Source organism: Sulfitobacter sediminilitoris (assembly GCF_010667575.1).
Taxonomy (GTDB): Bacteria; Pseudomonadota; Alphaproteobacteria; order Rhodobacterales; family Rhodobacteraceae; genus Sulfitobacter; species Sulfitobacter sediminilitoris.
Genome location: NZ_JAABNT010000001.1, coordinates 456,906 through 514,576 on the forward strand (window position 1 = coordinate 456,906; position 57,671 = coordinate 514,576).

The 57,671-nt window shown below is 58.6% G+C and carries 50 protein-coding genes and 1 pseudogene (2 of these 51 cut by a window edge); 15 read left to right on the forward strand and 36 right to left on the reverse strand.

What is annotated here, in order from left to right:
- The 7 genes from GV827_RS02235 to GV827_RS02265 all read right to left on the reverse strand — a co-directional run.
- Nucleotides 1-779 carry the start of a hypothetical protein gene (locus tag GV827_RS02235; protein ID WP_164352049.1) on the reverse strand. It extends 1,747 nt beyond the left edge of the window, so 779 of the gene's 2,526 nt are visible here — the first part of the coding sequence; it begins with the start codon at nt 777-779; its stop codon lies off the left edge, out of view.
- Nucleotides 776-1,720 carry a hypothetical protein gene (locus GV827_RS02240; RefSeq protein ID WP_164352050.1) on the reverse strand — a complete coding sequence of 315 codons (945 nt, stop codon included), beginning with the start codon at nt 1,718-1,720 and terminating at the stop codon, nt 776-778. Before GV827_RS02240 ends, GV827_RS02235 begins: the two co-directional genes overlap by 4 nt.
- Nucleotides 1,721-1,724: 4 nt before the next feature.
- On the reverse strand, nt 1,725-2,417 hold the full coding sequence (locus tag GV827_RS02245) for a 4'-phosphopantetheinyl transferase family protein (RefSeq protein WP_164352051.1): 693 nt from the start codon (nt 2,415-2,417) through the stop codon (nt 1,725-1,727).
- Nucleotides 2,417-6,979 (reverse strand): MupA/Atu3671 family FMN-dependent luciferase-like monooxygenase, encoded by a 4,563-nt coding sequence (locus GV827_RS02250; RefSeq protein ID WP_164352052.1) that lies wholly within the window; start codon nt 6,977-6,979, stop codon nt 2,417-2,419. Before GV827_RS02250 ends, GV827_RS02245 begins: the two co-directional genes overlap by 1 nt.
- The gene (locus GV827_RS02255; RefSeq protein WP_164352053.1) at nt 6,976-7,989 is read right to left on the reverse strand and encodes a glycosyltransferase family 2 protein; all 1,014 of its coding nucleotides are present in this window, start codon (nt 7,987-7,989) and stop codon (nt 6,976-6,978) included. The genes GV827_RS02250 and GV827_RS02255 overlap by 4 nt, the downstream gene beginning before the upstream one ends.
- Nucleotides 7,986-14,444: a type I polyketide synthase gene (locus GV827_RS02260; RefSeq protein ID WP_164352054.1), complete on the reverse strand. Its 6,459-nt coding sequence runs from the start codon at nt 14,442-14,444 to the stop codon at nt 7,986-7,988. The genes GV827_RS02255 and GV827_RS02260 overlap by 4 nt, the downstream gene beginning before the upstream one ends.
- Before the next feature lie 278 nt (nt 14,445-14,722).
- Entirely contained in the window at nt 14,723-16,180 is a 1,458-nt protein-coding gene (locus GV827_RS02265; protein WP_204325670.1) for a hypothetical protein, read from the reverse strand.
- A 191-nt stretch (nt 16,181-16,371) separates the two neighbouring features.
- Here GV827_RS02265 and GV827_RS02270 point away from each other — a divergent pair, with 191 nt between their 5' ends.
- Nucleotides 16,372-17,118, forward strand: coding sequence for a WecB/TagA/CpsF family glycosyltransferase (locus GV827_RS02270; RefSeq protein ID WP_164352197.1), 747 nt, complete (start codon nt 16,372-16,374; stop codon nt 17,116-17,118).
- Between the two features lie 44 nt (nt 17,119-17,162).
- On the opposite strand, the gene GV827_RS02275 is transcribed toward GV827_RS02270, so the two are convergent.
- The 12 genes and pseudogenes from GV827_RS02275 to GV827_RS02330 all read right to left on the reverse strand — a co-directional run bounded on the left by GV827_RS02275 (nt 17,163) and on the right by GV827_RS02330 (nt 28,866).
- Nucleotides 17,163-18,107 (reverse strand): glycosyltransferase, encoded by a 945-nt coding sequence (locus tag GV827_RS02275; RefSeq protein ID WP_164352055.1) that lies wholly within the window; start codon nt 18,105-18,107, stop codon nt 17,163-17,165.
- Entirely contained in the window at nt 18,104-19,144 is a 1,041-nt protein-coding gene (locus GV827_RS02280; protein ID WP_164352056.1) for a glycosyltransferase family 2 protein, read from the reverse strand. The genes GV827_RS02275 and GV827_RS02280 overlap by 4 nt, the downstream gene beginning before the upstream one ends.
- A gap of 36 nt (nt 19,145-19,180) precedes the next feature.
- Entirely contained in the window at nt 19,181-20,515 is a 1,335-nt protein-coding gene (locus tag GV827_RS02285; protein ID WP_164352057.1) for an NAD(P)/FAD-dependent oxidoreductase, read from the reverse strand.
- A complete protein-coding gene (locus tag GV827_RS02290) occupies nt 20,515-21,267 on the reverse strand; it encodes an NAD(P)-binding domain-containing protein (protein WP_164352058.1) in 753 nt (250 codons plus the stop codon). The genes GV827_RS02285 and GV827_RS02290 overlap by 1 nt, the downstream gene beginning before the upstream one ends.
- Nucleotides 21,267-22,766, reverse strand: a complete 1,500-nt coding sequence (locus GV827_RS02295) for an aldehyde dehydrogenase (protein WP_164352059.1) — start codon at nt 22,764-22,766, stop codon at nt 21,267-21,269. The genes GV827_RS02290 and GV827_RS02295 overlap by 1 nt, the downstream gene beginning before the upstream one ends.
- A 4-nt stretch (nt 22,767-22,770) precedes the next feature.
- Nucleotides 22,771-23,685: a dihydrodipicolinate synthase family protein gene (locus GV827_RS02300; RefSeq protein ID WP_164352060.1), complete on the reverse strand. Its 915-nt coding sequence runs from the start codon at nt 23,683-23,685 to the stop codon at nt 22,771-22,773.
- 7 nt (nt 23,686-23,692) lie between these two features.
- The gene (locus GV827_RS02305; protein WP_164352061.1) at nt 23,693-24,394 is read right to left on the reverse strand and encodes a GntR family transcriptional regulator; all 702 of its coding nucleotides are present in this window, start codon (nt 24,392-24,394) and stop codon (nt 23,693-23,695) included.
- A gap of 82 nt (nt 24,395-24,476) precedes the next feature.
- The gene (locus GV827_RS02310; RefSeq protein WP_235930085.1) at nt 24,477-25,511 is read right to left on the reverse strand and encodes a GGDEF domain-containing protein; all 1,035 of its coding nucleotides are present in this window, start codon (nt 25,509-25,511) and stop codon (nt 24,477-24,479) included.
- Nucleotides 25,508-25,990: pseudogene (locus GV827_RS02315) on the reverse strand (heme NO-binding domain-containing protein); the annotation flags it as partial. The pseudogene GV827_RS02315 and the gene GV827_RS02310, both read right to left, overlap by 4 nt.
- Before the next feature lie 228 nt (nt 25,991-26,218).
- Nucleotides 26,219-27,781 (reverse strand): trimethylamine methyltransferase family protein, encoded by a 1,563-nt coding sequence (locus GV827_RS02320; protein WP_164352062.1) that lies wholly within the window; start codon nt 27,779-27,781, stop codon nt 26,219-26,221.
- 81 nt (nt 27,782-27,862) lie between these two features.
- Nucleotides 27,863-28,582 (reverse strand): HAD family hydrolase, encoded by a 720-nt coding sequence (locus tag GV827_RS02325; RefSeq protein ID WP_204325689.1) that lies wholly within the window; start codon nt 28,580-28,582, stop codon nt 27,863-27,865.
- Nucleotides 28,582-28,866 carry a DUF3572 domain-containing protein gene (locus GV827_RS02330; protein ID WP_164352063.1) on the reverse strand — a complete coding sequence of 95 codons (285 nt, stop codon included), beginning with the start codon at nt 28,864-28,866 and terminating at the stop codon, nt 28,582-28,584. Before GV827_RS02330 ends, GV827_RS02325 begins: the two co-directional genes overlap by 1 nt.
- A gap of 106 nt (nt 28,867-28,972) precedes the next feature.
- Here GV827_RS02330 and GV827_RS23960 point away from each other — a divergent pair, with 106 nt between their 5' ends.
- Entirely contained in the window at nt 28,973-30,376 is a 1,404-nt protein-coding gene (locus GV827_RS23960) for a diguanylate cyclase (protein ID WP_164352064.1), read from the forward strand.
- Nucleotides 30,377-30,532: 156 nt separating this feature from the next.
- Nucleotides 30,533-31,459 carry a DMT family transporter gene (locus tag GV827_RS02340; protein ID WP_164352065.1) on the forward strand — a complete coding sequence of 309 codons (927 nt, stop codon included), beginning with the start codon at nt 30,533-30,535 and terminating at the stop codon, nt 31,457-31,459.
- Here GV827_RS02340 and GV827_RS02345 read toward each other — a convergent pair.
- The gene (locus GV827_RS02345; protein WP_164352066.1) at nt 31,395-32,084 is read right to left on the reverse strand and encodes a thiamine diphosphokinase; all 690 of its coding nucleotides are present in this window, start codon (nt 32,082-32,084) and stop codon (nt 31,395-31,397) included. The genes GV827_RS02340 and GV827_RS02345 overlap by 65 nt on opposite strands.
- A 141-nt stretch (nt 32,085-32,225) precedes the next feature.
- On the opposite strand from GV827_RS02345, the gene GV827_RS02350 reads away from it, so the two are divergent.
- The gene (locus GV827_RS02350; protein WP_235930087.1) at nt 32,226-34,529 is read left to right on the forward strand and encodes a midas domain-containing protein; all 2,304 of its coding nucleotides are present in this window, start codon (nt 32,226-32,228) and stop codon (nt 34,527-34,529) included.
- 173 nt (nt 34,530-34,702) lie between these two features.
- Here GV827_RS02350 and GV827_RS02355 read toward each other — a convergent pair whose 3' ends face one another.
- The 5 genes from GV827_RS02355 to GV827_RS02375 all read right to left on the reverse strand — a co-directional run bounded on the left by GV827_RS02355 (nt 34,703) and on the right by GV827_RS02375 (nt 39,702).
- Nucleotides 34,703-34,924 carry a DUF2842 domain-containing protein gene (locus GV827_RS02355; RefSeq protein WP_164352068.1) on the reverse strand — a complete coding sequence of 74 codons (222 nt, stop codon included), beginning with the start codon at nt 34,922-34,924 and terminating at the stop codon, nt 34,703-34,705.
- A gap of 14 nt (nt 34,925-34,938) precedes the next feature.
- The gene (locus GV827_RS02360) at nt 34,939-36,231 is read right to left on the reverse strand and encodes an adenylosuccinate synthase (protein WP_164352069.1); all 1,293 of its coding nucleotides are present in this window, start codon (nt 36,229-36,231) and stop codon (nt 34,939-34,941) included.
- A 203-nt stretch (nt 36,232-36,434) separates the two neighbouring features.
- Nucleotides 36,435-36,995: a polyhydroxyalkanoate synthesis repressor PhaR gene (phaR, locus tag GV827_RS02365; protein ID WP_164352070.1), complete on the reverse strand. Its 561-nt coding sequence runs from the start codon at nt 36,993-36,995 to the stop codon at nt 36,435-36,437.
- A gap of 311 nt (nt 36,996-37,306) precedes the next feature.
- A complete protein-coding gene (locus tag GV827_RS02370; protein ID WP_164352071.1) occupies nt 37,307-37,750 on the reverse strand; it encodes a phasin family protein in 444 nt (147 codons plus the stop codon).
- Nucleotides 37,751-37,896: 146 nt separating this feature from the next.
- On the reverse strand, nt 37,897-39,702 hold the full coding sequence (locus GV827_RS02375; RefSeq protein ID WP_164352072.1) for a PHA/PHB synthase family protein: 1,806 nt from the start codon (nt 39,700-39,702) through the stop codon (nt 37,897-37,899).
- A gap of 103 nt (nt 39,703-39,805) precedes the next feature.
- On the opposite strand from GV827_RS02375, the gene phaZ reads away from it, so the two are divergent.
- The gene (phaZ, locus tag GV827_RS02380) at nt 39,806-41,107 is read left to right on the forward strand and encodes a polyhydroxyalkanoate depolymerase (RefSeq protein WP_164352073.1); all 1,302 of its coding nucleotides are present in this window, start codon (nt 39,806-39,808) and stop codon (nt 41,105-41,107) included.
- 3 nt (nt 41,108-41,110) lie between these two features.
- Nucleotides 41,111-41,689: a DUF6151 family protein gene (locus GV827_RS02385; RefSeq protein ID WP_164352074.1), complete on the forward strand. Its 579-nt coding sequence runs from the start codon at nt 41,111-41,113 to the stop codon at nt 41,687-41,689.
- A gap of 2 nt (nt 41,690-41,691) precedes the next feature.
- Here the strand turns inward: GV827_RS02385 and GV827_RS02390 are convergent, their stop codons facing one another.
- From GV827_RS02390 to GV827_RS02410, 5 genes are read right to left on the reverse strand one after another with little or no spacing between them, the layout of a single operon-like run.
- Nucleotides 41,692-42,402, reverse strand: coding sequence for an alpha/beta fold hydrolase (locus GV827_RS02390; RefSeq protein ID WP_164352075.1), 711 nt, complete (start codon nt 42,400-42,402; stop codon nt 41,692-41,694).
- A 53-nt stretch (nt 42,403-42,455) separates the two neighbouring features.
- Nucleotides 42,456-43,118: a hypothetical protein gene (locus GV827_RS02395; protein ID WP_164352200.1), complete on the reverse strand. Its 663-nt coding sequence runs from the start codon at nt 43,116-43,118 to the stop codon at nt 42,456-42,458.
- Nucleotides 43,119-43,135: 17 nt separating this feature from the next.
- Nucleotides 43,136-43,564 carry a VOC family protein gene (locus tag GV827_RS02400; protein ID WP_164352076.1) on the reverse strand — a complete coding sequence of 143 codons (429 nt, stop codon included), beginning with the start codon at nt 43,562-43,564 and terminating at the stop codon, nt 43,136-43,138.
- Nucleotides 43,564-44,544 carry an alpha/beta hydrolase gene (locus GV827_RS02405; RefSeq protein WP_164352077.1) on the reverse strand — a complete coding sequence of 327 codons (981 nt, stop codon included), beginning with the start codon at nt 44,542-44,544 and terminating at the stop codon, nt 43,564-43,566. The genes GV827_RS02400 and GV827_RS02405 overlap by 1 nt, the downstream gene beginning before the upstream one ends.
- Nucleotides 44,537-45,292: an alpha/beta fold hydrolase gene (locus GV827_RS02410; protein WP_164352201.1), complete on the reverse strand. Its 756-nt coding sequence runs from the start codon at nt 45,290-45,292 to the stop codon at nt 44,537-44,539. Before GV827_RS02410 ends, GV827_RS02405 begins: the two co-directional genes overlap by 8 nt.
- 111 nt (nt 45,293-45,403) lie before the next feature.
- On the opposite strand from GV827_RS02410, the gene GV827_RS02415 reads away from it, so the two are divergent.
- Together GV827_RS02415 and GV827_RS02420 are read left to right on the forward strand one after the other, a co-directional pair.
- Nucleotides 45,404-46,159 carry an ArsR/SmtB family transcription factor gene (locus GV827_RS02415; protein ID WP_164352078.1) on the forward strand — a complete coding sequence of 252 codons (756 nt, stop codon included), beginning with the start codon at nt 45,404-45,406 and terminating at the stop codon, nt 46,157-46,159.
- Between the two features lie 2 nt (nt 46,160-46,161).
- Nucleotides 46,162-46,596 (forward strand): MAPEG family protein, encoded by a 435-nt coding sequence (locus tag GV827_RS02420; protein ID WP_164352079.1) that lies wholly within the window; start codon nt 46,162-46,164, stop codon nt 46,594-46,596.
- Here GV827_RS02420 and GV827_RS02425 read toward each other — a convergent pair.
- Both GV827_RS02425 and GV827_RS02430 read right to left on the reverse strand, forming a co-directional pair.
- Nucleotides 46,593-46,838, reverse strand: coding sequence for a hypothetical protein (locus tag GV827_RS02425; protein ID WP_164352080.1), 246 nt, complete (start codon nt 46,836-46,838; stop codon nt 46,593-46,595). The two genes, GV827_RS02420 and GV827_RS02425, sit on opposite strands and share 4 nt — an antisense overlap.
- Before the next feature lie 108 nt (nt 46,839-46,946).
- On the reverse strand, nt 46,947-48,197 hold the full coding sequence (locus GV827_RS02430) for an MFS transporter (RefSeq protein WP_164352081.1): 1,251 nt from the start codon (nt 48,195-48,197) through the stop codon (nt 46,947-46,949).
- 140 nt (nt 48,198-48,337) lie between these two features.
- On the opposite strand from GV827_RS02430, the gene GV827_RS02435 reads away from it, so the two are divergent.
- The 6 genes from GV827_RS02435 (at nt 48,338) to GV827_RS02460 (ending at nt 54,321) form a co-directional block, all read left to right on the forward strand.
- Entirely contained in the window at nt 48,338-49,513 is a 1,176-nt protein-coding gene (locus GV827_RS02435; RefSeq protein WP_164352082.1) for an MFS transporter, read from the forward strand.
- Between the two features lie 88 nt (nt 49,514-49,601).
- Nucleotides 49,602-51,551 (forward strand): threonine--tRNA ligase, encoded by a 1,950-nt coding sequence (gene thrS / locus GV827_RS02440; protein WP_164352083.1) that lies wholly within the window; start codon nt 49,602-49,604, stop codon nt 51,549-51,551.
- Nucleotides 51,552-51,779: 228 nt separating this feature from the next.
- Complete coding sequence (locus GV827_RS02445; protein ID WP_164352084.1) at nt 51,780-52,085, forward strand: BufA1 family periplasmic bufferin-type metallophore; 306 nt, start codon at nt 51,780-51,782, stop codon at nt 52,083-52,085.
- Between the two features lie 69 nt (nt 52,086-52,154).
- Complete coding sequence (gene bufB / locus GV827_RS02450; protein WP_164352085.1) at nt 52,155-53,027, forward strand: MNIO family bufferin maturase; 873 nt, start codon at nt 52,155-52,157, stop codon at nt 53,025-53,027.
- The gene (locus GV827_RS02455) at nt 53,021-53,782 is read left to right on the forward strand and encodes an HvfC/BufC family peptide modification chaperone (protein WP_164352202.1); all 762 of its coding nucleotides are present in this window, start codon (nt 53,021-53,023) and stop codon (nt 53,780-53,782) included. Before bufB ends, GV827_RS02455 begins: the two co-directional genes overlap by 7 nt.
- Nucleotides 53,779-54,321, forward strand: coding sequence for a DoxX family protein (locus tag GV827_RS02460; RefSeq protein ID WP_164352086.1), 543 nt, complete (start codon nt 53,779-53,781; stop codon nt 54,319-54,321). The genes GV827_RS02455 and GV827_RS02460 overlap by 4 nt, the downstream gene beginning before the upstream one ends.
- A gap of 48 nt (nt 54,322-54,369) precedes the next feature.
- On the opposite strand, the gene GV827_RS02465 is transcribed toward GV827_RS02460, so the two are convergent.
- Nucleotides 54,370-54,690: an ArsC/Spx/MgsR family protein gene (locus GV827_RS02465; protein WP_164352203.1), complete on the reverse strand. Its 321-nt coding sequence runs from the start codon at nt 54,688-54,690 to the stop codon at nt 54,370-54,372.
- Nucleotides 54,691-54,854: 164 nt separating this feature from the next.
- Here GV827_RS02465 and GV827_RS02470 point away from each other — a divergent pair, with 164 nt between their 5' ends.
- The gene (locus tag GV827_RS02470) at nt 54,855-55,061 is read left to right on the forward strand and encodes a cold-shock protein (RefSeq protein WP_164352087.1); all 207 of its coding nucleotides are present in this window, start codon (nt 54,855-54,857) and stop codon (nt 55,059-55,061) included.
- A gap of 247 nt (nt 55,062-55,308) precedes the next feature.
- Here the strand turns inward: GV827_RS02470 and GV827_RS23310 are convergent, their stop codons facing one another.
- From GV827_RS23310 to GV827_RS02485, 3 genes are all read right to left on the reverse strand, one after another.
- Complete coding sequence (locus tag GV827_RS23310) at nt 55,309-55,896, reverse strand: hypothetical protein (RefSeq protein ID WP_204325671.1); 588 nt, start codon at nt 55,894-55,896, stop codon at nt 55,309-55,311.
- A 145-nt stretch (nt 55,897-56,041) separates the two neighbouring features.
- The gene (locus tag GV827_RS02480; RefSeq protein WP_164352088.1) at nt 56,042-57,226 is read right to left on the reverse strand and encodes a cytochrome P450; all 1,185 of its coding nucleotides are present in this window, start codon (nt 57,224-57,226) and stop codon (nt 56,042-56,044) included.
- A 197-nt stretch (nt 57,227-57,423) separates the two neighbouring features.
- Nucleotides 57,424-57,671 carry the 3' portion of a TraR/DksA family transcriptional regulator gene (locus GV827_RS02485; protein WP_164352089.1) on the reverse strand. It continues 70 nt past the right edge of the window, so 248 of the gene's 318 nt are visible here — the last part of the coding sequence; the start codon falls outside the window, past its right edge — the gene reads right to left on this strand; it ends in the stop codon at nt 57,424-57,426.

Here is a 57,671-nt window from a genome sequence, read left to right on the forward strand (position 1 = left end):
GCCGCCCATGCGATGCGTTGGAAAACACGCGCCAGATCTTCGTCCGGGGTCTCAAATGATTTGCCGAAACTGTCCTTGAAATCGCGCGGCAGGCCCAGCGGGTCAAGCCCGGTAAGGGTGGCGTATTGCACCATGGTGACAAAGTAGTGGCCCGCGTCGTTGAGGTGGATGTCATCGTCGAACAGGTCTGAAATGCCGCTCAAAGCCGGGACCTTGCCCGCCGCTATTTCATCAGACAACAGCGCCAGCGCCTGCCCGGCTGGGATCAATGATACATTGGCCGCGACAGAGCGACTGCCTGCCGCCACCTCGGATACGATCCCTTCCCACACAGGCAGGTCCTGATCCAGCCGGGCGCGCCACGGGATATCGGCCTTATCGTCGTATTCGACGGTCTGCCCAGTGCCGCTTTTCAGGCTGTGCCATGTTTCTTGAACATAGATATGGACCTCAGGATTTGCAGCGCTGGCAAGACCAGCAAAAGCCTGGGCGAAGACATCTGTTTCCGACCACGTAACGTGGTTCGCCAACGGGATTGCTTCTGTCAGGATCAGATGGGTCACACCACCTTCGGGCAAAATAATGCGGGCATCGACGCCTTCCGCAGTGTCGGATTCGTTCCAGTTATACCGGAGCGGCGCACCGTTGATGATCTGGGCCTGAACGCGGGCGTCACCGGTGCCGGCCAGCAAAGCTTGCTCGAGCATCGTCGGCCCCGTGGTCCCAAACAGGCTGTGGCCCACCATCAGGACGGAAAAGACGGAAGCCAGCCCGGTCATACCGCGACGCCTGTTTCGGGGTGACGCTGCACCACGTTCCAAACGATACGCTGCATCAACGCGGCCACCTCTGGCGAGGGTGCTCTGGCAGGTGTCCCATCTGCGCGATCAAGCTGTCGCGGCAGTCCTACGGGCGAGCGGTGATAGAGCACGGCATAATGGGTGAGCGCCACCAGATAGGCCCCCAGATCATTGAAATGGATCGTGTCCGGCGTGCCGTCCTCGCGCTTGGCAAAAAGGTCATGGACCTCTGACACCTCAGCTATGCCGCCTTGTTCTTCTACTGCCCGGACAAAAGCAGCTTTGACCTGCCCTGCCGGGATCAGATGGATGGGCGCATCGCCGCTCAGCAACGCAGGATATTTGATCTTGTCCTGCCAGTATTTTCGCAAATCCCGGTCGATCCGGTACAGCCATCCGTTGCCGTCGTCGGTATGATGCCATGTTTCATAAAGGTAGATGCGGGTATCGGGGTTCGCCCCCCACGCAAGCCCGGCCCAGCGGGCAAGGTATTCGGCACTGTCATGGTACCGGATAGCATCCGCAATCTCGACCATTTCGGTCAACACGACACAGTCATATTCGCCTGACCCCAAGGCCTCTTTCGCGGGGCGGAACCGGGGGTGAGCGTTCTCCTGATCGAAGCCGTTGATCGCAAGATTAGGCTCCCAGTGTTCTTTCAGGGACGTGCCCCAGCCCAGCTGGCTGTCATAGCGATGTCCCTCACCTGCCAACTGCGCCAGCATTGCCGGTATATCGCGGCCCACGAGTGAATGGCCCAGATGATAGACGTTCAATGCACCGGATGGCTTGGACAGCGGCGTGGCATAGAGCGCCTCAGCTGCCGCGATCTGCTGCCGACGCGTGATCACGCGGTAGGCCCCATAAGCCCCCGCGAGGGCCAAAACACCAAGAACGGCGCGACGGGTGAAAGGTGGCATCGGATCAGGCTCCTTTGAGCGCAACCTGACGTGTTGTGACGGCCGTGACAAGGTGGCCATCCACCGCATCAAACCGGCCCGGCAGGCGGTCGCCTGCTGCAAAAGGCCCTGCTGGCCTGACGAAAGTTGCCGTGAACCGTTGGGCCGTCAGGTCAAGCGTGACGTCCATGTGATCAAAGCCAAAGAGCATCCGTGATGCTGGGTATTGCGCCTTGTAGGCGGCCTCTTTCGCGGAGAAAATCAGTTTCGCCAGCCGCGCCTGCTCTGGTCCGGCAATCCGTGCGATTTCCGCGTATGAACAAATGGTCGAAAGCAGGCCAGGCGTCAGATCGGTGTTCGGTTCAATATCCAATCCAATAAGCAGTGGCGCATCGGTGACAGCCGCCGCACAGAGCGTGTCGCTGTGCGAGATGCTGCCTTGAATACCCGCAGGCCAGACAGGTGCGCGGTCTTCGGTGGCGGGGATGGATCTGGCATCCAGCCCAAGCCCCGCCATGGCTGCCCGTGCTGCCGCACGTCCGGCAGCGAATTCATTCCTGCGGGCTGGAAAGGCGCGGGTCAGATGGGCGTCTTCTCCCGCCATAGGCTCAGGCTGCCGGACACGGGGGTCCGTTACCGCAATAGACACAGGGCCGTCAAAGAGCGTGGAAATAACCGCTTGGGCCTGGTCCAACCTGTCCGGGCTGCCCAACTGCATCACGCACCTGCCCTACTGCGTCCGGCACGCATCGCCCGACGTTTGGACATGGTTTCGGTCTTGGCCGGTGCAGGCTCTGGCGCTGGCGTCGGTTTGGTTTCGGACTTACCGCCGATCTTGTCGATATGCGCGGCCAGTGTTGCAAGTGTTGGGAAACGGAAGATATCGGTGATCGACAGCCTGTCCGCACCCAGCGCCGCGCGGATATCGCGGTGCGCTTGCACAGCCAGAAGGGAATGTCCGCCCAGCACAAAGAAGTTGTCCTCTCTCCGGATATCGGCGACGCCCAGCAGCGCCGTCCAGACCTGAGTGATGGCCACCTCGGCCCCGCTTGCCGCAGCGGCGGGTGCCGACGTGGTTGTGGACTGGCGCGGTTTCGGTGCAGGCAGCGCTTTGCGGTCGATTTTTTTGTTCGGCGTAAGCGGCATGGTGTCCAGCGTGACGAAGGCGCTGGGGACCATGATCGCGGGCAAGTCCTGAGCTAGTTTTCCTTTGACTGCCTCTTCGTTCACGGGTCCGCTGGCCGTGACATAGCCGACAAGTTGCGCCCCGCCGCTGGTCTCTCGGGCAATGACAACAGCTTGGCTAACGCCCGGTTGCTCTGCCAAACGGGCTTCGATCTCGCCCAGTTCGATCCGATGCCCGCGTATCTTGACCTGCGCATCGGCACGTTCTGAGAAGTGCAGAACGCCCTGCGCATCCCACGCCGCCAAATCGCCGGTGCGGTAGAGCTTGCCATGGCCGAATGGATTGTCGACGAAGCGCTCCGCCGTCATCGCGTCGCGCTGCCAATAACCCAGGGTGACACCGTCACCGCCGATCCACAATTCACCTTCTATACCAATAGGTTGTGGGCGCATGTTAGCACCAAGGACAAAGACCTGCGTATTCGCAATCGGCGTGCCGATGGGTGCAGTCGCAGCTTCGCTATCCGTAACCATCAGCGTGGTTGACCAAATCGTTGTTTCGGTCGGGCCATACATGTTCTGGATCGTGGCCCCGGAGCACGATTGCAGCCCTTTGACCAATGAGCCCGGCAACGCCTCACCCCCGATCATCAGGTGCTTGATGCGGCCCAGTGCCATGCGGGCCTCGTCATTGCTGACCAGCATCTGCGCCATGGAGGGCGTGCATTGCAGATGGGTAACGCCATGCCGTATGATCTGCGCCGCGAGAGAGAAGTCGTCTGCATCCAGCGCGCCGTCCGCGTTGGACAGCTTGAGCACTTCTGCAAGTGGCTTTAGCCCTTCCATGACAAGTGCGGGATCAATGCCATAGTCGATCAGGCAGGCGATTTCATCCACCCCGATGCGTTTGAGTTCCTCCACTCGCGCCACACCATCGGCCACGGTGCCAAAAAGGCCGCTGTCGTTGAAGTAGCGCTGAAATGCAAATTCAAGGATCGCGTCAAGTTCTTCGTCCGACAGGCCCTCAAGGTTCAGATCAAAAGCGTTGGTCGTCCCCTCGGGCCGTTTGAAGGCCGGGAAGGCCCAAGCGTATTGCTTGATCAGCGCAGCGGCCGCGCGCAGGTAATCCTTCATCGGGCCACGGGCAATCGCTTCAGCGTGTTCCCGGGTATCGGAAAGAAAGCTGTGCAGCATCAATGTGACGGTGAAATCCGCGGGATCATGGCCCGCATCGCGCAGGGCCTGATGGTAGATCTTGATCTTGTCAGCAACCTCATCAATCGACTGGCCCAAGAGATGTGTCAGAACATTCGCACCGATCTCGCCCGCTTCTTTCCAGGTTTGCGGGTTCCCGGCGGTGGTGACCCATACCGGCAATTCCCTTGATACCGGACGCGGCTGTGTGATGACCGCGTGCATCGTGCCATCCTGTTTGGGGAACTCGACCGGTTCGCCCCGCCACAGTGCGCGCAATTGGTCGATGGCAGCATACATTGCAGGCTTATTGGCCGGCGGCGTGTTCTCTGGTCGCAGGACGAAGTCATCGGGCTGCCAGCCAGATGCGATGGCCAGCCCGACCCGACCGTTGGTCAGGTTGTCGATAACCGCCCATTCCTCGGCAATCCGGGCAGGATGATGAAGCGGTGCCACGCATGACCCTGCCCTGACAGCAAGGTTCTGTGTCACGGCGGCGACTGCAGCACCGGTCACGGATGGGTTGGGATAGGGACCGCCGAAAGCGTGAAAGTGCCGCTCAGGCGTCCAGACCGCGTTGAAACCATGGGCATCGGCGAATTTCGCGCCCTTCAGCAACAGTTCATATTTTTTGGGACCAACGCCATCGTCGTTACCCCAGTACATCAGGTTGAAATCCATCTTGCGATCAGAAATCGCGATCGGACCATTCGACACCAGCGTGCGGCTTTCATCACCCGCCAGCACCACCTTGAAGCCACGTGCAAGCGTCCAGAACAGCTCAAGCACCGAGATGTCAAAACTGAGAGAGGTGACCGCAAGCCAGACGGCACCGGCCTCATAGTCAATCCGGTCGTCCATCCCGGCAAAGAAGTTCGCAACATTGCCGTGGCTGACCATGACGCCCTTGGGCGTCCCGGTAGAGCCGGACGTATATATAAGATAGGCCAGATCGTCGGCGGTCGCGGTGGGCGACGGATTGTCCTCCGGTGCCGATTGCAGGGCGGGATCGCTGTCAATCAGGACGACCTGCGCATCGTGCCGGGGCAACTGGCCTGCCAATCCGCTTTGCGTCACGATCAGCGGTGCTGCACTGTCTGCAATGTAGTGAGAAATGCGATCGGTGGGGTACGTGGGGTCAAGCGGCACGTAGGCGCCACCAGCCTTCAGTATACCTAGCGCACCGACCAACAGGTCAACGCCACGCGAAGTGTATAGACCGACGGGCGTGCCAGCTGTCGCGCCGCGTTCACGCAACAGGTGCGCCAGCTTGTTAGCACGGGAGTTGAGCGCGGCGTAGCTGAGTGTTTCACCCTCAAAAACAACGGCTTCTGCGTCGGGCGTGGCCGCCACCTGAGCCTCGAATGCCGCATGGATTGTGATGCGGTCATAGTCCCGGTCCGTTTCGTTCCACGTCTCAAGTTGACGCTGCTCTTCAGCGGCAGGCAATGCAATGACTTCCTCACAGGTGCGCGCGTTCCCAAGGGCGGCGAAAGCGGCTTCAAATCGCGCTGCAAGCAGGTCCGCGCCCTCGTCACTCACGCGGGTCGCGTCATGGGTCATGCGCACTCTACCATCGGAGAGGCACAGCGTGACCGCAGCGCCTACAACCGCCTGATCCGAGAATGACAGCGCAACGGCAGGTGTGCCAGTGTCTTCAATTGCGGGATCGCGCAGCGGCAGATCAAGGGCAAACCCACCCTTTTCCCCGGCACGGTCCAGTTGCCGAGAAACTTGGTCCTGCACATTCGCAAGAGGATCGGCCCTCTGAGCGGTCAGTGTTAGCGGGATCCAGGACGCGACGAGAGGATGCGCGGCATTTACAGGCAGGGCCATCATGCCCGCCTCAGCATTGGCGCTGCGGAGCAGCACAAGGCCCGCAGCAGTGGCAAGCGCAGATGAGGGAGTATCGGACGGGCAGACCAAAGCGCGGTCTCTCAAGTCGGCAGCGACAGTCGCCGCGCTGACAAGCGGCACATCAATCGGCGTGAAATCCGCCAACACGCTCCGCCAATGAGCCTCATCCTTGACATTGAGCTCTGCGAGATCGGGCTTGGCAATCTGGTCTCCGACGCGAATGCTTTTCGTCAGATCGACGGCATCTCCGTTCAGCGCCGTGAGGCCGCGCAGGGTGACCGGCACTGTCGCCGTGCCAATCGTCACTTCGTTCGCTTTAACATCAAGCACTTCACCTGCCGGGTTGGCAGGTCGGTCGCACAGGGCAAGGTCGCCCACTCGCAGGAACGATCCGTCCAGACCAAGTTTAGGGGTCGTCAGCGGGTTCCAGTACGTCCCGAAATCAAGGCCCCGAACAAGTGCGGACAGCACATTGGCAGGCTGCGAGAAATCCAGCAGGCCCATGTTTTCGGGCCGCTTGTCCCTTGAGAAATAGCTGCGCTCGTCAAGATCCTGAGCCGACCGCTCCAACGTACCGGACTCCAGCTGCGCCAACACACTGGCAAAGCTCTCCATGCCAGCGGCGTAGCACTTGGAATTCAGGCTAAAGGCCGTCTCATCCGGTGCAATGTCGACCATTCGCTGTTCCAGCAGGTCGCCTTCGTCCACCCCGCCTTCGATCACGTGCCAGCTGACACCGTGGGTCCTTTCCCCATTGATGATGGCCCAAGCGGGCGTGTTCAGCCCGGCGTAGCGGGGCAACGGACCATCGTGAAAGTTGATCGCCCCCTTGGCAGGCAGCGCCAGCACGTCATCAGGGATCATCCGCAGGTTGGCGATACTGAGCAACCAATCCACATGCACAGCCGTACTCAGCAGCTGACGCGGGTCTGAATGCACGGCGATCCCCTGCCCCTCGGCCCAGTCGCGCACCGTGTCATCCCGTGAGACAACAGCCACGACGTTGTGACCGCCTGCGCGGATCATGTCGCCGCAGGCAATTGTCAGGGATTCGTCACCCATCAGAACAACGGTAAAGCCGCTTGGATTAAATGTGGCGGTCATGATTTTTCCTCCGATACAGGACGGCGGGAGAGTTGCTGCGGGCGCTCAAGCGACAGGCCAAGGCCAAAGCGCATGAGGTCGCGATAAAAGCCGCGAGGATCTTGGCGGGGGCGCCCGGTCAGCGCACATCGCGTGGTGTGGATGGCACCCCCTGCAAGTTTGGCAAGAAAGGCAGCTGCGGCGTATAGGCGCCCGTGATTCTTCACGAAATAATGACGGCGGGACGCGTACCAGTAGGCTGGGATACGCTCCCACGTTTTCATCCCGGTTGAGACGGATCCAATGTGGACGACGCGTGCGTGCGGCAGATACCAGCATTCCCAGCCAGCATTCGCGCCGCGCTTGCAAAGGTCTGTTTCTTCGAAATAGAGAAAAAAGGTCTCGTCAAAATGGCCGATCTCTTCCAGCATCTTGCCCCGGATCAGCACACTTGCCCCTGCAACCCAATCAACGCGTGCAGTTTCGGTCGGCAGGTCGGGGGCCACGACAGAGCGCCGCAGCAAGCGCGTGATCGGACCAAACCGTGCGGCCCCCTCGAACTCGCCCGCGATGGAAGTGAACCGGAAGGCGGTCGTGTGATCAAGGTTGTCTTCGCCGCGCACATGGCTGCCTGCAAACCCGGCCTTCGGCGTGTCCCGCAAATGCTGCAAAAGTCGGGGCAAACAGCCCTTGTCCGGGAAAGCGTCAGAGTTCAGCAAATAGAAATAGTCAGGCGCGCTGCCATCGGACATGCCAGCGGCAAATCCGATATTGTTTCCCGCGCCAAAGCCGCCGTTGGTGTCTGACAGGATCAGACGCACGCGGTTGTTTTGGTCCCATCCGCGTTCTGAAATCTCGCGCGTCAGGATCCCGGCAGAACCGTAGCCAGAGGCGTTATCCACGATGACGAGTTCCGCATTCATCCCTTCCATGTCGGCAAGCGCGGCCTGCGCCGCGCGCAAGGTCATCTGCGGCGTGCGGTAATTGAGGATGATCACCAGGATGCGGGGGCTGTTGGTAAGCTCTGTCATTCGGCTGCAGTCGCCTGGTGCCAGACGTCGTCCTTGTCTTGAAGTGCCGCTGCGATGACCTCACGCAGCTCCTGCGCCAGCGTGGTGACATTCGGGGCCAACACCATGCTCACGTGATCGCCAGGCACTTCGATCACTTCCATATGGGGCGCGTATTTGCGCCAATCGTTGTCCTCTAACACGTACTCACGTTCGGAACTGACCCATTTATCTGCTGTGACTTTCCAATGCTTATCAAGCGGTGGCCGGAACAATGTCATCGGCCCGTCCCACATCGGCGTATCATACTTCGCGACCCCTTCGAGGAATCCCGCCTGCACCTTAAGATCGTTGAACTCGGCACTGCCGCCGGTGTCTTGCGGTGGCACGCCTGCGCGCTTGTGTTTTTCCCACGCCCAGCGCGCCTTGGCCCATTCGGCGAAATACGCGGGCCCCTTGGTGCGGATTTCGGCCAGCTTGATCAGGGCCTTATCGGGACGCGTAAGACTGGGTCGCACCGGCAAAGGCGTATCAAGCAGGGCCAGCACGCCGACCTCCTGACCCATGGCGCGCAGTTGTTGCGTCATCTCGTAGGCCGTGACGCCGCCACCGGAATACCCCGCCAGCAAATATGGGCCTTCGGGCTGCACGCGCCGTATCTCGTCCAGATAATCACGCGCAGCGTCGGTCATGTCGTTATGGGGTGGCGTGTCGCCGATCAGGCCACGGGCCTGCACGCCAAACACCCGACGTTCTTGCGCGATGGGCATCGCAAGATGCCGCAGGTTCAATACGTTCCCGAACATGCCCGCCACGATAAAGAGCGGTGCCGCTTCCTTGTGATCGCTTTGGTTCAGCGGCACGAGGAATTCGAACTTCTCTGCCGGAGCAGACGCACTCTCGGCAGCGCCAGTTGTCCCTGTGTCGCCGGTTTCAGCCGCGATCAGAGCAGCGCATTTGGCAATGGTCGGGGCCTCGAACAAAACAGAGATCGGAAACTCGACCTTGAATTCGCGCTTCACCTGCGCAAACAGCCGCACAGCAATCAGGGAATGGCCGCCCAGGTCAAAGAAGCTGTCTTCAACGCCTACGGGACTGACGCCCAAGAGGTTTTCCCAGATTTCGGCCAGACGTTCTTCGATCCCGTTGCGAGGGGCCACATATGAGCCGTCAAGGTCTGGTCGTTCGAAGCTTTGGCCCGCAGTGGTTTGCTCTTGCAGGGGCGCATTGGCTTGGGCGATCAGATCATTCAGCGGCAAGGAAGACACCATGATCTGCGGTCGCTTCAAGCTCAAAGCGCGGCGCAACGCAGCAGGCCCTTCATGGGCACGGATGCCTTGGGATACCATATAGGCAAGGCGTTCTTCGGCAGGGCTCAGATGTTGTTCTTCCCGGTCTTCGTCCGCAAATCGAACCTCTGCTGCAGAGAGCGGCGCGATGTCAAAACCGTCTTCCAGCCGCTTCATTGCGAATTCGTTGACCTCGACCAGAACCTTGCCGGATGGATCACAGATCGTGACGTCGAACCGGGCAAAGTCATCACCGCCCTGCCCGTCAGACAGCCGCACCCAAGACTGGACTTCGGCGGGCAACGGTGCGTGGACCCGGATCAGACCGTATGAGACCGGTACCCACAGATGGCGGGCGTCATACCCCAGCGCCAGACCGATGGCCCAGCCTGTTGCAAGGTCCATGAGACCGGCATGCAGCAGGTGGCCGTCAAGAAGGTCACCGCGCACATCATCGGGCAAGGCGAGGCGGGCAATCCCTTCGCCTGCCCCCATCGCCGTTTCCCGCAACACATGCCAGCGCGGGCCGAAATCAAGGTGCGCTTCCTGAGGGGACCGCAGGCGGTCGGCGGCATCGGCCCGCTCGACGCGGTCGCACCGGGCGCGGATCGCATCCAGATCAATCGATGCTGCACGCGTCTCGGTGATTGGTCCTAGATGCGCCTGAGCGTGCAGCTGCCAGCCAGGACGGCCCTGAAGGGTGCAATCACTGCGCAACTCAACGGCAAAGCTCTCGCCTTCGGGGCGCAGCGTGACCTGCATCTCTCGTGCTGCGCGGTCATCCACCGGCATAGCGCGCAAAAAATAGAGGTCGCGGATGTCAAAGCCGGACAGGCCCTGCGCCATCGCCGTTTCGGCCAACATCTCGATGAAACCGGTGCCGGGCAGGATCGCCTGCCCGTCTTTTGTGCGGTGTTGATCCAGCAACCAGTTCTCAGTACGGAGCGGCGCAGTAAACACCGGGTCACCAGATGCATCCGCCCCCGTGGTCTTGATAACAGCCGCGTCGATGGGTCGAGCGGGCAGCACATCGCTGGCCCCGCCGCCCAATGCGTCAGCCGCCATGCCAACATCAGCCCAAACGCCCCAGTTGACGGCAACCACACGGGTCTTTGCATTTCGACGTGCGGCGGCGAAGGCATTGAGCCAAGCATTGGCGGCAACGTAATCCGTCTGACCGGCGGCCCGCGTCGCGGTGGAGGTGGACGAAAACAGGACCAGTAATTCAAGCGTACCATCGGGCAGCAACTGATCCAAAACCCGCAGGCCCTGCACCTTGGGCGTCAGCACCGCATCCATTTGCGCGTCTGTCTTGGCCAGCAAAGGCGCATCGTCCAGCACCCCAGCGGCGTGGATGACGCCAGTAAGGCTACCGTGACGGGTGTTCAAATCTTCGATCACGCGGCGCATCTGCGCAGGATTGGCAACATCGGCATGGGCAACTTCGATCTGGCCGCCCCTTGCCTGCGTTAGTTCTTCCAAACGCAGGACGGCCCGCATCCGCCGTGCTGTGCGGTCGGTTGTGCCATGGTGCTTTAAGTAGCCGCTCCATGCGGTACCTTCCGGCATGGCCTCGCGGCTCAGCAAAACCACGGTGGCCTTGTGCTGCCGCAGGATGTCGGCGGCCAGCGTTTGCCCAATACCACCAAAGCCGCCGGTAATCAGGTAGGTACCGTCATCGCGGAAGCTGTCGGCTTCCTCTGGCTTGAGCGGCAGCGCACGGTAGCCCAATTCGAAGCGTTTCTCGCCCCGATACGCGGCAATCGTGTTGGCAGGGCTCGCCAGCATGTCTTCAAGCAAGCGGTCTGACAGCCGGTCCTTCTCGGTATCAACTGGCACGGCTTTGCTAAACCAGCTCTTCTTGAGCGGCGTGGGCGGCTCCTGTGGTTCGATGTCAATCTGCGCGGCCGTCACACCGGGCATTTCGCGAGCAAAGACACCCACCGGACCAGAGATCAACGCCTCTTCAGGGTGCGGCACAGCCTCATCACGGACCTGCGCGGCACCGGCGGTGAAGGCGCTTATGTGCAGTGGTTTTTCAAGCCCCGCCTCGGTTAGCGCCTGGGCAAGCCATGTCAGACTCCAGAAACCCTGTTCGATGTTGCGGTCAAAGACCGAAGACCCCGGTCTGGGTTCAACATGATCATCGGTCAGCCAAAAATGTCCAATCCGGTCCGGCATTAAATCGCGTTCTTTGAGTGACGCGATCAACTGATCGTAAACTTGGCGCCCCTGTTCTGCGGCAAGCGTGTATCTGTAGTCATCCAACTGCGCAAAAGCATCCCCTGCCTGAACGCCGATGACCGTATGGCCCGCGTCGCGCAGACGCTGTTGAACAGGTGCCGCCAGCCCCGCATCATCCGCAAAAATCAGCCAGGTCAGCGGGGTATCCCCAAGCTCGACCGTGACGTCTATGTCAGTGTCGGCAAAGCGGGGACGCCACGCGGGAACAGACCCCCAGTCTTCGATATCGTCCAGCCGGGTCAGCGTTTGACGTGGTGCCGATACAGCGGCAGTTCCCGGCTCGATAAAGTATCTGGCACGCTGGAACTGGTAGGTCGGCAGTATCACGCGGTTGCGTTTAGCCTCGCCCCAGATCTGGGACCAGTCAGCCTCAACCCCGCAAGCCCAAAAACGGCCAATAACCGAAACAAAGTACATGTCATCCGCGATCTCATGATCGGGATGGCGCAGGGTAGAAATCACTTGGCCCGGGGCGACGCCCGCATTCGTCTGGGCAAGCGCGGACAGAGCTTTGCCAGGCCCAACCTCCAGATAGACACGCTTGCGCGGCGTACTCAGCGTAGTAATGCAATCAGCAAAGTGCACGGTATTGCGCAATTGACCGACCCAATAGTCAGGGCTGGTCGCCTGTTCTGCCGTCAATGGCTGGCCAGACCGGTTCGAGATCACCTGTCCGGTCGGGGCCTTGAGATCCAGCTTGCTGAGGAAATCGCGGTAGTGGGCAAGGATGGGTTCCAGCATGCGCGAATGCGCTGCGATGTCGATGGCGATGCGTTGGTATTCAAGGCCTGCGCCGTCAAGGCGGACCTTCATCGCGTCAAGCGCCGCTTGCGGGCCCGAAACAGCGATCAGTTCAGGCGCGTTGATCGAGGCGATATCAAGGTCGGCCCCCAACAGTGGCTCAATCGCTGACAGAGGAGCGGAAATCGAAAGCATCCCACCTGCGGGCACTTCATCAAAGAGACGGCCGCGCAACAGGACAAGATCAATCAGGTTTTCAAACGACATCACGCCGGCAAGGCATGCAGCTACGTTTTCGCCCATGGAGTGGCCGACCATCGCGGCGGGCTGAACACCCCATGACATCCACAGTTTGGCCAAGGCATATTCAACGATGGCGATCAGGGGAAGCTGGACAGAAGGCTTTTTCAGCGTCTCCGTCGCTTCATCCATCTTCTCGGCCTCTGGGAGCCAGAGTGCGCGGATATCATAGTCGAGCTGTGGTGCGAGATGCGCCAGCCCGCGATCCATATACTCAGCAAATTCCGGTTCGGTCTCGTAAAGGTCGCGTGCCATGCCCGCGTATTGCGCACCGCCTCCGGGGAACATGAAGACGACCTCTGGGCTGTCGCCCAAGGCCTCATGGCTAAACACCCGGCGCGTATCGTTCTGCTCCAGCAGGTTTGCCGCTTCCTCGTGAGTCTCCGCAACAACGATCCGTCGTTTTTCGAACGCACGGCGGCCACTCTTGAGGGTGTGGGCGACGTCCGCAAGCGGCTGTTCGGGATGGGAGCGCAGATGAGCGGCCAGTGCTGACGTGTTGGCATCAAGCGCGGCCTTGGACACCCCCGAAATGCACAACACATGGAAGGGCCAATCGCTTTCCTCGGATGCCGCACGTTCGGGCGCCTCTTCAAGGATCATATGCGCATTGGTGCCACCCACCCCCAGCGCGTTCACCGCGGCCCGACGGGGCGTCTCTTGTGTCGTCCATTCCGTCAGGCTGTCGTTCACGCGAAAGGGCGACCCGTCAAAGGGGATCGCCGGATTGGGCGCCTCATATCCCAGTGACGGTGGGATCTGCTTGTTATGAAGCGCCAGCGAAGCCTTGGCGAGGCCCGCAACACCCGCAGCAGTGTCCAGATGACCGATGTTGGTTTTTACCGAGCCGATGCGGCAGAAATCGGTGGCGTCGGTTTCGGCCCGGTAGGCTTCGGTCAGCGCGGCAACTTCTATCGGATCACCAAGGTATGTGCCGGTGCCATGGCATTCGACCATCCCGATCGATTGCGCGGCCACACCTGCCGCATCCAGCGCCTTTGCGATGGCCTGGGTCTGACCATCCACGGACGGGGCAAGATAACCCGCTTTGGCCGCACCATCATTGTTGACAGCAGAACCTTTGATGACCGCCCAGATGTGGTCGCCGTCTGCAATTGCATCGGACAGGCGGCGCAGGGCAACGGCCCCTGCCCCTGATCCAAAGACCGTGCCTTGGGCGCGATGGTCAAAGGCGTGGCAATGACCGTCAGGTGACAAAATCTCGTTTTCCTTGAACTCGTACCCGCGGCCATGGGGCAATTCGATCGTCACACCGCCTGCCAGCGCCATATCGATCTCGCCCGCACGCAAGGCCTGACAAGCGTAGTGGATCGCGACCAAGGATGTGGAACAGGCCGTCTGCAGATTGATGGATGGGCCATGCAAATCGAACACATGGCTCACGCGGGTCGACAGGAAGTCCTTGTCGTTGCCCGTGTGGCGCAGCAAGAACATGCCGACGTCGTCCACCAGATCAGGGTTCGAGCAGATGTTGAAATAGAAGTAGCTCCCCATGCCGCAGCCCGCATAGACCCCGATGGGACCGGTAATTGTCTCAGGCGGATGGCCCGCCTGTTCCATGGCTTCCCATGCCACCTCAAGAAACTTGCGGTGTTGGGGGTCCAGAATGGCGGCGTCCTTGGGCGAAAAACCAAAGAAATCCGCGTCGAATGTATCAAAGCCATCAAGAACGGCGGCGGCAGGCACGTAGTTTTTGCGCGCGATATTTTCTGGGGATTCTCCTGCGTCCAGAAGTTCTTGTTCAGACAGACGGCGAATGGACTCAACCCCGTCGCGCAGGTTGGCCCAATAGGCTTCAACCCCGTCAGCACCGGGCAGGTTGACGCCCATGCCAACAATTGCAATGTCGTCCAGAATGGGACGGTCGGCTGAGGTGTTCATCTTACAAATCATCCCATCACCCGATTTGCACCGAGCATGAGTCCCCATTGGTTAGTTAAGTACTGCCGAGCAGGGCTACAGGGCAAATTTGGCATTTTTGTGCCATTTCGCCGGTCGAAGACTGAAAACACTGCATTTTAGCAAAAGTATGAGGATTCTTTTCAGGGGAATATCATATCAATATTCTCATCAAAGGGGGATTATTGACGCAGCGTTAACAATCGCGCCACATTCTGCAAGGCTGCACCCCGCGTATCCCTTTGGTGGCGCACCGGGGTCTAAAGGACGGTCCGCTTGTCTCGTGGTTTACCATTACCCCCGATTGCCGCACCTGAAAGCGCGAATTTCGGGTGGCCGGTGACACGTGGCATACGTTTTTCCGCATGCCCCAGAACAGCCCCAGCTGTGAGCCAAGTCAGCGGCGTGAGCGTTGCGTTCAAAAGCATATCCATCATGGTGATGCCCAGGATCAGGCAAAGCGGCGCGACATACGGCGATACGTCCGCGTCTCTGTTGCGGCGCACGTAAATCCACATCAGCAGCAGGGGCAGCGCCAACAAACCCATCTCGCAGATGTAGCCAAGCCAACCAAACGTCCCAAAGATAATGATCCAGCGACCATCGGGGATACTCAAAATCTCGCCAGTCTCCGGGTGCCGGATCAGGCTTCGCCCCCAACCACCCCAGCCAAAAAGCGGCTTTTCCGCTGCACGGGCAAGCAGTTGTTCTTCATTGTTAAAGCGGTAGCCAAGCGATTGTGCGCGCTCCGGGCTGATCGCTTCGGCCTGCGCAAGAATTGCTTCCAGCGGCACCAGTTGAAAGTTGCGCAGCATTGGATAGGCCACGGCGATAAACGCGAACAGGGCAGCCAGCCTGATTTGCCAACGGATCGGGGCAAAAAGGATGATCGGGGTCAGCACGGCGCCATAGGCCAGCGACGCGAGGCTTTTACACAAAACCAGAAGCACACCAAGATAAGCGGTCAATAGAAACACGCGCCAGCGTTCCAAGGGTGGCGCACTGCGTGTCAGAGCGGCTGCCGCCAGCAAGCCAGTACAAACAAACAGCGCCAGCCAAAGACCGTGCGGCAGGAACACAATTGGCCTGAAGCCCCCCGCACGCATCATCTGTTCAAATGAGTGCTGGAAGAACCCGTAGACCCAGACGTTCATCTGCGGGCTCAGGCGGATCTCAATAAGCGAGGGCACGGAATAAATCAGCGCGCCCACCATCAGTGCGAGAAGTATTTCGCGCAGCCCGTCCTCTGAGGACAGAAACTGCCGCGCCAGCAAGAACGGAACCAATGTCAGCACCTGTGCAATCAGGACAGAACCAATGTCGCGTACAGACTGGCCCGGCAATTGATCCACCATGAACAGGATCGGATCGGCATTGCGCAGAATTTCAAATATGATCGGGTCTGTGTTGGTGAGTGTTGTGGGTACGGCACAGAGGATCAATCCGAATACCAATAGCCGTGCAACGCGCGAGTCCGGCAACAGGTTGACCTTCTGGCGCATGGCAAAAAGCATGATCAGAAGCACGCTAAGGTTCGGGATAGAAATCTTGTCCATCGCAGGCACCAACGGCAGGTTGAACTCCGTCAGGGGCGGCAGGAAGAGATATCCGCCCAATATCGACCAGATCAACGCCCGCTCCACCTTCTGTGTTCGAAACAGGACAAGGCAGACGACGGGCCAGATCGCCAGCATCAGATATGCAATTGGGTTGCCCATGAGGTTCCTGTGATTACCCGCGTGCCGCAAAAATTAGCACTTGGCCCGACGCCTGTCATCCCGGTAGATTGCGCACAGGCGACCGGGGGCCATCCGTAATGAACTGTTAGAGCATTGTAATTGTTGAATTTTCTTACTCATATTCCAAACAAGCGTAGCCAATTGGCAACAAAGAGCATGGGGTGGACGCATTGAAATTCGGTCCGATTTCCAGCGCGGTTGAGGTCAATGTCCCCACACGCGATGCATTGTTTCGCGCACTCAAAGACCGGCTGCGCGCTGGCACCGGGTTTGCGCTAGCTACACTAAACCTCGATCACCTGACCAAGCTGTCCCATGATCCAGCCTTTTTGCGCGCCTACCGCGCCCACGACTTGGTCGTGGCGGACGGCAGGCCCGTGGTCTGGTTGTCGAAAATTGCGGGTCAACCGCTCGAACTGATGCCGGGCTCTGATCTGGTCGTACCGCTGTGCGAGACCTGCGCCGAACTGGGCGCGCCGGTGGCACTGGTCGGTAGTTCTGATGAAGCCCTTGCCGGAGCCAAAGAGGCGCTGACAGCGCGGGTGCCCGGTTTGAAGGTGTGCTATACCCACGCGCCGCCATACGGCTTTGATCCCACGGGTAATGCCGCGGATCAAATCTTCGCAGACTTGACAGAAAGCGGCGCGCGCCTTTGCTTTATTGCCTTGGGCGCGCCAAAGCAGGAAATCTTTGCGGCCCGCGGTCGCACGCAGGCGCCAGACGTGGGGTTTGCATCAATCGGGGCGGGTCTGGATTTTCTGTCAGGCCATCAGGTGCGTGCCCCACGGATCATGCGGATGCTGGCGATGGAGTGGTTTTGGCGTGCACTGCAAAGCCCCGCACGCATGGTGCCACGGTATGCCAAGTGCTTTGCCATCCTGCCAGGTCTTACAATTCAGGCCTTGCGGCAGCGATAGCTGAAGGTCTCGGTTAGCAAACACTCCGAAAGACCCGGTCTGATCTACTTATATTCAATGATCCGCGTTTTGCGGCCCCGTATTCGGCTGAGATGAAAGCTGAGGGCGCCCAGCGCTTCGGGGAATTTGCCCAACACGGTGAAAAAAGCCCATTGAAAAGACTTGTGCCGCGACAGGCGGAGCATCTGCAACCCATAGATGGCGCACAGCAGCAAGGCCCACGGCGATACGAAAAGGGTGCAGCACAGAATGCCAAGGGGCAGTGCGGCCCCCCAAAGCAGAGCGCGACGTGTCTCTGCCACCCAGTGCCGTTCAGGCGGTGCGCCATGCAAGAACGCCCCCTCTGCAAATGCATGGCCTGCGCGTCTGCTGCGCTGCCACCACTGCCCAAAGCGTGTCAGGGCGGCGTCATGCCATGTCATCTCGGCGTCCAGCCGCCAAACCGTCCATCCTGCTTGCCGCAGCCGCAGGCAAAGTTCCGGCTCTTCGCCTGCGATCAGCGTCTCGCGGTAGCCCCCCACTTCACGAAGGGCGCTCAGCCGCATCAATGCATCCCCGCCACAGGCCTTGGCCTGTCCCACGGGGGTGTCCCATTCATCGTCGACAAGCGCGTTGTAAAGCGATGCTTCCGGATGCCTCTCGCGTCTGCGACCGCAGGCAACAGCTGCCTTGGGGTTCTCATCCAGAAACGCTTTGGCCGTCTCCAACCAGCCGTCCCGCAACACGCAATCCCCGTCAAGAAGTTGAACGTACTCGGCACCGGCATCCAGTGCCGCAAGCCCGGCATTGCGCGCCCGCGCAGCGGTGAAGGGCTGGGTCATGTCGAGGGGGATCACCTGCGCCCCTGCGCTTTCAGCCGCAGCAACTGAACCATCGGTGGAACCGGAGTCGACATAGACAATCTGGCCAACACGCCCCTGCAATGCCTCAAGACAAGCCACGAGGCGCGCCCCTTCATTGCGGCCGATGACAACAGCGGCGATACTCACGCGGCAGCTTCCTCAAGATAGGCGGCATAGCGCTCTGAGCTGATCAGAAACCCCGCACGCACCAGCAATTCAACCCGGTTCCAGCGCCGTGCATCAAGCGAAAATAGCGACACATCGGGTGCCTTGGACAGGACCGCAGCGCGCGCCGCGTCTTCGCCATGCGCCAGATCGCCAGAGGCGAGCGAGGCAGCGTCCCGCGCGGCGGCGTTGCCCGCGAATTTATAGTGTTTGATGACGCCGGTGATATCAGCGCAGTGCACGCCCATGGACAGGTGCGGGTGTGGTGCGGGCGTTACCTCAGCACCATTGAAAATCAGGGGATGTTTGGTCAGACAGCAGTCTTCTCCAAATACCTTTCCACGCACGCCACCGAAGTAGAACTGTATCGCCTTGGAGGGGATCGTGTTCCCTGAAAGCAATGCCGCAAAGGGGATGTCCGGGCTGTGGTAGTCAAGTTTGCGCACGGCGCTGATGTCGAAATAGGCGAATTCATCCAATGCGTTCACATAGCTTAGGCTCGATACGGCGTTCAGGGGTGCCTTGGGAAACATCTCAAGCATCTGACAGACCAGCGCCGTCGCGCCCTGTCCCTCAAGATAGCTGATCAATCCCAGCAAACCGATCCGCTGGCGGCCTTCAAAATCAAACACCTCGTCCATGTCGACGTAAAGACACCACCGATCCTTGCCGTAGGTCTGCGCAGGGTACTGGCGCAATAAATCCTCGTAACCTGCCAGCGGCAGGGTGGATTGATCAAGGATCGTTCCCGGCTCTGACTTGATCCGGTTGATCGTTTCGTCGGTCGAACCATTGTCAATGAATGCGAAATGCCGAATGCCCAAGGCGCGGTAATGGTCAAAAAACGCATCCATATAATAGCTGCCGTTGCGAACCAGTACGATGGCCAGCACATCGCCTTCGGGGATAACGCCCGTAGGTCCGTGCAGATGCCGCAGCGACCGGGCAAAAAGTGCGCGGCGGCGACGCTCAGCCGCACGCTGCCAGAGGCGGCGCAGAATATGGGCGGGGCTTTTCATGATGGATCGGATACGCCAGAATGCAGGTCCGGTCCACTATTCCGCTCCGGCCCGATGTTCTTTCCAGCGCAGGTAGGCATTTGCGCCCCAGGTTGCAAAAGGTTGTGGCGGCAATGGTTTGGGCGCTGCCTCGGCTTCGAAATAGGCGGTAATGTCTGAGGTTTTGCCCAGCGTGATCTCGGCGGCGGCGATGCCAGTCAGGGTACCGCGTGCCGTACCAAGGCCGTTTTGGACGCAGGCCGCCGTCACGCCGTCCTCAATATCGGTTGTAACGCTGACGCTGTTGAGCGTGAGGCACAGATGCCCGGCCCACGCATATTGCATTTCGATGTCTTTGAGTGTCGGGAAGCGTTCCGCAAACTTGCGTTTATGGACACTGGCGGCGCGTCTCATGGCGCGCGGCGCTGCCTGCATGTCCGGATGAACAGTCGCGCAGGTGCGGGTGATGATCCGGTTGCCACCCTGCGCACCATCAATCCGGCGCATGGTTGTGCCCATCGGATCAGAGGGCGTGATCCCCCACCTGTCAGCCCCGCCAAGGGCAGACAGGTGTTCCTGTTTCAGTTCGGGGGTCATCGACGCGTAAAGAAAAAGCTGGATGAGTTTCCCACGCGCGATGCCGAAGCTTTCCAGATGGCCGTTCGTGGCCAGTACAAGGCGCGGCGCTGTGATCTGTGCGGCAGGCGTCGTGACCTTCCAGTCACCGCCTGCCTTTTCAAACCGGACAACCGGGCTTTGTTCGGCTATCCGCACCCCTGCCCGGCGCAGCCCATCGGCAATGCCCTGCACATAACCCGCTGGCTGCAACATCAAAGTGCCGGGCGTGTATAGCCCAGACCGGTAGTGGGTGCTGCCGGTCATCTCACGCATGGCTTGCGCATCGAGCATTTCAGACGGCTCACCAAGGCCGTGCAGATGGGCGGCGTAGCTTCGGTTGTGCGCATCACCTGCATCAGTGGCCGCCCCGTTCACCTTTCCCGCCGGGTCAGCGTAGGCTGGATTAATCTGGTATTCTGCCACGGCCCCTGTCGCGAAGGCGATGGCCTGACGGTTCAGCCCTATCAGCGCACGATCATCCCCCGTGCCTGCGTAATCATCGGATGCCAGATCATGCGGCAGGTCGATCATGAAACCGGAATTGCGGCCCGCTGATCCTTCGCCAATACGCAGGGCGTCAAGCACCGTGATCTTTAATGCCGGATCAAACTGGGTCAGCCGCCGCGCAGCAGAGAGACCGGCAAATCCTGCACCGATGATCACCACATCCGCGGTCGAGGCGCCTTCCAGCGGTTCTGTCTGTGGATAGCCACCAAGGATCTCAGCCCAGGCGGCGGGCGTTCCAAACCGGGGTGTGCGCGCGGCGCGGTACATTACAGACCAAGGCGTGACTTGAGGGCATCAAGCCCCTCGGTCAGCGCCTCATGCGCACCTGCATGGGCCATGTGCGATTTAAGGCTGGCATTCAGCCCCCCTTCCGTCGCAAGGCCCTTGAGAAGCGTGTCGAAATCAGCCCCTGTTTCGATCATCTCGCGCAGGAAGGCGGCAAAAACGCCTGCCACATAGGTTTCAGCGCCTTTTGGATCGCCAGTCTGTTCGGCAAGCCATTTGCTGCCGGTCTGCATCATTGCGATCAGCGGTGCAGAAAGGGCGGAGCCACCGAAATGCGCGTTGAGCGCCTTCTCCGAGGCGACAGGCAGAATGGTGTCACTATCCCCGAAGAGCTGTTCAAGCGCCGCAGATGCAGGAAAGACGGGAAGCATGGAACCGCCCATGGCAATTGCACTGAGGGGGATGGTTACCGCGATGTCCGCCGCCGGCGCGCAGTAGGAGCGCAGATCGGCCAGAGCAACATCCGCCATGACCGAAATCACCGACTGATCCGCGCGAAACGGCAGATCTGAAAGCACGCTTTGTGCGACGTCAGCCATAAGGCACAGAAACACCATATCCGTGCCAGCGACGACATCAGCATTGTCTGCCACGTGGACCTCTGGCACCTCATGGGCCAGATGCGCTGCCTTTTCGGCATTGCGGACAGAGACGATTATTTCATGCCCCCGTCCTGCAAGTCCGCGCACCATCGCGGCGGCGATTTCGCCGGTGCCAATGAAACCGACGCGCATCAGGACACACCTTCATCCGCGTCATCCGCCAGATCCAGCCAGATGGTCTTGAGCTGGGTGTACTGATCATGTGCATGAACGCCATTGTCCCGCCCGCCAAAGCCCGACTGCTTGTAGCCGCCGAACGGCGTGGCGATATCCCCCTCGCCGTAGCTGTTCACGGTGACCGTACCCGCCCTTAGCATCCTTGCGCCACGGATGGCGCGTTTGGCATTGCTGGTAAAAAGCGACGCGCAAAGGCCATATTCGGTGTCATTCGCAACCGCGATGGCTTGGTCGAAGGAGGCGACCTCGATCACGCTGAGGATGGGGCCAAAGATTTCCTCACGGGCAAGGCGATGGGCGTTGTCGGGGATCTCAAATACTGTTGCCTCGACGAACGCACCGCTGTGCGCATCTCCCCCAGCGACTGGTTTAGGTGCATCCTGCAAGTAACTGGATACCTTGTCGAAATGCGCTTTCGATACCATAGCGCCCAACCGCGTTTCCGGGTCCAGTGGATCGCCTAGCGGCCATTCCCGGATATGTGCGGTGATCTTGTTGATCAGCGGTCCTTTGATCGCCTTATGAACGATCAGTCGGCTGATCGCCGAGCAGTTTTCGCCCATGTTCCAAAATGCACCATTTACGATATGCGCCGCCACCCGATCGAGGTTTTCCGCGTCGTCCATCACGATGCAGGGGTTCTTGCCCCCCATCTCAAGCACGACTTCCTTGGCGTTGCTTTCGCCTGCGTAGGTCAGGAACCGTTTTCCGGTCTCTGTCGAGCCGGTGAAACTGACCATATCCACATCCATGTGCCGCCCGATGGGTTCTCCTACGTCGGGGCCCAGACCGGGGATCACGTTGAGAACACCACGCGGCACCCCGGCCTCATGCGCCAGTTCCGCCACACGCAATGCAGTCAGCGAGGTTTCCTCCGCAGGCTTGACGACGACTGAACACCCGGCCGCCAGTGCCGGGCCGATCTTCCACGCGAGCATCAAAAGCGGAAAGTTCCACGGCAGCACAAGGCCAACGACTCCGATAGGTTCGCGCACGACCATCGCGATGTGATCATCAGACGCGGGCGCCACCTGATCATACATCTTATCAATGGCTTCCGCGTGCCACTTGATGCAGTGGATTGTCTCAGGGAGGTCAACGGTTTCGCAATCAAAGATGGTTTTGCCGCTGTCGAGGCTCTCCATCACGGCGAGTTCGCGGGCGTTGCGCGTCAGCAGCTTGGCAAAACGTATCAGCACGTCCTTACGGTCACTTGGATGCATCCGGGACCACCGCCCATCCTCAAAGGCCTCGCGCGCTTTGGCTACAGCAAAATCCACGTCCTCTGCTCCGCACGACGCCACGTCTGCCAGCTTTTCTCCGGTCGCGGGGTTCACTGTCTCGAAGGTTTTGCCGGACGCAGCAGGGCGATAGCCGCCATCAACAAACGCATTCGTGGCAAAGCTCATGTCCGAGGCAAGGGCCGCGTATTCTTCTCGTGTCAGCAATCCCATACCCCTACCCCTTTTCGATCTCTGCAATGGTGGACTTGAGCACGCGGATCACCTGTTCCAGCGCACGTTTGTCATCTTTGTTCAGCGGCTTCAGGGGCGGCATCATGCCCCCCACATCAATGCCCGCCATCGTGGTGCCATGCTTGACGCATTGCACGAATTTGCCGCCCTGTTCCAACACACGCATCAGCGGCATCATCGCTGACATGATCCTGCGCCCCTTGGCGAAATCACCTTTAACCGCGCAGGCCTGATAAAGCGCAACATGTTCACGCGGCAGGAAGTTCGAGCCTGCACATACCCAGCTGCGTGCGCCCCAGGCAAAGAACTCAAGCGCCTGGTCGTCCATACCGCAGGACATCTGGATGTGCGGATAATCACGCGCCAGCAGATGCACGCGGTTGATATCGCCCGAGCTTTCCTTGATCGCGCAGATGTTTCGCGAGCGCCCCGCGCGGTCGAGGAATTCCTCTCCCATGTTCACGCCCATGCGCCCCGGATAGTTATAAAGCATCACCGGCAGGTTTGCTGCACGGTCGATGGCCAGCGCGTTCAGCGCATTTTCGCGTTCCGTTGGCACCGCATAGGGCGGCGTGGCCAACAAGATGGCATCGGCCCCCATTTCCCGCGCACCGGATGCCAATGCAATGGAATCGGGTGTGCGCATGGTCCCGGTGCCAACGATCAGCGGCAGACGCCCCTTGATGCGCTCCGACGTGAATCGCGCCAACGCCAGCCGCTCTTCCACGGTCTGCGCGTAATTTTCACCGGTTGAGCCCCCGGAGATGATGCCATGCACGCCCGCTTCAATCAGGTGCTCAACCTGATCGGCCAAAGCATCGTGGTTAAAGGCACCATTCGGACCAAGTGGGGTGACGATGGGCGTGTAAATGCCCTCAAACTGGAAAATCGGTGTCATTTCATCCTCATGCGGGCTTCGCCTTGCCAAGAGGCAGATCAAGCCCCCGCGGCATGACGAATTGTTCAATATTGTCGCGTGACAGGTTCCAATGCTGGATGGCCAAATCGGCGGCAGTGTTGGCATCGCCTGCTTCGATCGCGGCGATGATCGCGTCGTGTTGCTGGCTGGCCTTATCAAGGTTCTCAGCTGTCTTGGCGTCACGGGGTCGGAAAAAGGTCATGGATATCCGCGCGTGATCGATAAGCAATCGCTGAAAACTTGGCAGCAGATAGACGTTGTCAGCCATTTGGCCGGTGACCTCATGGAAATGATTGTTGGCAAGTGCGCGGGCGGCAATATCGCCGCTGCGCAGGGTGCCCTTGAACCGGTCCTGCGCATCTTTCAGCACGGCGATTTGCAGATCGGTCGCGTTCTCTGCCGCAAGTCGCAGGATCGCTCCGTAGATCATTGGTGCTGCCAGAAAAAAATCCCGCAGGGTGGTATGGCTCATCTCGGCGACCCGCGCGCCGCGATTTTCGCGGATCTCGACGTATCCTTCGCCTGCCAGCTGGCGCAGAACGTCGCGCAGCGGAGTCCGGGACATCTGCCATTGTTCGCTCAGCGTCGCCTCATCCAGATCCGCCCCGGGAGCCAGCGCCTGCGTCAGGATCGCATGGCGCAGATGATCAAGGACTTCCGCCTTTGTGGTTTTGCCAGACTGGGCCAATGATGCTTTCCCCTCTCATCCATTTGCGGATGAGTCGAGACATCTTTAACACTTTATACAATTTGTGTACAATTAAGATTGTCTAGGCGCTGCGGTCGGCATCCTTCCCCGGTGGGACCACTGCATTGGCAGCGTCGCGCAATTCCGGGGTGTATAGGGTCTGGGTCGCACGGCCCGCATTCTTTGACGCATAAAGTGCGACATCTGCATCAGACAGCAGATCCTCAAGCGTCGGGGTATCTCCGCTTTGAATCCAGACAGTGCCGATGCTGGCGGAAATCCGGCAATCACTCCCCTGATACGGCATGGGTTCCTCGAGCCTCTCAATGATGCGCTTGCCCACGCGGCGCAGGATGTCTTCGGAGCGGACATCCGGCAGGACGACGGTAAACTCATCCCCGCCGACGCGGGCAACAAGATCCTGTGCGCGGGTTTCATCCACCATGATCCGCGCGACGGTTTGCAGCACATGATCCCCCGCAGCGTGACCCAAGGTGTCATTCACTGTTTTTAAGTAATCAAGATCGATATGCATGACTGCAAAGGACGACCGCGCCTCAATCAGCCGGTTCAGAACTGTGTTCAACGCACGTCGGTTTTTCAATCCGGTCAACGTGTCGGTATAGGCTTGCTCTTCAGCGGCAATCTTCGCCCCCTGAAGGCGGGTATTCAGCCGATAGGACGCTTCCATCGCAGCGGTTTTGGCCTCGACGAGATACAGCATTTCAATGGCGAGATCAGTTGCGGCAAAATCCGCGTTGGTCAGGGCAAAGTCACGCACCCCATCGACGATGGAGATGCCAAACCTGAGGTTCACGATGATCTGGTCGGTGTCGCCGCCAGCTTGCACCATGATCCCCTTCAGCGCGGTATGCGGGGCATCGCGTAGCTTCAGGTGCAGCTTCTGCGGCGCAATTCCTCGGAAATCGCGCATTGATAGGATGGCGTGGGGGCGTTTGACCTCAAAAAGATCAAGAAACTGCTTGCCCTTCAGTTCTTGCCCGGGACGCATTTTCACAAGCGTCGGGCCAGGATGAGTTATCCGTCCCGAAGCATCCATAACCAGATGCATTGGGCAAAGCACATCAAGCGCCTGGGTATCAGTCAACGGGTTCATCCGGCACATGCACCAAGATCAAAATCGCGACCTTCGGTAAAGTCATTCTCCACCAAACGGATTGAGACGACCTCCTGACCGCAGGCCTGTCCGGTGTGTTCTAACAAAGCCAACGCACCGTAATCATCTGCCATGGCGCGCAGTACGCCCATCATTACATGGCCGTATCCCGGCAAGGATGCATCACAGAGCAGGCTGAAATGTCGATTGGTGTGCGAGCGGAGCTTGATCTTGGGTAGCCGAAGTTCCGCCACCGCGAGCTGGACCCGTTCATCAAGGTCATCCAGTGAATGCAGGAAATCCACGAAATCTATCCCGCCAAACCGCAGCAACCGCCGGACTGCCTCGAAGTTGGAGTTCGAGACAATGAAGGTGCCAATATCCTCCATAACCTCTGACCTGCTCCGCTCCAGCACGGCGGACGCAGCATCAAGCAGCCGCGCTGTATAGCCATCCTCGTACCGCATCATGCCTTCGAATTCAGTGAATTCGAATCCGGCTTTGCGCGTAACCTGCCCCCAGGTATCCGGCCCGTAGGTATAGTCACGAAAAGCTGAATGCTACGATTGATAAGCCCGTGCATGGCTGAAGTCTCCGGTTCACCCCAACACCGCAGCATCATGGGAACAGGTTAAGATCCGGCCAATAATTCAGGTTTTACATACTTTCACTTTGGCCCCTTCGCAAAAGAAGCCGCACATGTCCCGTCAGAAATCTGTCGGCGCGCCACCCTCCGATTTGCGGCGTGCGACGAAATCGGCAAGCTCATCCCGGATGGCATCGTCAAGCGCCGGTGGTTCAAAGCTGGTGATGATCTCTTTGAACATGTGGTGCGCGCGTTCAGCCGTCCAGATGCCACCGGCGACCTCCCATCCTTCGTAGTTGCGCCAGTCTGACAGGAAGGGCTGATAAAAGGCCGTGGTGTAGCGATCTTGCGTATGTTGGATGCCAAAGAAGTGGCCAGCGTTACCGACCGATTTGATGGCGTCCAGCGCGATTTCATCAGGGCCAGTGGCGCAAATCTCCGGCTCCATGTACCGCTGGATTTGTTGCAGCACTTCACAATCCATGATGAACTTTTCTGGGCTCGCAATCAGCCCGCCCTCCAGCCAGCCTGCGGCATGGTAGACCATATTGGTGCCAGACTGGACCGCAGCCCAAAGCGAATTGGATGTTTCCCACATTGCCTGACCATCGGGCACATTTGCGGCACAGACCCCCGAAGACCGCAGCGGCAGGTTGTAGAACCGGGCCATCTGGCCGGTCATCTGGGTGGCGCGCATATATTCGGGCGTCCCAAAGGCAGGCGCGCCTGATTTCATATCCACGTTCGAGGTAAATGTGCCAATCGCCACCGGACAGCCGGGTCGGATGATCTGGGCCAGCACCACGGCACAGAGCGCTTCTGCAAGCGACTGCGCCACGGCCCCTGACATCGTCACCGGCGCCATGGCACCGGCCAGCGTAAAGGGCGTAACCACCAGCCCCTGCCCGCGCCGCGCCAGCCGCATCCAGCCGTCCATCATCGGAAAGTCATGCTTGAGCGGCGAGGTCGAGTTGATGTTCGTGTACATATGTGGCTTGGCGTCAAACTCGTCATGGCTTAGCCCACCCGCGATACGGACCATTTCCATCACGTCCTCGACCCGCTCCGCCCCCAGCGAATAGGCGTGCATCACCTTGTCGGTCAGCGTCAGCTTGTCAAAAAGCACATCAAGGTGCCGTACAGAGGCATGTACATCCACCGGTTCCACCGGATAGCCGCCAGCAAAATGGATGCAGTTGAAGTACTGTGTCAGCTTCAGCAGGTTCTGGCACATCTCTCGTGTGCCGGGGACTTTCTTGCCAATCGCCATGTCCCAGTAATTCGGCGGGGAGGAGACATTGCCAAACAGCAGGTTCTTGCCACCCACAGTGATCTTACGGTCCGGGTTTCTGGGATGCAGCGTAAACTCGGAAGGCGCCTTGCCGATCCACTCCATCACGAAATCCCGGCCCATGCGGACGTTTTCGCCGTCAACGGTACAACCGGCCTTGCGCAGGATATCCAGCGCCTCGTTGTTGAGAAACTCAATGCCGATCTCTTCGAGGATCCGCATGGCACCATCGTGGATGGCTTCCACGCCTTCGGGGCCTAGGGGCTCTGTCGGTCGGTCGATGTTGACGGGTGGCTTCCACGGCATCTGTTCGATCACCGCCGTGCCGCGCCGGTCCTTCGCGCCCGCCCGCCCGCCGCCACGTGTCCTGCGTCTGCTGGTTGCCTCAGCCATCGTCATGTCCTCCAGAATTCATTTCAGAAGGCCCCAAGGCAAACAGGCCAGCCTTTCCGTTCGCGACTGCCGGTGTCGCTTTTAACTTGCCGGACGGGGTTCTGCCGCATTGCGCGTCGCAAGCCATGAGGGAAGATGTCCGATATCCGGCAGGATGGCATCCGCCAGCCCGGCCAGCTGATCTTGGGTGGCCGGGCCGGTCAGCACACCAATGGTAGTCATCCCCGCCGCACGGCCTGCTTGCAGATCATGGGTACTGTCGCCGACCATAACGACCTGATCGGGCATCAGCCCAACATGGGCAGCAAAGGCCAAAAGCTGACCCGGTGCCGGTTTGCCTCCGAACCCTGAATCGTAGCCTGCGATGAAATCAAACATCTCCGTGACCCCTGCCTGCGCAAGATGCGCACGCGCCGGGGACTCCGCATCATTGGTCGCCAAGCCAAGGCGCAGACCTTGTGCGCGAAATTCGCTCAACAGCGGAGCAAGCGGCACGGCTGGCCGCTGCGGCGCGCGTTCCGCTTCCTCATTCAGCACCTCAAGCAGCGCGGCCGGGGAAAGATGCGGGACATGCGGAAGCAACGCATCGGCTACTTCTTTGGCCGTTCCAGCGATCACAACGCTGGTGGGCGCGAATTTCTCCCGGATCATATCAAATTCAATCGTGTTCCCGATGCGCGTCGCTGTCGCCATGTCACCCGCGCTCAGCCTGAGCAGAAAAGCTTTCGCCCAAGCTTCCCATGTGGCGGCAAAATCGAAAAGTGTGCCGTCCTTGTCAAAGCACAGGCCTTTGATGTCCATCATGTCCAGCTTACCTGCTCTCCCCCGGGCAGGGCCGCGCGCGCAAGCATGATCCGTTCGTATGGAAGTGAATGATCATCGCAGAACGAGACCACCCATGCATCATCCATCATCAGGAAATCCAGCACTGCACCCAGAAAAACCGGATCGGCGGCCCGTTCTTTCAAATCGGCCTCTGACGCGCCGGTGCTGCCCAGAAAAACCGGCAACAGATCATCATGCGCTGCGAGCCACGCAAGCGCCTGCAAGGCAAGTGTTTCGGCGGTTTCTTGCGTATAACTCATGGTGTTCTTTCGCTTTTAAAGGGTTCTGGAAACGCTTTATTAACCAATACGCTCAAAGACTGAGCCATGGAATGTGAATATTTGGTTTCATGGGAAGGTCGGCCGCGTGCAGGGTAAAATCCTCATTGTAGATGCGATTGCCACCAACCGCATCGTGCTGAAGGTAAAGCTGAAAAAGGCCTATTATGGCGTGGAACAGGCCGCGTCCATGGCAGAGGCATTGTCATCCTGTCGCGCTGAGGTGCCTGATCTGGTGATCGCCGCACTGTCGCTGCCCGATGGCGGCGCGGCAGAGCTATGCATGGCATTTAAGAATAATCCACTTACTGAACATGTGCCAATTATTGCCATTGGCTGCCAGCCTGAGCCGGAGGAGCGGATGACCACGCTGGAGGCCGGTGTGCATGATGTGCTGCATCAACCGGTCGACGAAACCTTGCTCCTGGGCCGTGTGCGCAGCCTGATCCGCGCACATAATGCTGCAGCAGAATGGCAAATGCGTGAAGACACCTGTCGTGCGTTGGGATTGGCAGAACCCGCCACCGGATTTGAAGAGCAGGCTCACTGTGTGCTTGTGAGCGAGGACAAACCGCTGCTTCAGTCCTACGCCATGCAATTGCGTCCCGTGCTTCGTGCCAAACTGACCCTCGCCTCAGCCGCCGCACTGATGCAGCAGGTTGCCGAGGAAAAGGTGCCCGACGTCTTTGTGCTGGTCCTGCCTGAGGATGTGACTGCCGCAATGGAGGACCTGCGCGTCATCTCAACTTTGCGCGCTGCGGCCAAGGCACGCCATACTGGCGTGATTGTCCTGCAAAAGGTTCCCAACCCTGCTCTGGGGGCCAATGCCCTGGATCTGGGCGCGGATGATCTGATGACCGATGGTTTTGATCCGGCGGAATTGGCCTTGCGGATCAAAGCCGTGATCCGACGCAAACGCATGGGAGAACATCTGCGTGCGACGGTGCGCACCGGACTGCAGGCCACAGTGTTTGATCCGCTTACCGGTCTTTACAATCGTCGTTATGCCATGCCCCATCTGGGCCGGATCGCCGCACATGCCCGGTCAACCGGACGCAGCTTTGCGGTGATGGCGGCGGACCTCGACCACTTCAAAAGAATAAACGATATCTATGGCCACGCCTCCGGTGATGCGGTCTTGGTCGAAGTCGGTCATCGGTTACGTCGCGCCCTTCGCAGCACGGACATGGTGGCGCGCATCGGCGGAGAGGAATTTATGGTCATTATGCCCGGCACCAACCTGCCAGAGGCGCAGAAGGCCGCATTGCGGATTTGTCAGGATATCTCATCGACCCCGTTCGTGGTGCCCGGCAGCCACGCGCCGATTACAGTGACCGTCAGCATTGGCATGTCCATCGGCAGCAGCGAAGACCCCGGCGATGCAGATCCTGAAGAAGAAGGGCGCGCTTTGTTGGATCAGGCTGACCGCGCACTTTATGCAGCTAAGGGCAGAGGCAGGAATCAAGTGAAACTTGGGCGTCCTGCAGCCTGATTCGCTCTTTGAAATGGGCTTTTGAGTTGTAATTTGATCGCACATGGCCCTTGTAAGCATCTGAAATTAAACACACCAATCCACTTCAGGATACTTTTACGCAAATTTACTCTACTAAAAGTTGCAGCTCCCGCACAGACAGACTAGCTTTGCGAAATGGATCATGACCGGCCCATCTTTGGCATCGCTCTGATGCTTGGCTTTTGCATCGTTGCCCCGATCGGCGACGCGGTAGCCAAGTTGCTGGGCACCTCCGTACCGATTGGTGAGGTTGTGCTGGTCCGCTTTGGTTTGCAGGCGCTGATGTTGTTCCCTCTCGTTTGGATATCGGGCCGCATTTGGCGGATGCGGGGACGCATTGTCTGGCTTACACTCCTGCGTACGTTGCTGCATATCATCGGCATCGCTGCGATGTTCACCGCACTGCGGTATCTGCCGCTGGCCGATGCTATCGCAATCGCGTTTGTCATGCCCTTCTTCATGTTGTTACTGGGCCGTTTTGTCCTGCACGAGGAAGTGGGGCTGCGCCGGCTGGTCGCTTGTCTGGTCGGCTTTTTTGGCACCTTGCTGGTCATTCAACCAAGTTTCGCCACCGTAGGCTGGCCCGCTCTGTTGCCTGTTTTCGTGGCCATCAATTTCTCAGTCTTTATGCTGATCACCCGGCAAATTGCCAAGGAAACAGACCCTATCGGGCTTCAGGCGGTCAGTGGCGTGATGGCGGTTGCGTTGATCTTGCCGTTATTGTTGCTGGGCAGTCTGTGGAAGTTGAAGCCGCTCGAAATGATCGCACCGGATGCCAAGGAATGGACATTGCTGATGGCCATCGGTGTCTTGGGCACGGTTGCACATCTGCTGATGACCTGGGCGCTACGTTTTGCGCCTTCCGCGACCTTGGCGCCGATGCAATATCTTGAGATTCCGTTTGCAACGATCCTTGGCCTTGTCATTTTTCAGGATCTTCCCGATCCATTGGCCACAGCAGGCATTGCCGTCATCATGGCGGCGGGGCTTTACATCATCATGCGCGAAAGGGCCACCGCGCAACATCTGGCTGCAAAAACCGCTGAACCAGCACCGGCATAAGGCGGCGCGGCAAAATCAGTAACATCTCAGGCCCGTCCATTTCCAACGAAACCCGGCCCAATGCTCTGTTTGATGTCCCTATTCGTGATGATGGTGAAAATGAAAGGCCCTCAATTGGCCAGTTAAGGCCGGCGCTGCGCCCTGTGACGGCCCCCATCGGAAACAGTGATACAAGCTCTCCTGCCTCCAGGGGCAGCTCTATATGAGGTGGTGCCAGGCACACGACCTCCTGCGGGCCCAACAACACGCAAGGACGGTCAGGAAAGGTGACTAGTGTGTGGAATACGGCAAGCTGGTGGTCAATCCGTCCCCCCAGAAACCCGATCCCCAGAACCACAGGCGCGGCAATTCGCGTCAGCGCCTTTTCGAAATCGGTGCTGGTTTGTTCGGCAACCCGGAAATGTCGTTCAGACGGAATTTCTGCCAGAATATCAGGAGTTACGGAGTCGAAGTCTCCAATCAAGGCGGCAATGTCTGCCCCATGTGACAACGCCAGCGTCGCACCGCTGTCGGCGGCCACGCAAGTGGGCGCGAGCATTAACGATTTTTGCAGGTCCTGCGGCGTAGCCTCCCCCGCACCGACAAGCGTTACCGGAGACGTGCTGTGAACAATCGGATCAATCATGGTCAATTACTGCGCTTTTCGGAAACAGATCACAATCTCGCCACGAAATGATACGGTGGTTGGCACAGATTCGGGCCGGTTTGGTCTTGGATATCGTGGTAAACGGTAGCTTGCAAAATCGCAGAGGACGAGCATCCGATGATGAATAATAATAAAATTCTTACGGTATCTTACGGGACATTTTCCTGCACGCTTGAAGGGTTTGACGATTCCTTTGGCACGATGAAGGCGATTGCGGAGTATTTCCGCGATCTGGCCGCCGATGACCGCTATTTTGGGGCAGAACCACCCCAGCCTGACGCAGAAATGCTCGCCCGGATTGCCGAAAAAGAAGTGTCCCGCCGTGTTCAGGCACGCGAACAGGATGGCAGGATCGTATTGAGCGCGCTTGAGGATCAGACCGACACCCCAGCGCCGGTGGCGCAGACAGTGGCGGCAGCAGCCGTCGCGGCAGCACCCGAAATTGTCGCGCAGGAAGATACCGCCGCGCAGCCACATGAAGTTGCACCCGCTATAGCTGAAACCGAGGAGGCAGTGGCCGAAACGGATGCTGCCGATGTCGCACAGATCGAAACTGAAGACGCTGAGATTGAAACAACGCCTGTTGATATCGCCTCGACGCTCGACGTGGCTGAAGAACCTTTTGCGCAAGACATCATCCCAGATGACATCAAGTCGATGATTTCCGTTGAAGAATCGGAAGACGAGTCAACCGTTACCGCCGCCATCGAGTCCGACCTCGCCCGAGAAGAAATCGCCGAGTTCGCCGAAGATGTTTTTGTCGAACCCACGGCGGAGGAGGACGAGATTGATATCGTTCCCGGCCAACCGGACGCCGATGTCGAGGCATTTTTTGCCGAAAGCGCCGCTCAAACCGAAACGATCGATGAAGACGAAGACGAAAACGACGCTGTGGCCGAAGACGTTGCACCGGCACAAGACGCCCCTGCCCCCGATAGCATCGCCGCAAAACTCCAGCGTATCCGTGCTGTGGTGGCGCAGCACGAGGAAGACGACGTTGACGAGGACTTCCTCGAAGACGAACACGCCGACACCTCGGCTGATGCAAAATCGTCTGACCTAATCTCTGAGGCGCGTGCCGAAATCGAGGACGCGCTTAGCGCCGACGATGAGTTTGAAGCTGTGTCTGCTCAATCCTCAGAAGTTGAAGAAGAAGCTGATGAGGTGAGCGACATCCTCAGCCGTTTGCAGAGCTTGGAAGACGACGACGCCTTCATCGAAGACAAAATGATCACCGAGGATGACGACGACGATGCATCCGAAGATACAAGCACTGAAGACACGGTCAGCAATCTCTTTGATGAGGACGAAAGCACGCTGGACGTCGATGCGGAAGCATCAGAAGCGGCATCGATTGAAGAGAGCAGCACGTCCGAGCCGGAGACCGTTTCTGAAAAAGCCGACACAGGAAAGCCCCGGACCCGCGCCCGCGTGATCAAAGTAAAGCGCGCCGACCTCGAAGCTGCCATCCAAAAAGGTGATTTGGAAGAATACGATGATGAGGACGACGGCGACGAAGATGCTGCCGCAGCGTCCCTTAGCGCCCTTGATGAACTGGCACCGGCAAAACGTCCGACAACAACGCTGTCACCCGAAGCCGAGGCTGACCTTGCGCGCGAACTGGCCGAGCTTGAAGCCGACATTGAGGCAGGCGACGATGAAGTGGTGGCAGAAACCACCGCTGATGACGCAGAAGACGAAGCGGAATCAGAAGAAGTCCCCACCAGTGCAGCCCGCTCGCGGTTGCCGTCGATCGACGGTGCCGGAAGCTCGGATGTGAACCGCCTGCTGGCCGAGACCGATCATCAGATGGATGAGCCCGAAAGTGCAACGCGTCGCGACGCGTTTGCCCATTTGCGCGCAGCTGTCGCCGCCAAAAAGGCCGACTCGACGATTGAGGATGATGACGCGCCAAAAGGCGTCGTTGCCTACCGCGAAGACCTTGCTGAAGTGGTCCGCCCAAGGCGTCCCGTCGCAGCCGCGTCCCGCACAGAACGGCCCGAAGAGGCCCGTCCCGCGCCCCTGAAATTGGTTGCAGAGCAACGTATCGACATTGAAAAGCCCAAGGCATCCGGACCTGTGCGGCCCCGCCGTGTCGCGGCAATGGCTGATGCCACCGCCGACGGGTCGGAAGGCGATAGCTTTGCCGACTTCGCTGCTGACGTGGGCGCGACAACCCTGCCCCAGCTTTTGGAAGCCGCAGCAGCCTATCTGTCTTTCGTCGAGGGCCGCGACCAATTCTCGCGTCCGCAGCTGATGACCAAGGTGCGTCAGGCAGGCGGCGACAAAGGCTTTAGCCGCGAAGAAGGGTTGCGCTCTTTCGGGCAGCTCCTTCGCGCTGGTAAGATCGAAAAGATCAAAGGTGGTCGGTTCACCGTTTCCGATGACATCGGTTTCCGCCCAGATCAGCGCGCGGCAGGCTAGACCCGGCGCATAAAATCCAGAAGGCGGCACTCAAAAGGTGCCGCCTTTTTTGTTTTTCGGAATGAAAGAGCCCGTGAGCCGAGAGGACATGGAATGCGCCCCAGAAGCGCGGCCAGCCGCCTTAAGACTTTGGAGTGCTATTGTAGAAAGCGGCGCGAAGTCCCGGAATTTGCCTACTCTTCTGCGTCAGGATCAGCCTGCCCGATCCCTTTGAAGATCGATTTGAAAGGTAGAACCCACAAGACGCCCAACCCTACATAGATCAACAATTCCAAAAGGATCGAGGGTCGCTCAAACATCTCGACCACGTTCACCGCAACCACCACGTAAAGTGGCATTGCGATCAGCAATACTGCCAGCGACCAACGTTTGCGTGCCTTGTAGCTCAGTGCCATGTGCCCTCCGATATTCAGTCCGCGAACGGATCGGTCACCAGAATGGTATCCTCCCGCTCGGGTGACGTGGAAAGTAGCGCGACGGGGCAGCTGATCAACTCTTCCACCCGGCGGACATATTTAATGGCTTCCGCGGGAAGATCAGCCCAAGACCGCGCCCCTTCCGTAGACTGCGACCAGCCTGGCATTTCCTCGTAGATGGGCGTGCAGCGGGCCTGTTGATCGGCCGCAATCGGCAGATACTCCAGACGTTCGCCGTCCAGCTCATACCCCACGCAGATTTTCAATGTCTCGAAACCGTCCAAAACATCAAGCTTGGTAAAGGCAATGCCATTCACACCAGAGGTCGCGCAGGTCTGACGCACAAGGACCGCATCAAACCAACCGCAGCGGCGTTTGCGCCCGGTGACCGTGCCAAACTCATGCCCGCGTTCACCCAAACGCTGACCGTCCGCATCGTCCAGTTCGGCCGGAAACGGCCCTTCGCCCACGCGGGTCGTATAGGCTTTGACAATTCCAAGAACGAAATCAATGGACCCCGGTCCGATTCCTGTGCCCGTTGCCGCCTGCCCCGCGATCACATTGGACGAGGTCACGAAAGGATAGGTGCCAAAGTCGATGTCCAGCAACGCGCCCTGCGCCCCTTCGAACAGGATCCGTTTGCCCGCCTTGCGCTTTTCATTCAGCACCTTCCAGACGGGGGCGGCGTATTCCAGCACCGCAGGTGCAATCTCGCGCAGCATTGCAAGCAATGCGTCCCGGTCCACTGGCTCAAGTCCCAGCCCCCGGCGCAGCGCATCGTGATGGATCAACGCACGATCCACGCGCAGCTCAAGCGTGGCATCGTCAGCCAGATCAGCGACCCGTACCGACCGACGGCCGACTTTGTCCTCGTAGGCAGGGCCAATGCCGCGCCCGGTTGTTCCGATCTTGGCCACTGAATTTTGCGACTCGCGTGCGCGGTCCAGTTCGCCATGGATGGGCAGGATCAGCGGCGTGTTTTCGGCAATCATCAGTGTCTCGGGCGTGATCGTGACGCCCTGCCCGCGCAATTGGGCGATTTCCTGCACCAGATGCCAGGGATCCAGAACCACGCCGTTGCCGATCACACTTAACTTGCCGCCGCGCACGATACCCGATGGCAGAAGGCTCAGCTTGAACACCTCGCCATCGATCACCAGCGTGTGGCCCGCATTATGGCCACCCTGAAAACGCGCGATCACATCCGCGCGCTCAGACAGCCAATCGACGATCTTGCCTTTCCCTTCGTCTCCCCACTGGGCACCGACAACAACGACATTGGCCATGATGATCTATCCTTTGAGAAACTCCGCACCCCTCATAGCGACATGGACAGGGCGGCGAAACTGGAAAACGCGCCGTTGCTCTTTTTTGCTAAATCTGTGTGAACCTAGCGGCGCAGAACCAACCAAAAATGCAGTTGAGGTTTCGCGCCCAGTCATATGCACCCCATGCCGGAGCAAGGCCGCTTGGCCATGCATCAGCCGGGTTATTTCAGCTTGGAAAGCTTGTTCTGCAATTCTGCCAATTGCTGCTTGATCGCGTCCAGGTCTTCCCCCTTCTCGGGTTCCTGCTCTGGTTCTGGTTCAGCGCCTGCTTTCGGCCCCCCGGGGGCCCAGCCCCCGGTCATGGCCTTCATGAAGGCTTCTTGCTGCGCCTGCATCGCTTCCATGCCGGGCATCTTGGCCATCGGGTTCATCGATGACATGTTTTCCATCATCTTGGCCTGACCATCGCGGAGCATGTCAAAAGACGCGCGCAGGAACTGCGGCACCACAGACACATTGCCGGACATATAGCTTCGCACCAGATCGTTCAGCACATCGACCGGCAGAACGGATTCACCCCGGCTTTCGTGTTCTGCAATGATCTGAAGAAGATACTGGCGAGTCAGATCATCACCGGACTTGAGGTCAACGATCTGGACCTCGCGCCCGTCGCGGATGAAACCTGCAATATCTTCAAGCGTCACATAATCGCTTGTCTCTGTGTTATAGAGCCGCCGCGACGCGTAGCGCTTGATCAGCAAGGGTTTGGTCTTTTCCGACACGATGTTCCTCCCCGAAGATGTGCTGCATTGCAGCTTAGGCGCATGGATGAAGAAAGGAAAGTGCCTGTGACGTTGGATAAAGCGCCTTGGCTGCAAACGGCTCCACCCGCGCACTCATCGGTGCGTCCAGATTGTCTGTCAGAACTTTCATAATAAAGGGAACTTGCAGCATCGAAAATGCGAAAGCCGGAGGATCAATCGACGCGTGTTACCGCGGCCGCAAATAGAAAAAAGGCGGGCTCAGGGAAGCCCGCCTTTGTATCACGTCTTTCAGGGAGGAAGGTACGTGAGCTGATAACCGAGGGTTCGGTTTATTTCACTGTTGCTTTCTTCGCAGCAGTTGTTGCTTCGTTTGTGGCCTTCTTGACGGCTGCAGCTGTTTCTTCCTGCATGTCCTTGCCGGCTGCCATCATCAGCTCAACAGTGTCCATCTGGACCTTCTTGGCGACCTCGGCGAAAGCGGCCATGTGCTCGGCTGCTGTTTCAGCGTAGGCAGATGCGAACTCTGTCATTGCTTTTGTGTAATCAGCGGGCTCGGCCTTTGCTTTGGCAAGCTGCTCAAGCTTCGCGACTGTTTCTTTTGTCCACTTGGAAGAGATGTCCGCGGACTGCTCAACCGCGTTCAATGCGACGTGGGACAGTTTCTCGTTCAGGGTGGCGGTTGTCTTGAACGCGCCTTCCATTGCGGAACCGTCGATTGGGAAAGAACCCATTACGTCTTTGAACATTGCGGTCATGTCTGGTGTCTTGCTCATTGTATTAATCCTTTGTTTAGCGTTTCGCGGGGCATCCCCCACGCATTTCTGCGTCTGCAAAGAACATACATGCTGCAGCGCGGCATTTCAACCTTTTTCTGCGCCGCAGCATTATTTAATTTACCTAGGGTAAAACACCATCAAAATCAGCCATTTGCCTTTTTCGCAACATACTCTCCGGGCGCATCGCCCAGTATTTTGCGCCCGTCATCCCCCGGATTGCGTGCTGGAATCATCTTGCCAGAACGCTTGCTCAGCCACTTTTCCCATCGTGGCCACCAGGACCCTTCGGTAAACTCGGCCCCCTCCAGCCAATCCTTGTAATCAAGGCTCATGTCAGCGTTCGTGTAATGCCCGTACTTGCCTTTGGACGGCGGATTCACGATGCCAGCGATGTGGCCGGACTGGGTCATGATAAACGTCTTATCCTTGGACCCCATCATCTGAATGCCCCGGTAGCTGTCCTTCCATGGCGCGATATGGTCCGTCTCGCAGGCCACGGCGCACAAGGGCACATCAACCTCGTCCAGCACCAGATGATGCCCCAGAAGGTCATAACCACCCTCGGCCAGTTGGTTGCCCTGACACAGCCCACGCAGGTACTGCATCGCCATCTTTTCCGGCAGGTTGGCGCCATCGCCATTCCAATAGAGCAGATCAAACGCCGGAGGGGTCTCGCCCATCATATAGTGTTTGACGGCGGGCCCATAAACCAGATCGTTTGACCGCAGGAAAGAGAACGTCCGCGCCATGATGATCGAGGGCAGTATCCCTTTGTCTTTCGTCTCGGCCTCAATCCCGTCTATGAAGTCATCGGTCAGGAAGGGTTGGAATTCACCCTGATCCGAGAAATCGGTCAATGCAGTAAAGAAGGTGGCTGACTTGATCGATTTGTCGCCTTTCTGTTTCAAAAGGGACAAGGTGAGCGACAAGGTCGTTCCTGCAATGCAATAACCGACCGCATTTATCTGCTTTTCACCGGTGATCGCTTTGACTTCGCGGATGGCGGCCAGATAGCCGTCCTCGACATAATCCTCCATGCCGACATCGCGGTACGTCTCATCCGGGTTGACCCAGGACACCATAAACAGCGTATAGCCCTGATCTGTCACCCATTTCACAAAGCTGTTCTGCGCCTTGAGATCCAGAATGTAGAATTTGTTGATCCACGGCGGGAAGACCAGCAATGGCGTCTTGTGCACCTTCTCGGTCGTCGGCGTGTACTGGATCAATTCGAACATCCGATTGCGATAGACCACCTTGCCCGGCGTCGTCGCGATATTGCCGCCAAGCTGGAATGCCTTTTCGTCCGCCAGACGGACAATCAATTCCCCCTTGTTGGCCTCCAGATCGGCGATCAGATTCTCCAGCCCCTTGATCAGGCTTTCCCCTTCTGTCTCGACCGCGCGTTCGAGTGCATCGGGGTTTGTCGCTAGAAAGTTTGTCGGTGACATAAGATCGATGATCTGACGGCTGAAATAGGCCAGCCGTTGTTTCTCATGCGGCTCCATGTCGGTGATCGCCTCAACCGCCTGCTCAATCGCATGGGAGTTAATCAGATACTGATGTTTGACAAAGTTAAAGTACGGGTTGGAATCCCAAAGAGGGTTTGCAAAACGCCGATCCTCGACCTTGCGATCTTCATCCGCACCTGCGGCGCTCTTTGCCAGCGCCTGATGCGCTTCAACAAAATGGCTCACGGTCTTGGCCCACAAGCCCATCTGCTGTTCCATCAACTTGGCGGGATTGTTGATGGCCTCGGTCAGATAGGATTGTGCTGCTTTCGCAAAGAGTTGTTGATTCGGTCCATCAAGTGCTTTCTGATGGGTCTGGCGATTGGCCATCACCTTGCCCAAACGCTCTGTAAGCTCTTCGACTTTCTTAAGATTATCTGCCATTTGATTCATGGATGCCGGTTTCGTGGCGTCATGATCCGTGGTTTCAGTTGTCATCTTAGTCTTTTGCTCCTATCTTCGCACTTGCAGCATAACGTCGCCCTTTTCAGGGGCAGGAGCGACGCAATGCCCAGAATCGGGCCACCAAAGGAGACCCCAGATGCGCTATATGGCAACCTACGACCTTATGGAAACCGTTAGGAATACCAACCAATGGCTTGGCGCATCCGCGCTTGCCATGGCATCCTATCCTGCTTTTGCAATGTTTCCAAACCCTGCGTTGGCCTGGATGGCCGCTTGGGGCGAAGTGACCGAGCGCACGTTCTCGCGGATGGTGATGAAACCGGACTGGAACATCCCGCCATTCGTGGGATCGAACGGACAGGACCGGATCGTCGTTGAAGAGGTCGTGATGCAGCGCGACTTTGGCGATCTGCTGCATTTCCGCGTTCAGGGCCGCACAGTGCCCAAGCGCCGGGTACTGCTGGTAGCACCTATGTCAGGTCACTACGCCACGCTGCTGCGATCAACGGTCATCAGCTTGCTGCCCGACTGCGACGTATTCATCACCGACTGGCACAACGCGCGCGACATTCCGGTCAGCGCGGGCAAGTTCGACGTCGAAGACTACACCCTATATCTTGTTGATTTCCTTCGAGAACTGGGCCCACACACTCACGTGATCGCGGTCTGCCAGCCCGCTCCACTGGCCCTTGCCGCCACGGCCTATCTGGCTGAGGAAGACCCAGCGGCGCAGCCCCGTTCATTGACCCTGATCGGCGGTCCAATCGACCCCAGTGCCGCCCCGACAGAAGTCACCGACTTTGGCCATTCTGTCACCATGGGTCAGCTTGAAGAACTGATGATCCAGCGTGTCGGCTTCAAATACGCAGGGGTGGGTCGCATGGTCTATCCCGGCCTGTTGCAGCTGAACTCGTTCATCTCGATGAATGCCGAGACGCATTTCAACGCCTTCAAAGATCAGATCAGCAGAGTTGCCAGCGGCGATGCGCACGAACATGACAAGCACAACAAATTCTATGACGAATATCTGGCTGTCATGGATATGCCTGCGGAATTCTACCTTTCAACGGTCGATCGCATTTTCAAAACAGGTGAGATCGCGTCGAATTCATTCACCGTGAAGGGGAAGAAAGTCGACATCGGCAAGATCACGACCGTTGCGGTCAAGACCGTCGAAGGCTCCAAGGACGATATTTCGGCCCCCGGTCAGTGCATTGCAGCATTGAATCTGTGCACCGGTCTGCCCGATGACAAGAAGGCCAGCCATGTCGAAGAGGGCGCAGGCCACTATGGCATCTTCGCTGGCAAGAGCTGGCGCAACAACATCCGTCCTTTGGTGCTCGACTTCATCGACGACAATGAAGAACAAACGCCTCCTGGTCACCGCAAGCGGGGCAAGCCGGTCAATGACCCTGCAAACATGAACGTAGCTGTCTGACCGATGTGTGACGCGCCCTTTCGCTGCGCCTGTGGTGCAGTAAAGGGCGTTCTACACCATGCGACGTCAGACGGCGGAAACCATGTCGTGTGTTTTTGCGACTCCTGCCGCGCTGGCGCTTTGTACTGCGGTGAAAATGACCCGGCCCCTGAAGGGCTGGCTCTTTTCCAAACGACCCCGGACAATATTACGTTTTCTCAGGGGCAAGATCTGATCGCGCCCTTTGCCTTCGTTCCACGAAACCTTTTGCGCTGGAAAGCAACCTGTTGTGGTTCCTTCCTTTTTTCCACGCCCCGCAACCCCAAACTCGCCCGTGTTGGCCTGTACATTAATCGGCCCGAAGACCCTTCGGTTATTGGGCCGGTCAAATCACGTGCTTTTGTGCCCCAACCCGGCGGCAAAAAGGCCAAGCACGAGAACCTGCCCGCGCTGCTGCGCGTCTTTGGACGCATCCTTGCCGCGCGAATATCCGGGCGGTGGCGCAACACAGCACTGTTCGACCCGCAAAGCGGTCAACCCATCGCCCCTGTCGTTTTGGTTTCCAAAAAAGACAAGAAAGCTCTGCTTGCGGCCCAATCCTAGGCCTACTGCAGGACCAGCGGCTGGCGCATCCAACTGCGCAACGCCGCCGTTGTCGCATCAGGTTGCTCAAGCGTTGGCAGATGGCCTGAACTCTCAAGCACAACAAGTTCTGCGTAGGGAATGAGTTCAGCCATGAAAGTATGCCGCTTGACCGGGCAAAGCTGGTCATGTTCCCCACACAGGATCAGCGCAGGCGTCCGGCATTTGCGCAAAACGGCCTGTTGATCCTTGCGCCGCTGCAATGCACGCGACTGACGGATAAAGACATCAGGCCCAAGCGCCTCGGCCATATCCACGACCAGATCGAGCACTTCAGCACGGTGCGGCCCCGGCGCCAGATAATTCGGCTTCATCTCCTCACGCATCACTTCCAAAAGACGGCCAGAACGCGCTTTGACGATCTGTGGCTCCCGGTCGGCTGCAATCGCGGGGGTTTCGGCCAGCGGGTTAGTACACATCAGCGCGATCCGGGTTATGCGGTCCGGTGCACGGCGCAGCAGTTCCATGGCAACGATGCCGCCCATCGCAAGACCCGCCAAGGCAAACCGCGCTGGCAGAAGATCAAGTAGAGTGGACGCAATTTCCTCGATCCGCTCACCTTGCGTGATCGGGGCGACCATGACCGCCATATCGGCAGAAAGTTCCGCAATCTGGGGGCCGAACAACCGCGCATCGCACATCATGCCGGGCAACAGCACCAATGGTTCAGCCATCAGCCACTACCTATTGAAAACACATACATTTCGGTACCCCACCCCACCTTGCGTCAGCCCTCTATATCACGGCTTTGACGCGCTTCAATATCACGTGGGGGTATCGGATAGGTCAATCCACGAAACGCCGGGAAATCCCGGTACCGCGCCTGTCTTTGCGCAGGGGTTTCGTCCGGCTCCTTGCCGCGGCGCAGCAGGGTGCCGCGCGGTGCAATATAGCTTGAGATGGTGCGCCAGGGGTCAGGCCGCCAGACCAGATTTAGGGCGGCTAGTTTGGGGAAAAACCACATCTCTGAATATGGCAGATGATCATGCAACCACCACGCCAGATCACGCCAGTCGCGGCCCTGTGCGTATTGATCAGCGAACCACGGGATGACGATGGATGCGCCAGCAATGGCGTCCTCCCCTGTCCCGCGATCCCAGATGTGACATTCGAGCGGATGCGTATTGCGCGCACAATTCAGTTTGTTTTCATTGCCATAGCGGTTCAATTCCGGCGACCGGTAGCCAGAGCGCACAGCAACGCGGCCAAAGGTTTCCTCAAGCGGGTCCATCAGAGCGACACAGAAAGCGCGCCCGTTTTCCAACACCAGATCAGGATTCTCAGGCATGTTGGGCCGCCCGTGAAAGCCGCTGATCTCGGAATACATGAAATCCCGCATGAAGTAGTATTTCGACAGACGTTGGCGGCCAAAGGTCTCAAGGCTCCACATGCTGGCCGGTTTGCGCATCAGCCGTATCCGTTCCAGCGGAAAGCCCCTGCGTCGCTCAGCGGTGAGAAAGGGTTGTGGGCCACTTCCCAGATATGACCTTCGGGATCGGCGAAATACCCATGATGCCCGCCCCAGAAGACATCAGCCGCCGGTTTGAGGATTTTGCCACCCGCCGCATCGACACGGGCAAGGATGCGGGCCACATCCTCTTTCTCGCGCACGTTGTGGCCGAGGGTCATTGCACCAAACCCCAAGTTCTCCGCGTCCACTCCGATGTCTTCGGCCAGTTTGTCCAGCGGATAGAGCCCGAGCGTCTGACCAATCAGATCATAGGCAATCACGCCATCCTGCGTTTCAACCCGGGTCCACCCAAGCGCGTCGTAAAAGGCCGCCTGCGCCGCTGCGTCCCGCACCCCCAGCGTGATCAGTGAAATGCGCTGCTCCATCACAGGCCCTTCACCCAATCCAGCATCCGGTCTACGGTCACGTCATTCTGGCTTGGCGACATGATATCGCCCGCGATGATGTGGGATGCCGGATCATCCTCAGGCCCGAGCACCGGATTAATGACCGTTGTGTCGCCCCCCCACCGTTCTGCGACAGCTTCGGTCGCATCTGCGCGCACCACCTGATCGGCTTGGGTGAACAGGAACAGGGCCGGGATATCGGCCTGCTCAAGCTCCAGCCTGACGGCCTTTTGCACCAATGCCGCCACCGGCAGCGCCGCAACAAGCGGGTACCGCGTCGTCCAGAACTTGGCCTGATCTGCATTTGCGGGCTCAAAGCTATGCTCTCGCCCGGCCACCAAAGGGGCCCAATAGCGCGCGCCGGGCAAGGTCATGATGGGGGCGGCGGGATTGTTGATGCCGAAATTGGGCGAGGCAAAGACGATGCCCGCCACATCCTGCGACAAATCCGGGTCCATCGCTACGGCTGCGGCCAGAGTACCACCTGTCGACACCGATATGATCAGCACCCGTTTGCCAATTTTCCGCGCCGCGGCCAGCCCTTCGGCGACATCCCCCATCCAGTCGGCAACGCCTGCCTGCGCCAAAGCATCCCCACCCCGTCCGTGACCGGTAAGCCGCGTATAGATCAGATTTGCGCCCAGTGCCTCTGCCACCAGATCAGGCACCGGGCGGATTTCCATGGATGTGGCCGAAAACCCGTGCAGATAGAGAACCGCCCAATCCGTCTCTGCCTCGGGCGCGCCTGCCCAGATCACCTGTTTCTCAACACCCGGCGTGATGTCGTCAAAGCGTGCTTCCTGCGCCGCGAAATAAGCGCTGACGCCGTCATTCAGGACCGTATCGTCAAAGGAGGTCGCCAGATCGCTGTCTTCATATGGGCCAAGAAAGTAGAGCGACAGGGCAATGACCGCGACAAACCCAAAGGCGTACCCTGTTCTTTTAAAACGATTACTCATGCGATTCCCCCATCACGTCGCTTAGCGCCTCAAGGATCAGCCCCAGACAGGGGCCATCCGAAAACCGGTGATCGGCATCCTTGATCAATCGCAGTTGCATGTCAGGCCCTGTCGCATGTTCCAGCAAACGCACCGCCGTTGCCACGCTGACAGCTGTGTCCGCGGTGCCTTGCAAGAACCGAACGGGGAACGGCAAATGCAACGGGGCGCGCAGCACCAGTTGCGCGCGCCCATCGTCGATCAGCCGTTGGGTGATAATGTAGGGTTCCATATAGTCTGACGGCAGTTCGACCTGGCCTTCTTGGGCCAGGGTTTGCTTTTGGGCATCTGTAAAACTCGCCATATAGCCGTCTTCGGTAAAGTCGGGTGCCGCGGCAATTGTGACCAGCCCGGCAATGCGTTCGGGCTGTGTGCGCGCCAGCAAGAGCGCCTGCCAGCCGCCCATGGAGGACCCCACCGGAATGATCGGCCCGTCGGTCAGGGCTGTGACCGCTGCAACGGTGTCTTCTGCCCAATCGCCAATGCAACCATCTGTGAATTCACCTGACGACTCACCATGGCCGGAATAGTCGAATCGCAGGAATGCCCGCCCCTGGTTTTGCGCCCACTCCTCCAAAAAGACCGCCTTTGTGCCCTCCATATCGGATTTCAGGCCACCCAGGAAAACGATGCAGGGGCCGCGCCCCTTTGTCTGGTGATAGGCAAGCCTGCGCCCTTGTTTTGTTGAAAGAAACTGCGTCTCGCCCATGGGTCCCCCTGCGGTTTTGGCGATCATGCGCCCAAGCTCGGATCAGCACAACCGCCAGATTTTTAGGTGACTATATTGTCACGTAACTAATTAATCACCTATAAGAAAATCATGGACGCAGTTTTCAAAGCCCTGGCCGATCCGGCCCGTCGCACCCTTCTGGATGCCTTGCGCCGCAAGGACGGTCAGACATTGCAAGAGTTGACAGAACTGCTGGAAATGACCCGCTTTGGCGTGATGAAGCATCTTGGCGTGCTTGAAGATGCTGGGCTGGTCGTGACCCACAAAAAGGGGCGGTTCAAATACCACTATCTGAACGCCGTCCCCCTGCAACAAACCATAGATCGCTGGATTGAGCCGATGCGCGCAAAACCAGCGGCCCGAGCAGTGTTGAACCTCAAATCAACCCTCGAAAGGACCAATTCTATGACCAAACCTGATTTCATGATGCAAACATTCATCCGCTGCACGCAGGACGCCTTGTGGGATGCCTTAAGCAATCCTGACAGCATGGCAGCATACCATTTTGCCTGTGACGTGGCAGAAGGCCGTGCGGAGGAAGGCCAGACCATTCGTTTCATTCTGCCAGACGGCAACCCAATGCTAAGCCAGCAAGTCACCAAGGTGGAGCCGAAATCCCGCATCGAAACAACGTTTGAGCCGCATTTCTTTGGGCCGGAGGCACCGTCCTCCCGGATGGTCTATCTGATTGAACCGCAGGGCCCTGCCTGCAAGCTGACCATTGAACACTACGACATCCCCGATGGCCAGGAAGGCGTGGCGGAAGGCTGGGCCCGGTTGGCGGCATCGCTCAAGTCTTGGCTGGAAACCGGTAAGGGCATGAAATCAGCGATGCAATGGGCTTGATCATGGAGAGCTTACCCACCGAACTGGGCGTTCTGACCTGCCTTATCGTTCTCGCAGCGTCAATGTGGATCCCCTACATTGTCGGCGTGAACACTGCTCCCGAAGGGTCCTTGCCCACCGATGCACCGGACGGTTTTATCCGCATCGCCAATCCGTCGCTTCAGCGACCCTGGGTGCAGCGGGCATGGCGCGCGCACCTGAATCTGCTGGAACAGGGCGTCCCGTTTGCCATTCTTGTGTTGCTGGTGGATCGGGTAGACGGTTTCAGCGCGCTAACCTACTGGACCGCGATCGCGTTCTTCTGGCTCCGCCTCGCCCATGCGGTGGGCTACATCACCGCAGGCGCAAAACTGCCACTTCGACCACTCATTTTTCTGGGTGGCTGGATATGCTGTTTGATTATGGGATACGCGGTTTTCGCCGCGCGGATGACTTAGCCGCTGACGTAAACAGACGTTTTGGGCCGGTAAAAGACCTTCTGGTCATGCAGCCGACCCAGCAATTCCTCGCCTTTGCGCTGATCCTCTTCAACGACACGGATCGATTCCATATCGGCCGGGTTGTCATCTGCCAGCGCGCGACGCATGCGGCACAACTCGCGACCCCGCGCACGCAGGGCTTCTTCGATCAAATCCACATCGCTGATAGAAAGCTGGAAGTTCCGGTTGTAGCTTGACATGGCGCGTATCCCCCAAATAGCCACTACAGTGCGGCACAAGAACGTCTATGTCGTAAATAATCGCTTATCCGTCGCAGTCAACGTATATCTATGTATACAATTGATACGTCACACAGCATCTTCCACTTCAGGCAGGCCATATGCGACCCAAGCAGCCGCAAACGCCATTGCCGCAAAGACCACCAATGTCGCCTGCGCACCCAGCAAAGCAGCTCCACCGCCAACAACGCCTGCAATCAGCAAGAGCGTGCCGATCACCGTGTTACTGACAGCAGCATAAGCGGCGCGCTCATCCTCCTTCGCCAGATCAACAAGATAGGTTGATCGGGCCTGACGTACGCCGTGATACGCGATCATCAGGATAAACAGAACCACCGGCATGACCCAGTAGATCGTCGCAAAACCAATTGCCCAAGCCCCGACGGCAAGGCCCATGGATGCAGCCCCCAAAAGACCAGACAACATCAGCACCTGACGGCTGGATTGGTCAGACAATCGCCCCCAGACATAGGAGCTGACGAATGATGCGGCAGCGGACGCCAGTACCAGCGCCCCCAACTGGCTGAGCGTCCCTTCCTTTGCGAGGACCACCAGATAGGGGGGTGCGAGCGCGGTAGATACCAGCAACCCACGCGCAATGATGAAGCGTTGCAGAGGCCCGTTGCCCTTCAACACGCCAAAGCTGGCGCGTGTTCCGGCTTCCGGATCGCTGTCTTTCTCCTGCATGGTCAGAAACAACAGCGCTGCGGCGATCCAAAGCCCTGCCGCCAGAGCAATCGCCGCGACAACAACCTCGCAGCTTTGTGCAAGACCGGATATCAAGAGGCCTGCAAAGATCAATACGCCAACCGAAGAAACAGACCCCGCAAGCCCTGTGACCGATCCGCGCTGTGCCTTCTCGACGGTTTTACCCAGAATGTCCTTGTAGGAGACCGAGCAGGCCGCACGACAAAGCGCCAGCCCCGCAAGTGCTGCGCATATGGCAAGGCCAGCTGCCGCACCTTCCAACGTGAGCGCGGCCAAAACGATAAGCGCCGCAGATATGCCCTGCCCCGCGCTGCCCAGCACCCACATCCATTTCCGCTGATTGAGCCTTTGCAAAACGCTGGCCAGCGGCATTTGCGGCAGCAGCGCCCCCGCCTCGCGAATGGGTACCAGCGCACCAGCATAGACAGCTGGCGCACCAAGCGAGGTCAGAAGCCATGCCAACACAAGTTTTGGATCAATCAGACCGTCGGCAATCTTGGTCATCGACAAGGATGCGATGTGCCGCAACCCATTTCGAGCGGCTGTCTTGTCGGGCCTTGCGTCTGCACCTGAAATAGCTGCAAAGGCAGTCTGTGATGGAGTGTTCTGCATGGATTTCCGTGCCTTTAAGTACTGTCCAGAACGCACAGGTCTCACATAGGTTCCCAAAACCTTTCCCCGGAAGCGGTCCGGCCAGAACTGCATCCCGACGCAAGCCTTGCGCGGGCAAGAAGACCTGCTAAGGAATTCAGATGCGTCCCCCGTCTCCTGATCCACTACTTATCCCGGTCTTCTCGCTTGGCAATTTCGTCATCGGCGTCGCAGGGTTTTCAATCATCGGCATTCTGGAGCCCTTGGGAGACGAACTTGGCCGCTCCGCAGCCAATGCAGGCCAACTGCTCACAGTCTACGCACTGGCGTACGCGGTCCTATCCCCTTTGATGGTTGCGATCAGTGGCCAGATCGGACGCAGGCGCGTTCTGACGGCGTCGATTGCCTTGGTCTGTCTTGCCGCCGCGATCTCGGCTCTTGCCCCCAGCTTCGCTGTTCTCAGCCTTGGCCGCGTGATAGCCGCAGCAGGCGCTGGTATCTTTACACCTGTCGCGGCGGCGGTTGCGGCGGCTCTCTACCCCGAAGAAAAGCGCGCCAAGGTACTTGCAGCAGTGTTTTTCGGCCTGACGATTTCGCAAGTCATCGGCGTGCCTGCGGGCAGCTGGATTGCCTACAGCTTTGGCTGGCGTTGGGCATTCTGGATCGTTGTGGTGCTTTGCTTTCCGCTGATCTGGCTGATCTGGCGGCGCGTCCCGGCGGGGCTCAAGTTTCAACCGGTCAGAATGATCGATCTGGGTCAGGTTATCGTGCAGGGACGGATGATGCTGGCTGTGATGTTCACGGCCAGTTTTCTGGGTGCTACTTACGTCCTGTACACCTACATCGCGCCCCTTCTAAGCCTGAACATGGGCTTTGGGCGGGACGGCATCGCCTTTATCTTGCTGATCTTCGGGATCGGTGCGGTATGCGGCAACCTGATGGGCGGCTATCTGGCAGACCAATTTGGTTGGAAGGTTACACTGGCAGGCCTTTGCCTGTGTCAAATGATCCTGATGCCATTCTATTCGCTGCTTCCGGTCAGCACACTAGCCCTTACGCTGGTCTCCTTCTTTTGGGCGCTGTTCGGCTGGGCCTTTATGGCTGGACAGCAAATGCGGCTGATCAATCTGGCTGGACCACAGGCGCCCGTGGTGCTGGCTCTTAACGCCGCAGCGATCTATATCGGGGCCGCCGCTGGCTCGGCCTTGGGCGGGTTGATCATTGCAGGACTTGGCATCTCTGCCCTTGGCCTTTGTGCTGGCCTTGCCGCCGCCTTTGCCCTTTTGCACCTGTTGCTTTCAACACGTCTTTCTCCGGTTCACGCGCCAACCTCTTGACGCCTGCATAATCCGGCGTCACAAGGCCCCCAGACATAAACCCGCAACCGGGCGTCTCGTGGGCGCCAAACTGACGAGGAGCGCCGATATGGCCCAGATCTCTCTCACTCTTCCCGATGGCAATGCAAGATCCTACGACGCAGGTATCACTGCGGGCGAGGTTGCTGCCGACATTTCAAAATCGCTTGGCAAGAAAGCCATCAGCGCCACCGTGAACGGCGCGCATTACGATCTGGCATGGCCGATCGAGGCGGATGCAGACATCGCTATCCACACCATGGCCGATGAAGAGCAAGCGAATGAGCTGATCCGCCATGACTTCGCCCACATCATGGCTCGTGCCGTGCAGGAAATCTGGCCCGACACCAAGGTCACCATCGGCCCGGTGATCAAGGACGGCTGGTACTACGATTTCGACCGCGAAGACCCCTTCACCCCAGAAGACCTCGGCCTGATCGAGAAAAAGATGAAGGAAATCATCAACAAGCGTGACCCCGTCCGCACCGAGGTCTGGGACCGCGCCCGCGCGATCAAGCATTACGAGGATAATGGAGAGCCCTACAAGGTCGAACTGATCGACGCGATCCCCGGAGATGAGCCGCTGCGCATGTACTGGCACGGCGACTGGCAGGACCTGTGTCGTGGCCCGCACCTGCAACACACCGGCCAAGTGCCCGGCGATGCTTTCAAGCTGATGTCCATCGCGGGCGCCTATTGGCGAGGCGACAGTGACCGCGCAATGCTGCAACGCATTTATGGCGTAGCCTTCACCGGCAAGGAAAAGCTGCGCGCGCATCTCAACATGCTTGAAGAAGCCGCCAAGCGTGACCACCGCAAACTGGGCCGCGAAATGGATCTCTTTCACATGCAGGAAGAGGCACCAGGGCAGATTTTCTGGCACGCAAACGGCTGGATGATCTACACTCAGCTACAAGACTACATGCGCCGCCAACAGCGCAAAGGCGGCTATGTCGAGGTGAACACACCGCAGGTAGTGGACCGCAAGCTTTGGGAGGCGTCGGGCCACTGGGAAAAGTATCAAGAGCACATGTTCATCGTCGAAGTGGACGAAGAGCACGCGCGCGAGAAATCCGTTAACGCGCTCAAGCCGATGAACTGCCCCTGCCACGTGCAGATTTTCAATCAGGGTCTCAAATCCTACCGCGACCTGCCCCTGCGCATGGCCGAATTCGGCTCTTGTAACAGGTACGAGCCGTCAGGCGCGCTGCACGGGATCATGCGCGTTCGGGGCTTTACCCAGGACGATGGTCACATCTTCTGCCGCGAAGACCAGATCGAAAGCGAAACACTGACCTATATCGAGTTCCTCTCAGGGATCTATCGCGATCTGGGGTTTGAGAATTTCAAGGTCAAATTCTCTGACCGCCCTGAAACCCGTGCCGGTTCGGACGAGGTCTGGGACAAGGCCGAAGAGGCGCTGCTTTCAGCAACCCGCAAAGCCGGCATCGAACCTGAGATGAACCCCGGCGAAGGCGCGTTCTATGGGCCGAAACTTGAGTTCGTGCTGACAGACGCCATCGGCCGCGACTGGCAATGCGGCACGCATCAGGTTGACTTCGTGTTGCCTGAACGCCTCGACGCCACCTACATCGGTGCCGATGGCGGCAAGCACCGCCCCGTCATGCTGCATCGTGCGACATTGGGGTCATTCGAACGGTTCATCGGCATCTTGATCGAAGAACATGCCGGCAAGCTGCCGTTCTGGCTCGCTCCGCGTCAGGTCGTCGTGGCCTCCATCACCTCTGAGGCGGACGATTATGTTCTGGAAGTGGTCGATACCCTCAAGAAAGCTGGCGTGCGCGCCGAAGCGGACATGCGCAATGAAAAGATCAACTACAAGGTGCGCGAGCATTCTGTCGGCAAGGTCCCTGTCATCCTCGCCGTGGGTGCCAGGGAAGTTGAGGACAAGACCGTCTCGGTCCGCCGCCTTGGTGAAAAACAAACCAGCGTGCAGCCGCTTGCAGAAGTAGCTGTAACATTGGGCAAGGAAGCGACACCGCCCGACCTGCGGGCGTGATCGACCTGTAACATTTCCCGCGCCGGGCATTGGGCTTTTCCGTACCGGCGCGGGATAAATGTAACAAAACCCGGCAAAATCCGGCTGCTTTCCATAGGTTTTGTGAGATTTCTCACGTAATTCCTGACAGGATCGTGACACACTCCCTCGTGACTGGCGTCAAACTGCCGCAGGTGTTTAAGTCCTGTCATTAACCCGTTCACACAGAACCACGGAAAGGAACTCAATATGTCCAACGTCATGAAGTCTGTTGCCATCGCCGGTGCAGTTGCCGCCGCAATGACCGCGCAAAGCACTACAACAGCTGAGGCCGCGGCCAAGGAAAAATGCTACGGTGTATCGCTTGCTGGTGAAAACGACTGCGCGGCAGGCCCCGGCACCACATGCGCGGGCACGTCTACCGTTGATTATCAGGGCAACGCCTGGACACTGGTTGATGCTGGAACCTGCGAAGAAATCGATCTGCCTCAGATGGCGGACGGCACAGAGCGCAAAGGCTCTCTTGAAGAGCTTGACCGCGATCTGCCAGCTTAAGCCCTATCGCATCCGGCGCGCGTGTCCCGCCTGATGCGACCCGAATGACCCGGACCGGAAGGCACTACCATGCTCGATACGTCCCATTGCTTTGATCGGCTGCCGCACGCCGTTGGTGTAGGCTACAAACCCCAGCATTTCGAAGCCCTTCGAGAAGACCCCGGCCCGGTCCGTTGGATCGAGGTACATGCTGAGAATTACATGGGCGACGGTGGCCGTCCTCTGGCACAGCTTGCAGCGTTGTCCGAAACCTTTGCGATTTCCGTCCACGGTGTTGGCCTCTCCATCGGCGGAGAGGGTCCTCTCGATCCCGACCATGTGGCCCGGCTGAAAAAACTCTGCGATTGGATTACCCCGGCAAGTTTTTCAGAGCACCTTGCGTGGTCAACCCATGGGGCGGAGTTCATGAACGATCTGCTTCCCATGCCCTACACAGACCAGACACTGGACCGGGTCGCCGCGCATATCAATCAGGTCCAAGACGCTCTTGGCCGCCAGATGCTGCTCGAAAACCCCTCAAGCTACCTGATGTTTGCTGAAAGCACCTTGTCCGAAACCGACTTTTTGGATGCACTTACCCAGCGAACGGGCTGCGGTCTCTTGCTGGATGTGAACAATGTGTTCATTTCATCCACGAACCTGGGGATGAGTGCGCAAGACTACATTGATGCCTACCCAACCGATAAAGTGGGCGAGATTCATGTCGGCGGCCACGACCAAGATATGGATGATCACGGTGCGCCGCTCCTGATCGACAGCCATGGCAGACCTGTTGTTGATCCGGTCTGGGCGCTGCTTGACTATACTCTTCGCAAAACCGGTCCGGCGCCCGTGTTGGTTGAGTGGGACACCGATGTTCCGGACTGGCCAATCCTGCGAGAAGAAGCAGCGCGCGCCGCGCGGGCTCTGTCTACGCTTGATAAACAAGCGTTGGCATCGTGACAGACCAAACCGCATTTCGCGCCGGTTTGCTGGATCCAACGATCCCTGTACCCGACGGGCTTCAGGACGCACATCAAAACCCGGCGGGCAAGCGATACGCGGTTTACCGCAACAACGTGACGGTATCTTTGATCGAGGCGATGAAAACCGCCTTCCCACTGGTTGCCAAGCTGATCGGGATGCAAAACTTTGACAGGCTTGCCCCGCTTTATGTCCGTGATCATCCACCCACATCGCCATTGATTATGTTTTATGGCGCTGATTTTCCTGTGTTTTTGGAAGGCTTTGAACCGCTGGCGCATATCGGTTACCTGCCTGATGCGGCCCGTCTGGACCTCGCCTTGCGTCATGCATATCACGCCGCAGACGCACCTGTCTTCGATGCCTCACCGCTACAAACCTTAAGCGATGAGGCGTTGGTAGATGCGACTTTCACGCTTGCTCCAGCCACGCGCCTGTTGCGTTCGAAATGGCCCATTTATGATATTTGGCGCTTCAATCAGATAAAGGACGCTGACAAACCACGCAGTGTTGCGCAGGACATTTTGATCACCCGGCCAGAATTTGACCCTGCGCCACACGCCCTGCCCCCCGGAGCGATGACCTGGCTGATCGCTCTAGGCGAAGGACACACCCTTGGCGCGGCCCATGACAAAGCATCGACCGAACACGCAGATTTCGATCTGGCGGCAAGCCTGACATTGGCTCTCAGCGCGCAGGCATTCGCCGAAATTCATCACAAGGAATTGAAATGACAGTACTCAGGACGCTCCATGCCGCAATTTTTGATCGATTGGACCGGGCAGACTGGCTGCTCGCGACGCTGGCAAGGTTTCTCTTTGCCGCGATCCTGATGATCTATTTCCTGAATTCTGGCCTTACCAAGCTGGGCGACGGCCTATCCGGCATCTGGACACCGTCCGTTGGGGCCTATGCACAGATTTTCCCAAAGGCACTTGAGGCCGCAGGCTACGACACCGATGCGCTTGGTCTGTTTCATTACGTCGTCGTCATGGCCGGGACGTGGGCCGAATTTCTGCTGCCTGCCATGATCGTTCTGGGCATTTTGACGCGATTGGCCGCATTGGGGATGATCGGATTTGTCGTCGTACAATCCCTGACAGACGTCTACGGCCACGGACAGACGGGCGAGATTGGTGCGTGGTTTGACCGCTTTCCTGACGCGATCATTCTTGATCAACGAACGCTCTGGGTCTTCTTGCTGCTGGTGATCGTCGTCAAAGGTGCGGGACCGCTGTCTTTTGATCGGGCCTTGAAGCCGGGTACAATGTAAACGTTCCTGACGCGTGTCGATACGGCACAGCTTTGCTACACCTCTAGCTTAAAGCATTGCTTTAACTTGACGCTCTATCTCACTGTTCCAGGACAGGAAAAGAGTATTGTCCACAGAGATCAACGGGCGCTTCATCAACGCGGGATGGGCCTTTAGCAACTTCAAGGCATCTTGGTTACGCTCCTCCTCGTCCAACCCCCGCCACGTGGTCGAGCGCGTATTGATCAGGGCATCGCCAAACTGCACCAGCGCCTGTTCGAGGACGGCATCCGGCACACCATCCACACGCACGTCCCGCAATTCGGCGTCTGGCAGCGCCTTCATGGCCTTGCGGCATGTGTCACAATTCTTCAGCCCGTACAGTTCCATTTCTGCCCCCCTCTTTTTCCCGCGCTCAAGATAAGTTTCGCACGCATTCCTTGATTTTTTCATGGACCGCGCAATCTTCATAGGTTGAGCGATGGCAAATTGCCAGAGCTGCAGAAGAGCCCGTCAGTGGCGGGTAAGGGAAAGACAAAGGAGGCACGGAAAACATGCCAACAGGCACCGTGAAGTGGTTTAACACCACAAAAGGATACGGATTTATCGCACCAGAAGGAGGCGGCAACGACGTGTTTGTTCACATTTCAGCCGTCGAACGCTCCGGGCTGACGGGGCTGGCCGACGACCAGAAGGTGAGTTTTGAGCTGACCGAGGGGCGTGACGGTCGTCAGATGGCGTCGGATATTACGCTGTTGTAAGACCAAACTCCCGGCTTCACAGAGCCGGGCAGATAAACGAACTCTCTGTAAAGCCGCAAGTCTCTGCAGCACAGTCAGCGCGGCTTCTTTTTTCTTTTTCGTATCGCGACCCGGTTTGCGGGCTGCTCATTAACGTGGTGGTCTGTAAGAGCAAGGTATATGCCCCCCTGAGCCGGGTCCATTTCTCTTTCTAGAAGAAGAAGCCGGGCCTGACAGCCCGAGACTTCATCTTCACTGAAGTGCCAGCTCAATACTCGGCGCACCCCTTCACGCCGGGCCGACAGGTCGGACGCGCGGAGCGGCGGTAGGTCTTGCGTTTAACCACCCGCTTCGGTGTCTGCAGCATCTGCTGGTAGGTGACACGTTCAGTCGGTCGGCCACAGCTGATGCTACCCGAAATCGTGACCGGCTGCAGCCCCTGGGTACAGTAGTTCGCCGTTGTCGGCACCCGGTAGACCTTTGTCTCAGGCACATAGGGCTTGGTCTCTTTCACCGGCTTTTTGGTCTCGGTGTCCTTTTTGCTAAAGTCCTTCTCCTCCGGGGGGCCGTCGCGGTTCTCAAAGATGATGATTGTGGGTTCTTCGTCATCCGGCTCCTCAGTCACCGGATCACCGTCGGTCACGTCCTCCTCGGGCGGATCCTCGGTTACCGGGTCTCCGGAGGTGACGTCCTCTTCGGGCGGATCCTCGGTCACCGAATCCTCGTTCGTCACGTCCTCCTCGGGCGGCGAAGTGGGCGTATCGCTCTCGGAGCCGGAGATGGCCAATGCCGACACGGGCAGCGTCAGGGAGAGGATCAGGGCGAGAATAGCGGGTAGTTGGGTCTTGATGCGCATGGCGTTCCATCGCTTTGATTTATTGACTGCTCGTTGCCGCAACCTTGCCCCCGGGATTGCTTGCAGTCTAGCTTTTTCACGGGGCAAAGCAGTTTTACAGGACCAGATGATGCAGGTTTCCCACCCGGCACTACTAGTTCTGGGGCTATAACAGACGCGCGGGGAGGCTCTGGTAGCCATGGAAGCGGATGCGGCCGCCCGGGATGCGCTGATTTGAAAACTCGTAATCCGGATAGCGCCTGAGAAAATGCTCAATGGCGATACGCCCCTCCATTCGCGCAAGGGTAAGGCCGACACAAACATGCGGGCCACCGGCAAAGGCGAGGTGACGGTTCGGCTGGCGCGAGATGTCGAACTGCGTTGGGTTCTCGAAAACCTCCGGATCCCGGTTGGCGGCACCGATGCACAGATGCAGATTACTGCCGGTAGGAATCCTGTGACCGCCGATCTCGACCTCCACCGTGGTCTCGCGGTTGCCGAACTGGTTGGGAGAGCGGAAGCGGAGGACCTCCTCGACGGCCTTGTCGATCAAGGTCAGGTCGTTGAGAAGACGGGATTTTTGATCAGGATAATCATGCAAGAGCGCAAGGCCGTTGCCGATCAGGTTTGTCGTCGTCTCATGGCCTGCGTTCAGGATGAAGATACAGTTATGGATCAACTCGATCTCGGACAGCTGGCCGTTGGAATCCCCGGCAATCAGACGGGTCAACACGTCCGTATCGGGATCGCCGGGGTCAGCCCTGCGGCGGGCGATAAGGTCTTGCAAATACACCTTGAATTCGGAAACGGCCGCATGTCCCTTGGCAAGCTGCGCCTCCGTCAGCGTCGGTTCCAGCGCGCCGAGGATGGCGAGGGACCAGTCGCGCAGGGGACCGCGCTCGGACGTCGGGATATCAAGCAGGTTGCCGATGATCTGGATCGGAATGACGCTGGCGAAATCCTCGATCAGATCGGGCTCCTGCGGCATCCGGTCCAGCAGGTCGTCCACTGTCGCGATCAGCCCCGGCTCCATGCTGGCAAGCGCACGGGGGGTCAGGGCGCTGGTCATGATGCGGCGCACGCGGGTGTGCAGCGGCGGGTCGTTGAACACAAGACTGGTGGTGTGGTGTTCATAAAGCGGCGTACCGGGGCCGAACTTGGGCGCAAAGGCCTGTTTCTTGTCCGAGATATAGGTCGTCGTGTCGCGGTAGATCGCGTTCAGATCCGCATGCCGACAAATGAGATATGAGCCGTCAGGCTGCGGCGTGACGGGGCTGTCCCTCAGCAGGCTGTCATAATGCGGGAACGGGTTTTCAACGAAACCGGCGGGGGGATGGGCAAGGTCAAACATGGGGCTGAGTTTCGGCGTTCTGAGCGCCGTGTCAATCGGGCTGGTCAGGTAACCCACGGGCTACGCTAAGGTACTGTTAGTAATTGTTAAATTTATGTTCTATGGGCGTGCGGTGCGCCGGGGGAGCCATGCAAGTGCCTATCTGCGCCAAAGCAGAGGCGCGGTGTCGGGTCACCGCACGCAGGCGTTGGCCCACCCTACCCCATGCAGTCGCGGCAGCGGGGGATGGCGGGATCGGCCTGCAGACGGGCGGGCGCGACCTCTTCCCCGCAATCGGTGCAATAGCCCCATTCGCCCTCCTCGATCCGCTTGAGGGCGGCGAGGATGCGCTGCCGCTCGGCGGCGCGGCGGCGGACCTGGGCCTGGGCCATGGCCTGGTTCTGCAGCGCGTCCATCCGGGTGAGCCGGCCCGTCGATTGCTGGTCGAGCGTCACGGGGCGGGTGG

What these genes read in the sequence shown, in the direction of transcription:
- GV827_RS02240 (WP_164352050.1), bottom strand. Translation starts at nt 1,720, where the DNA reads ATGCCACCTTTCACCCGTCGCGCCGTTCTTGGTGTTTTGGCCCTCGCG.
- GV827_RS02245 (WP_164352051.1), bottom strand. Translation starts at nt 2,417, where the DNA reads ATGCAGTTGGGCAGCCCGGACAGGTTGGACCAGGCCCAAGCGGTTATT.
- GV827_RS02250 (WP_164352052.1), bottom strand. Translation starts at nt 6,979, where the DNA reads ATGACCGCCACATTTAATCCAAGCGGCTTTACCGTTGTTCTGATGGGT.
- GV827_RS02255 (WP_164352053.1), bottom strand. Translation starts at nt 7,989, where the DNA reads ATGACAGAGCTTACCAACAGCCCCCGCATCCTGGTGATCATCCTCAAT.
- GV827_RS02260 (WP_164352054.1), bottom strand. Translation starts at nt 14,444, where the DNA reads ATGAACACCTCAGCCGACCGTCCCATTCTGGACGACATTGCAATTGTT.
- GV827_RS02265 (WP_204325670.1), bottom strand. Translation starts at nt 16,180, where the DNA reads ATGGGCAACCCAATTGCATATCTGATGCTGGCGATCTGGCCCGTCGTC.
- GV827_RS02280 (WP_164352056.1), bottom strand. Translation starts at nt 19,144, where the DNA reads ATGAAAAGCCCCGCCCATATTCTGCGCCGCCTCTGGCAGCGTGCGGCT.
- GV827_RS02285 (WP_164352057.1), bottom strand. Translation starts at nt 20,515, where the DNA reads ATGTACCGCGCCGCGCGCACACCCCGGTTTGGAACGCCCGCCGCCTGG.
- GV827_RS02290 (WP_164352058.1), bottom strand. Translation starts at nt 21,267, where the DNA reads ATGCGCGTCGGTTTCATTGGCACCGGCGAAATCGCCGCCGCGATGGTG.
- GV827_RS02295 (WP_164352059.1), bottom strand. Translation starts at nt 22,766, where the DNA reads ATGGGATTGCTGACACGAGAAGAATACGCGGCCCTTGCCTCGGACATG.
- GV827_RS02300 (WP_164352060.1), bottom strand. Translation starts at nt 23,685, where the DNA reads ATGACACCGATTTTCCAGTTTGAGGGCATTTACACGCCCATCGTCACC.
- GV827_RS02310 (WP_235930085.1), bottom strand. Translation starts at nt 25,511, where the DNA reads ATGAACCCGTTGACTGATACCCAGGCGCTTGATGTGCTTTGCCCAATG.
- GV827_RS02320 (WP_164352062.1), bottom strand. Translation starts at nt 27,781, where the DNA reads ATGGCTGAGGCAACCAGCAGACGCAGGACACGTGGCGGCGGGCGGGCG.
- GV827_RS02325 (WP_204325689.1), bottom strand. Translation starts at nt 28,582, where the DNA reads ATGGACATCAAAGGCCTGTGCTTTGACAAGGACGGCACACTTTTCGAT.
- GV827_RS02330 (WP_164352063.1), bottom strand. Translation starts at nt 28,866, where the DNA reads ATGAGTTATACGCAAGAAACCGCCGAAACACTTGCCTTGCAGGCGCTT.
- GV827_RS02340 (WP_164352065.1), top strand. Translation starts at nt 30,533, where the DNA reads ATGGATCATGACCGGCCCATCTTTGGCATCGCTCTGATGCTTGGCTTT.
- GV827_RS02345 (WP_164352066.1), bottom strand. Translation starts at nt 32,084, where the DNA reads ATGATTGATCCGATTGTTCACAGCACGTCTCCGGTAACGCTTGTCGGT.
- GV827_RS02350 (WP_235930087.1), top strand. Translation starts at nt 32,226, where the DNA reads ATGAATAATAATAAAATTCTTACGGTATCTTACGGGACATTTTCCTGC.
- GV827_RS02355 (WP_164352068.1), bottom strand. Translation starts at nt 34,924, where the DNA reads ATGGCACTGAGCTACAAGGCACGCAAACGTTGGTCGCTGGCAGTATTG.
- GV827_RS02360 (WP_164352069.1), bottom strand. Translation starts at nt 36,231, where the DNA reads ATGGCCAATGTCGTTGTTGTCGGTGCCCAGTGGGGAGACGAAGGGAAA.
- GV827_RS02370 (WP_164352071.1), bottom strand. Translation starts at nt 37,750, where the DNA reads ATGAGCAAGACACCAGACATGACCGCAATGTTCAAAGACGTAATGGGT.
- GV827_RS02375 (WP_164352072.1), bottom strand. Translation starts at nt 39,702, where the DNA reads ATGACAACTGAAACCACGGATCATGACGCCACGAAACCGGCATCCATG.
- phaZ (WP_164352073.1), top strand. Translation starts at nt 39,806, where the DNA reads ATGCGCTATATGGCAACCTACGACCTTATGGAAACCGTTAGGAATACC.
- GV827_RS02385 (WP_164352074.1), top strand. Translation starts at nt 41,111, where the DNA reads ATGTGTGACGCGCCCTTTCGCTGCGCCTGTGGTGCAGTAAAGGGCGTT.
- GV827_RS02390 (WP_164352075.1), bottom strand. Translation starts at nt 42,402, where the DNA reads ATGGCTGAACCATTGGTGCTGTTGCCCGGCATGATGTGCGATGCGCGG.
- GV827_RS02395 (WP_164352200.1), bottom strand. Translation starts at nt 43,118, where the DNA reads ATGTGGAGCCTTGAGACCTTTGGCCGCCAACGTCTGTCGAAATACTAC.
- GV827_RS02400 (WP_164352076.1), bottom strand. Translation starts at nt 43,564, where the DNA reads ATGGAGCAGCGCATTTCACTGATCACGCTGGGGGTGCGGGACGCAGCG.
- GV827_RS02405 (WP_164352077.1), bottom strand. Translation starts at nt 44,544, where the DNA reads ATGAGTAATCGTTTTAAAAGAACAGGGTACGCCTTTGGGTTTGTCGCG.
- GV827_RS02410 (WP_164352201.1), bottom strand. Translation starts at nt 45,292, where the DNA reads ATGGGCGAGACGCAGTTTCTTTCAACAAAACAAGGGCGCAGGCTTGCC.
- GV827_RS02415 (WP_164352078.1), top strand. Translation starts at nt 45,404, where the DNA reads ATGGACGCAGTTTTCAAAGCCCTGGCCGATCCGGCCCGTCGCACCCTT.
- GV827_RS02420 (WP_164352079.1), top strand. Translation starts at nt 46,162, where the DNA reads ATGGAGAGCTTACCCACCGAACTGGGCGTTCTGACCTGCCTTATCGTT.
- GV827_RS02425 (WP_164352080.1), bottom strand. Translation starts at nt 46,838, where the DNA reads ATGTCAAGCTACAACCGGAACTTCCAGCTTTCTATCAGCGATGTGGAT.
- GV827_RS02430 (WP_164352081.1), bottom strand. Translation starts at nt 48,197, where the DNA reads ATGCAGAACACTCCATCACAGACTGCCTTTGCAGCTATTTCAGGTGCA.
- GV827_RS02435 (WP_164352082.1), top strand. Translation starts at nt 48,338, where the DNA reads ATGCGTCCCCCGTCTCCTGATCCACTACTTATCCCGGTCTTCTCGCTT.
- thrS (WP_164352083.1), top strand. Translation starts at nt 49,602, where the DNA reads ATGGCCCAGATCTCTCTCACTCTTCCCGATGGCAATGCAAGATCCTAC.
- GV827_RS02445 (WP_164352084.1), top strand. Translation starts at nt 51,780, where the DNA reads ATGTCCAACGTCATGAAGTCTGTTGCCATCGCCGGTGCAGTTGCCGCC.
- bufB (WP_164352085.1), top strand. Translation starts at nt 52,155, where the DNA reads ATGCTCGATACGTCCCATTGCTTTGATCGGCTGCCGCACGCCGTTGGT.
- GV827_RS02460 (WP_164352086.1), top strand. Translation starts at nt 53,779, where the DNA reads ATGACAGTACTCAGGACGCTCCATGCCGCAATTTTTGATCGATTGGAC.
- GV827_RS02465 (WP_164352203.1), bottom strand. Translation starts at nt 54,690, where the DNA reads ATGGAACTGTACGGGCTGAAGAATTGTGACACATGCCGCAAGGCCATG.
- GV827_RS02470 (WP_164352087.1), top strand. Translation starts at nt 54,855, where the DNA reads ATGCCAACAGGCACCGTGAAGTGGTTTAACACCACAAAAGGATACGGA.
- GV827_RS23310 (WP_204325671.1), bottom strand. Translation starts at nt 55,896, where the DNA reads ATGCGCATCAAGACCCAACTACCCGCTATTCTCGCCCTGATCCTCTCC.
- GV827_RS02480 (WP_164352088.1), bottom strand. Translation starts at nt 57,226, where the DNA reads ATGTTTGACCTTGCCCATCCCCCCGCCGGTTTCGTTGAAAACCCGTTC.